General features: G+C 62.9%; 52 protein-coding genes and 1 other RNA gene (2 of these 53 running past the window's edge). 18 read left to right on the top strand and 35 right to left on the bottom strand.

The genetic code is table 11. The annotated features are described in order from the left end of the window. Positions 1-229, bottom strand: the start of a protein-coding gene (locus ACMGT0_RS06190; protein WP_416771866.1) for a fimbrial protein. The gene continues 329 nt to the left of window position 1, outside the view; only the first 229 of its 558 coding nucleotides appear in the window; its start codon is at positions 227-229; its stop codon lies off the left edge, out of view. Between the two features lie 410 nt (positions 230-639). Next, positions 640-963, bottom strand: a complete 324-nt coding sequence (locus tag ACMGT0_RS06185; protein ID WP_160320648.1) for a type 1 fimbrial protein — start codon at positions 961-963, stop codon at positions 640-642. A gap of 350 nt (positions 964-1,313) precedes the next feature. Between ACMGT0_RS06185 and ACMGT0_RS06180 the strand changes: the two genes are divergently transcribed. The 7 genes from ACMGT0_RS06180 to ACMGT0_RS06150 all read left to right on the top strand — a co-directional run bounded on the left by ACMGT0_RS06180 (position 1,314) and on the right by ACMGT0_RS06150 (position 9,932). Beyond that, the gene (locus tag ACMGT0_RS06180; RefSeq protein WP_416771863.1) at positions 1,314-2,477 is read left to right on the top strand and encodes an efflux RND transporter periplasmic adaptor subunit; all 1,164 of its coding nucleotides are present in this window, start codon (positions 1,314-1,316) and stop codon (positions 2,475-2,477) included. Then, positions 2,474-5,569: a multidrug efflux RND transporter permease subunit gene (locus tag ACMGT0_RS06175; RefSeq protein ID WP_054059853.1), complete on the top strand. Its 3,096-nt coding sequence runs from the start codon at positions 2,474-2,476 to the stop codon at positions 5,567-5,569. Before ACMGT0_RS06180 ends, ACMGT0_RS06175 begins: the two co-directional genes overlap by 4 nt. A gap of 9 nt (positions 5,570-5,578) precedes the next feature. Continuing rightward, positions 5,579-6,259 carry a heavy metal response regulator transcription factor gene (locus tag ACMGT0_RS06170; protein ID WP_017904851.1) on the top strand — a complete coding sequence of 227 codons (681 nt, stop codon included), beginning with the start codon at positions 5,579-5,581 and terminating at the stop codon, positions 6,257-6,259. Further along, the gene (locus ACMGT0_RS06165) at positions 6,249-7,613 is read left to right on the top strand and encodes a heavy metal sensor histidine kinase (RefSeq protein WP_416771861.1); all 1,365 of its coding nucleotides are present in this window, start codon (positions 6,249-6,251) and stop codon (positions 7,611-7,613) included. The genes ACMGT0_RS06170 and ACMGT0_RS06165 overlap by 11 nt, the downstream gene beginning before the upstream one ends. Positions 7,614-7,742: 129 nt before the next feature. Further along, a complete protein-coding gene (locus tag ACMGT0_RS06160; RefSeq protein WP_054059855.1) occupies positions 7,743-7,964 on the top strand; it encodes a hypothetical protein in 222 nt (73 codons plus the stop codon). Between the two features lie 159 nt (positions 7,965-8,123). Beyond that, complete coding sequence (locus ACMGT0_RS06155) at positions 8,124-8,255, top strand: hypothetical protein (RefSeq protein WP_275044040.1); 132 nt, start codon at positions 8,124-8,126, stop codon at positions 8,253-8,255. 192 nt (positions 8,256-8,447) lie between these two features. Then, a complete protein-coding gene (locus ACMGT0_RS06150) occupies positions 8,448-9,932 on the top strand; it encodes a diguanylate cyclase (RefSeq protein WP_416771859.1) in 1,485 nt (494 codons plus the stop codon). Between the two features lie 51 nt (positions 9,933-9,983). On the opposite strand, the gene lpxC is transcribed toward ACMGT0_RS06150, so the two are convergent. The 18 genes from lpxC to rsmI form a co-directional block, all read right to left on the bottom strand. Further along, complete coding sequence (gene lpxC, locus ACMGT0_RS06145; RefSeq protein ID WP_010452622.1) at positions 9,984-10,895, bottom strand: UDP-3-O-acyl-N-acetylglucosamine deacetylase; 912 nt, start codon at positions 10,893-10,895, stop codon at positions 9,984-9,986. A gap of 112 nt (positions 10,896-11,007) precedes the next feature. After that, positions 11,008-12,207, bottom strand: coding sequence for a cell division protein FtsZ (gene ftsZ / locus ACMGT0_RS06140; RefSeq protein WP_054059857.1), 1,200 nt, complete (start codon positions 12,205-12,207; stop codon positions 11,008-11,010). A 56-nt stretch (positions 12,208-12,263) separates the two neighbouring features. Next, a complete protein-coding gene (ftsA, locus tag ACMGT0_RS06135; protein ID WP_017904846.1) occupies positions 12,264-13,529 on the bottom strand; it encodes a cell division protein FtsA in 1,266 nt (421 codons plus the stop codon). 14 nt (positions 13,530-13,543) lie between these two features. Further along, positions 13,544-14,413, bottom strand: coding sequence for a cell division protein FtsQ/DivIB (locus ACMGT0_RS06130; protein WP_054059858.1), 870 nt, complete (start codon positions 14,411-14,413; stop codon positions 13,544-13,546). Positions 14,414-14,419: 6 nt separating this feature from the next. Further along, entirely contained in the window at positions 14,420-15,388 is a 969-nt protein-coding gene (locus tag ACMGT0_RS06125; protein WP_054061932.1) for a D-alanine--D-alanine ligase, read from the bottom strand. Continuing rightward, positions 15,385-16,845: a UDP-N-acetylmuramate--L-alanine ligase gene (murC, locus tag ACMGT0_RS06120; RefSeq protein ID WP_054059860.1), complete on the bottom strand. Its 1,461-nt coding sequence runs from the start codon at positions 16,843-16,845 to the stop codon at positions 15,385-15,387. The genes ACMGT0_RS06125 and murC overlap by 4 nt, the downstream gene beginning before the upstream one ends. Then, entirely contained in the window at positions 16,838-17,908 is a 1,071-nt protein-coding gene (gene murG, locus ACMGT0_RS06115; RefSeq protein WP_054061933.1) for an undecaprenyldiphospho-muramoylpentapeptide beta-N-acetylglucosaminyltransferase, read from the bottom strand. Before murG ends, murC begins: the two co-directional genes overlap by 8 nt. Beyond that, the gene (gene ftsW / locus ACMGT0_RS06110; RefSeq protein ID WP_054059862.1) at positions 17,898-19,112 is read right to left on the bottom strand and encodes a putative lipid II flippase FtsW; all 1,215 of its coding nucleotides are present in this window, start codon (positions 19,110-19,112) and stop codon (positions 17,898-17,900) included. The genes murG and ftsW overlap by 11 nt, the downstream gene beginning before the upstream one ends. After that, entirely contained in the window at positions 19,109-20,455 is a 1,347-nt protein-coding gene (gene murD / locus ACMGT0_RS06105) for a UDP-N-acetylmuramoyl-L-alanine--D-glutamate ligase (protein ID WP_054061934.1), read from the bottom strand. Before murD ends, ftsW begins: the two co-directional genes overlap by 4 nt. Before the next feature lie 5 nt (positions 20,456-20,460). After that, entirely contained in the window at positions 20,461-21,543 is a 1,083-nt protein-coding gene (gene mraY / locus ACMGT0_RS06100) for a phospho-N-acetylmuramoyl-pentapeptide-transferase (protein WP_054059864.1), read from the bottom strand. Then, positions 21,543-22,922, bottom strand: coding sequence for a UDP-N-acetylmuramoyl-tripeptide--D-alanyl-D-alanine ligase (locus ACMGT0_RS06095; protein WP_054061935.1), 1,380 nt, complete (start codon positions 22,920-22,922; stop codon positions 21,543-21,545). Before ACMGT0_RS06095 ends, mraY begins: the two co-directional genes overlap by 1 nt. Then, positions 22,915-24,378, bottom strand: a complete 1,464-nt coding sequence (locus tag ACMGT0_RS06090; protein ID WP_416771852.1) for a UDP-N-acetylmuramoyl-L-alanyl-D-glutamate--2,6-diaminopimelate ligase — start codon at positions 24,376-24,378, stop codon at positions 22,915-22,917. Before ACMGT0_RS06090 ends, ACMGT0_RS06095 begins: the two co-directional genes overlap by 8 nt. Further along, positions 24,378-26,114, bottom strand: a complete 1,737-nt coding sequence (locus tag ACMGT0_RS06085; RefSeq protein ID WP_192842759.1) for a peptidoglycan D,D-transpeptidase FtsI family protein — start codon at positions 26,112-26,114, stop codon at positions 24,378-24,380. Before ACMGT0_RS06085 ends, ACMGT0_RS06090 begins: the two co-directional genes overlap by 1 nt. Then, positions 26,114-26,407, bottom strand: coding sequence for a cell division protein FtsL (gene ftsL / locus ACMGT0_RS06080; RefSeq protein WP_017904835.1), 294 nt, complete (start codon positions 26,405-26,407; stop codon positions 26,114-26,116). The genes ACMGT0_RS06085 and ftsL overlap by 1 nt, the downstream gene beginning before the upstream one ends. After that, a complete protein-coding gene (rsmH, locus tag ACMGT0_RS06075; protein WP_054059868.1) occupies positions 26,404-27,351 on the bottom strand; it encodes a 16S rRNA (cytosine(1402)-N(4))-methyltransferase RsmH in 948 nt (315 codons plus the stop codon). Before rsmH ends, ftsL begins: the two co-directional genes overlap by 4 nt. Next, entirely contained in the window at positions 27,348-27,803 is a 456-nt protein-coding gene (gene mraZ, locus ACMGT0_RS06070) for a division/cell wall cluster transcriptional repressor MraZ (protein WP_054059869.1), read from the bottom strand. Before mraZ ends, rsmH begins: the two co-directional genes overlap by 4 nt. A 310-nt stretch (positions 27,804-28,113) precedes the next feature. After that, an RNA gene (gene rnpB / locus ACMGT0_RS06065) (RNase P RNA component class A) lies at positions 28,114-28,467 on the bottom strand. 133 nt (positions 28,468-28,600) lie between these two features. Continuing rightward, positions 28,601-29,443, bottom strand: coding sequence for a 16S rRNA (cytidine(1402)-2'-O)-methyltransferase (rsmI, locus tag ACMGT0_RS06060; protein ID WP_192842758.1), 843 nt, complete (start codon positions 29,441-29,443; stop codon positions 28,601-28,603). A 249-nt stretch (positions 29,444-29,692) separates the two neighbouring features. Here rsmI and ACMGT0_RS06055 point away from each other — a divergent pair, with 249 nt between their 5' ends. The 4 genes from ACMGT0_RS06055 to ACMGT0_RS06040 all read left to right on the top strand — a co-directional run bounded on the left by ACMGT0_RS06055 (position 29,693) and on the right by ACMGT0_RS06040 (position 33,187). Next, positions 29,693-31,504, top strand: coding sequence for a penicillin-binding protein activator (locus ACMGT0_RS06055; RefSeq protein WP_416771849.1), 1,812 nt, complete (start codon positions 29,693-29,695; stop codon positions 31,502-31,504). Then, positions 31,504-31,875, top strand: a complete 372-nt coding sequence (locus ACMGT0_RS06050; protein ID WP_416771847.1) for a YraN family protein — start codon at positions 31,504-31,506, stop codon at positions 31,873-31,875. The genes ACMGT0_RS06055 and ACMGT0_RS06050 overlap by 1 nt, the downstream gene beginning before the upstream one ends. A gap of 143 nt (positions 31,876-32,018) precedes the next feature. After that, entirely contained in the window at positions 32,019-32,612 is a 594-nt protein-coding gene (locus ACMGT0_RS06045; protein WP_054059873.1) for a phosphoheptose isomerase, read from the top strand. After that, positions 32,609-33,187 (top strand): BON domain-containing protein, encoded by a 579-nt coding sequence (locus tag ACMGT0_RS06040; protein ID WP_054059874.1) that lies wholly within the window; start codon positions 32,609-32,611, stop codon positions 33,185-33,187. Before ACMGT0_RS06045 ends, ACMGT0_RS06040 begins: the two co-directional genes overlap by 4 nt. Before the next feature lie 76 nt (positions 33,188-33,263). Here ACMGT0_RS06040 and ACMGT0_RS06035 read toward each other — a convergent pair whose 3' ends face one another. The 7 genes from ACMGT0_RS06035 to rplM form a co-directional block, all read right to left on the bottom strand. Next, positions 33,264-33,668, bottom strand: a complete 405-nt coding sequence (locus ACMGT0_RS06035) for a ClpXP protease specificity-enhancing factor (protein ID WP_054059875.1) — start codon at positions 33,666-33,668, stop codon at positions 33,264-33,266. Then, entirely contained in the window at positions 33,668-34,297 is a 630-nt protein-coding gene (locus ACMGT0_RS06030; protein WP_054059876.1) for a glutathione S-transferase N-terminal domain-containing protein, read from the bottom strand. The genes ACMGT0_RS06035 and ACMGT0_RS06030 overlap by 1 nt, the downstream gene beginning before the upstream one ends. Before the next feature lie 189 nt (positions 34,298-34,486). Continuing rightward, on the bottom strand, positions 34,487-35,269 hold the full coding sequence (locus ACMGT0_RS06025; RefSeq protein ID WP_054064178.1) for a cytochrome c1: 783 nt from the start codon (positions 35,267-35,269) through the stop codon (positions 34,487-34,489). Then, complete coding sequence (locus ACMGT0_RS06020) at positions 35,269-36,480, bottom strand: cytochrome b (protein ID WP_054059878.1); 1,212 nt, start codon at positions 36,478-36,480, stop codon at positions 35,269-35,271. The genes ACMGT0_RS06025 and ACMGT0_RS06020 overlap by 1 nt, the downstream gene beginning before the upstream one ends. After that, positions 36,480-37,073, bottom strand: coding sequence for a ubiquinol-cytochrome c reductase iron-sulfur subunit (petA, locus tag ACMGT0_RS06015; protein WP_026145298.1), 594 nt, complete (start codon positions 37,071-37,073; stop codon positions 36,480-36,482). The genes ACMGT0_RS06020 and petA overlap by 1 nt, the downstream gene beginning before the upstream one ends. 250 nt (positions 37,074-37,323) lie before the next feature. After that, positions 37,324-37,716 (bottom strand): 30S ribosomal protein S9, encoded by a 393-nt coding sequence (rpsI, locus tag ACMGT0_RS06010; RefSeq protein ID WP_054059879.1) that lies wholly within the window; start codon positions 37,714-37,716, stop codon positions 37,324-37,326. Positions 37,717-37,730: 14 nt separating this feature from the next. Next, complete coding sequence (gene rplM, locus ACMGT0_RS06005; protein ID WP_017904821.1) at positions 37,731-38,159, bottom strand: 50S ribosomal protein L13; 429 nt, start codon at positions 38,157-38,159, stop codon at positions 37,731-37,733. 245 nt (positions 38,160-38,404) lie between these two features. Between rplM and ACMGT0_RS06000 the strand changes: the two genes are divergently transcribed. Next, complete coding sequence (locus ACMGT0_RS06000; protein WP_054059880.1) at positions 38,405-39,445, top strand: NADP(H)-dependent aldo-keto reductase; 1,041 nt, start codon at positions 38,405-38,407, stop codon at positions 39,443-39,445. Between the two features lie 225 nt (positions 39,446-39,670). On the opposite strand, the gene ACMGT0_RS05995 is transcribed toward ACMGT0_RS06000, so the two are convergent. Beyond that, positions 39,671-40,807, bottom strand: coding sequence for an acyl-CoA dehydrogenase family protein (locus ACMGT0_RS05995; RefSeq protein ID WP_054059881.1), 1,137 nt, complete (start codon positions 40,805-40,807; stop codon positions 39,671-39,673). A 221-nt stretch (positions 40,808-41,028) separates the two neighbouring features. On the opposite strand from ACMGT0_RS05995, the gene ACMGT0_RS05990 reads away from it, so the two are divergent. From ACMGT0_RS05990 to ACMGT0_RS05970, 5 genes are all read left to right on the top strand, one after another. Beyond that, on the top strand, positions 41,029-41,949 hold the full coding sequence (locus tag ACMGT0_RS05990; RefSeq protein ID WP_193394231.1) for a GlxA family transcriptional regulator: 921 nt from the start codon (positions 41,029-41,031) through the stop codon (positions 41,947-41,949). A 137-nt stretch (positions 41,950-42,086) separates the two neighbouring features. Continuing rightward, positions 42,087-44,093: a flavin monoamine oxidase family protein gene (locus ACMGT0_RS05985; RefSeq protein ID WP_081009911.1), complete on the top strand. Its 2,007-nt coding sequence runs from the start codon at positions 42,087-42,089 to the stop codon at positions 44,091-44,093. A gap of 71 nt (positions 44,094-44,164) precedes the next feature. After that, positions 44,165-45,061: a nitrilase family protein gene (locus ACMGT0_RS05980; RefSeq protein WP_054064174.1), complete on the top strand. Its 897-nt coding sequence runs from the start codon at positions 44,165-44,167 to the stop codon at positions 45,059-45,061. Between the two features lie 13 nt (positions 45,062-45,074). Next, complete coding sequence (locus ACMGT0_RS05975; protein ID WP_054064173.1) at positions 45,075-46,259, top strand: hypothetical protein; 1,185 nt, start codon at positions 45,075-45,077, stop codon at positions 46,257-46,259. A 109-nt stretch (positions 46,260-46,368) separates the two neighbouring features. Beyond that, positions 46,369-47,355, top strand: a complete 987-nt coding sequence (locus ACMGT0_RS05970; protein ID WP_054059885.1) for an asparaginase — start codon at positions 46,369-46,371, stop codon at positions 47,353-47,355. Positions 47,356-47,390: 35 nt separating this feature from the next. On the opposite strand, the gene zapE is transcribed toward ACMGT0_RS05970, so the two are convergent. The 3 genes from zapE to ACMGT0_RS05955 all read right to left on the bottom strand — a co-directional run bounded on the left by zapE (position 47,391) and on the right by ACMGT0_RS05955 (position 50,584). Continuing rightward, positions 47,391-48,485 carry a cell division protein ZapE gene (gene zapE / locus ACMGT0_RS05965; RefSeq protein ID WP_026145296.1) on the bottom strand — a complete coding sequence of 365 codons (1,095 nt, stop codon included), beginning with the start codon at positions 48,483-48,485 and terminating at the stop codon, positions 47,391-47,393. Between the two features lie 91 nt (positions 48,486-48,576). Next, positions 48,577-49,929 carry a tryptophan--tRNA ligase gene (locus ACMGT0_RS05960; protein WP_054059886.1) on the bottom strand — a complete coding sequence of 451 codons (1,353 nt, stop codon included), beginning with the start codon at positions 49,927-49,929 and terminating at the stop codon, positions 48,577-48,579. Between the two features lie 25 nt (positions 49,930-49,954). Then, the gene (locus tag ACMGT0_RS05955; protein WP_416771841.1) at positions 49,955-50,584 is read right to left on the bottom strand and encodes an alpha/beta hydrolase; all 630 of its coding nucleotides are present in this window, start codon (positions 50,582-50,584) and stop codon (positions 49,955-49,957) included. A gap of 148 nt (positions 50,585-50,732) precedes the next feature. Here ACMGT0_RS05955 and ACMGT0_RS05950 point away from each other — a divergent pair, with 148 nt between their 5' ends. Then, positions 50,733-51,170 carry a YhcB family protein gene (locus ACMGT0_RS05950; RefSeq protein ID WP_054059888.1) on the top strand — a complete coding sequence of 146 codons (438 nt, stop codon included), beginning with the start codon at positions 50,733-50,735 and terminating at the stop codon, positions 51,168-51,170. Positions 51,171-51,254: 84 nt separating this feature from the next. Here the strand turns inward: ACMGT0_RS05950 and ACMGT0_RS05945 are convergent, their stop codons facing one another. The 4 genes from ACMGT0_RS05945 to ACMGT0_RS05930 form a co-directional block, all read right to left on the bottom strand. Beyond that, positions 51,255-52,058 carry an OmpA family protein gene (locus ACMGT0_RS05945; RefSeq protein ID WP_054059889.1) on the bottom strand — a complete coding sequence of 268 codons (804 nt, stop codon included), beginning with the start codon at positions 52,056-52,058 and terminating at the stop codon, positions 51,255-51,257. A gap of 97 nt (positions 52,059-52,155) precedes the next feature. Beyond that, a complete protein-coding gene (locus ACMGT0_RS05940) occupies positions 52,156-52,800 on the bottom strand; it encodes an MBL fold metallo-hydrolase (protein WP_054064170.1) in 645 nt (214 codons plus the stop codon). Positions 52,801-52,908: 108 nt separating this feature from the next. Next, positions 52,909-57,234: a PAS domain S-box protein gene (locus ACMGT0_RS05935; RefSeq protein WP_416771838.1), complete on the bottom strand. Its 4,326-nt coding sequence runs from the start codon at positions 57,232-57,234 to the stop codon at positions 52,909-52,911. A gap of 55 nt (positions 57,235-57,289) precedes the next feature. Next, on the bottom strand, positions 57,290-57,477 hold the 3' end of the coding sequence (locus tag ACMGT0_RS05930; RefSeq protein WP_054059892.1) for a putative bifunctional diguanylate cyclase/phosphodiesterase. It continues 1,507 nt past the right edge of the window; 188 of the gene's 1,695 nt are visible here — the last part of the coding sequence; its start codon lies off the right edge, out of view; its stop codon occupies positions 57,290-57,292.

Below are 57,477 nucleotides of genomic sequence, written 5' to 3'. Positions count from 1 at the left end.
CCTTGGCCGTGCCCAGGCGGGACTCGGTACGGTTGCCGATATCGGCAAAGGAAACCCGCCCGAGATCGACCGGGATATTGTCGGCCGAACCGCCCCCGGAAGACACCTCGCAACTGGTGTTGGTCAGTGCACCGGTAAAGTTCAGCGTGCCACCGTTGGCCGCGTGGGCGGAGCCCGCCACGCCAAGGGCTGAACCCAATAGAACCAACATCACGGAAATCTTTTTCATGCGAACACAATCCTTCGAGTTAATCGTTTGCACCCATCACTTGGGTGGCGGCCAATATAGTCGGGGATCGTCATTCGAACTATCAGATCCGGCCTTATTCAAGGGGCCGATTCAACCCGCCGCCAGGACATCTGCCTCCGTCAGAAGAAAATGTCATTCGACGGACACAGAAAAGTGACCACGACAGTGTTTAAGATTAAAAAGACTATCGATGAAAGCCGCCATCAGCAAACTCACGAAAAGCACAAAAGCAAAATCATCGATATCTTTTTAATTATATCGATCAACAGGTTAGGCAGGCCGATCGCGAAGAGAGTGAGGCAATGTCAACTTGATGCCGGATATTTCGCAATACTGCACCCGCCTTTATACGGCCAGGATAATACTGATGTCATGCCACACGTTCAGTTCTATAGATACGTGATTGTCACGACTCCCTGCGGGGACAGCTTTTTCACGCTGGGAGCCTTGCCTGGCAAGGGTTGGAAGCGAGTGCTAAAGGGCAATATGCCATTACCACAGGCATTATCCGCAGTATCAACCCACAGTGTTACACCGGGTGCGACCTTGAGACGTTCAGAAACGCCATGGTTATGTACCGAGGCCGATGTCACCTCACACGCCGCCTCGACAATCTGGCCACTGAAACGAATTTGCCCGGCATTGGCCGCCGCCACACTGGAGCAAACTCCCATCAACAACAGGACACCAAATACCGATAGTGTGTATTTCATATCAACCACTCCCAAACAGGGTGACCCCCATATCAATTAAAGCCCACGCGAGCGCACTCCACCGAAAAAACGAGGAATATCCGTAGGACTTCTTATATTCAATTAAACATACGACCCCGGAACACAACGCCTGCACAGACATGTCCATTAAAAAGCAGGCAGCCGATAATCCGGTCTATATCCCGCTTTATCGTCTGCAACAATTATTTCTTTAATGACTGTCCAGGCGGGCCGTAGCTGACAGCCGTGTCAGTTAGCCGTCACCGTGCTGACCGGATAGCGGGGTTATAAAGAGGCTACTGTTCTGCCAGCATTGGCCTTCCTTCCATTCGTACCGGCGTTTTGACACCATGCACATCCCGAAGAAAACCCTGTTGGGCCTTGCCGCGATCCTGGTGGCGGCCGCCGGTGGCACCTGGACATTGACCCGCACCGCTCCCGTCCGGCACGCCGGCAGCGCGCCGATCCCGGTCAAGGTCATCCACGTGGTGCAACAGGACGTCCCGCGTTATGCCAGCGGCATCGGTACGGCCCTGTCACTGCACAGCGTGGTGATCCGCCCACAGATCGATGGCATCCTCACCCGCCTGCTGGTCAAGGAAGGGCAACTGGTCAAGGAAGGCGACCTGCTGGCGACCCTTGACGACCGCTCGATCCAGGCCAGCCTGTCCCAGGCCAAGGCACAACTGGCGCAAAGCCAGGCGCAATTGCAGGTGGCCGAGGTCGACCTCAAGCGCTACAGGCAGTTGACCGTCGACAACGGGATCTCGAAGCAGACCTACGACCAGCAGCAGGCCCTGGTCAACCAGCTCAAGGCCACCACCCTCGGCAACCAGGCGGCGATTGACGCGGCGCAGGTGCAACTGTCCTACACCCGGATCCGTTCGCCGGTGACCGGCCGGGTCGGTATCCGCTCCGTCGATGAGGGCAACTTCCTGCGCATGAGTGATGCCCAGGGCCTGTTTTCCGTGACCCAGATCGATCCGATCGCCGTGGAGTTCTCCCTCCCGCAACAGATGCTGCCAACCCTGCAGGGGCTGCTTGGCGCCGACAGGCCGGCAGCGGTGAAAGCCTACCTGGGCGACGAAGGCCACGGTGACAGCCTGCTCGGCTCCGGTCATCTGACGCTGATCGACAATCAGGTCTCGGCCACCACCGGCACCATCAAGGCCAAGGCCGAGTTCAGCAACCCGGGTCAGAAGCTGTGGCCGGGCCAACTGGTCAATATCAAGATCCAGACCGCCCTCGACCGCGGCGCCCTGGTGGTGCCACCGACGGTAGTGCAACGCGGCCTGGACGGCTACTTCGTCTACCGGGTCAAGGACAAGGGCGTGGAAGTGGTGCCGGTCCAGGTGCCTTACCAGGACAGCGAACAGAACATCATCCAGGGCGTGCAGGCCGGCGATCAGTTGGTCAGCGACGGCCAGTCGCGACTCAAGCCCGGCGCCCTGGTCGAGATACTCGGTGCGCCCAGGCTGGCCGGGCAGGCCGTGGCCGGAGAACCCAAGCCATGATCAAGGACAGCCGCGGCGTCTCGGCCTGGTGCATCAATCACCCGGTGGCGACCATCCTGCTCACCTTCGCCCTGGTCCTGCTCGGGCTGATCGCCTTCCCGCGGCTGCCGCTGGCACCGTTGCCGGAGGCCGAATTCCCGACCATCCAGGTGTCCGCGCAACTGCCCGGTGCCAGTCCGCAGACCATGGCGTCTTCGGTGGCGACACCGCTGGAAGTGCAGTTCAGCGCCATCCCCGGCGTGACCCAGATGACCTCCAGCAGTGCCCTGGGTACCACCACCCTGACCCTGCAATTCACCCTGAGCAAAAGCATCGATACCGCCGCACAGGAGGTCCAGGCGGCGATCAACACCGCCTCGGGCAAGCTGCCCAAGGACATGCCGACCCTGCCCACCTGGCGCAAGGTCAACCCGGCCGACAGTCCGGTGCTGATCCTCAGTGTCAGTTCCAGCCAGATGCCCGGCACCGAACTGAGCGACTATGCCGAGACCCTGCTGGCCCGCCAGCTCAGCCAGATCGATGGCGTCGGCCAGATCAACATCACCGGCCAGCAGCGTCCGGCCATCCGCGTGCAGGCTTCGGCGGACCGCCTGGCGGCCATCGGCCTGACCCTGGCCGACCTCCGCCTGGCGATCCAGCAGACCAGCCTCAACCTGGCCAAGGGCGCGCTGTACGGCAAATCGAGCATCTCCACCCTGTCGACCAACGACCAGTTGTTCCAGCCGCAGGAGTACGGTGAGCTGATCGTCTCCTACAAGAACGGCGCGCCGGTGCAGCTCAAGGATATCGCCCGGGTGGTCCGTGGCTCCGAAGACGCCTATGTGCAGGCCTGGTCCGGCGATGTGCCGGGGGTGAACCTGGTGATCTCGCGCCAGCCGGGGGCGAACATCGTCGAAACCGTGGAGCGGATCAAGGCCGCCCTGCCGGGCCTGGAGGCCATGCTGCCGGCCTCGGTGCAGGTCAGGGAACTGATCGACCGCACCCAGACCATCCGCGCCTCGCTGCATGAAGTGGAAATGACGCTGCTGATCGCCATCCTGCTGGTGGTGGCGGTAATGGCGCTGTTCCTGCGCCAGCTGTCGGCGACCCTGATCGTCTCGGCGGTGCTCGGCGTGTCGCTGGTAGCCAGCTTCGCACTGATGTACGTGATGGGCTTCAGCCTGAACAACCTGACCCTGGTGGCGATCGTCATTGCCGTCGGCTTCGTGGTCGACGACGCGATCGTCGTGGTGGAAAACATCCACCGCCACCTGGAGGCCGGCGACGGCATGCGCGAAGCCGCCATCAAGGGTGCCGGGGAGATCGGCTTCACCGTGGTCTCCATCAGCTTCTCGCTGATCGCCGCCTTCATCCCGCTGCTGTTCATGGGAGGGGTGGTGGGCCGGCTGTTCAAGGAGTTCGCCCTGACTGCGACCTCGACCATCCTGATTTCAGTGGTGGTCTCGCTGACCCTGGCGCCAACCCTGGCCGCGCTGTTCATGCGCGCGCCGGTGCATCACGAACACGCCAAGGCAACCTTCGGCGAGCGCCTGCTGGCGCTCTACGAGCGCGGGCTGCGCCGTGCGCTGGACCACCAGAAACTGATGTTCGGGATTTTCTGCCTGACCCTCGGCCTGGCCGTGGCCGGCTACGTATTCATTCCCAAGGGTTTCTTCCCGGTGCAGGACACCGGCTTCGTGCTGGGCACCACCGAGGCCGCCGCCGATGTCTCGTTCGACGACATGGTGGCCAAGCACAAGGCCCTTGCCGAGATCGTCGCCGCCGACCCGGCGGTGCAGGCGTTCTCCCATTCGGTGGGCGTCTCGGGCAGCAACCAGACCATCGCCAACGGCCGCTTCTGGATCGCGCTCAAGCCACAGGACCAGCGCGACGTTTCCGCCAGTGCCTTCATCGACCGGATCCGGCCGCAGCTGATGCGGATCCCCGGCATCGTGCTCTACCTGCGCGCCGGCCAGGACATCAACCTCAGCTCCGGGCCGAGCCGGGCCCAGTACCAGTACGTGCTCAAGAGCAACGACGGCGACCTGCTGAACACCTGGACACAGCGCCTGACGGAAAAGCTGCGGGCCAACCCGGCGTTCCGCGACCTGTCCAACGACCTGCAACTGGGTGGCAGCATCACCCACATCACCATCGACCGGCGGGCCGCCGCGCGCTTCGGCCTGACTGCCAGCGATGTCGACGAAGCGCTCTACGATGCGTTCGGCCAGCGCCAGGTCAACGAGTACCAGACCGAGACCAACCAGTACAACGTGATCCTCGAGCTGGACACCGCCCAGCGAGGCAAGGCCGAGAGCCTGAACTACTTCTACCTGCGTTCGCCGCTGACCGGCGAGATGGTGCCGCTGTCGGCCCTGGCGCGCTTCGATGCGCCCACCAGCGGGCCGCTGTCGATCGCCCACGATGGCATGTTCCCGGCCGCCAACCTGTCGTTCAACCTCAGCCCCGGCGTGGCCCTGGGCGACGCGGTGCTGCTGCTTGACCAGGCGAAGAACGAGATCGGCATGCCGGCCTCCATCAGCGGCAACTTCCAGGGAGCGGCCCAGGCCTTCCAGAGCTCCCTGGCCAGCCAGCCGTGGCTGATCCTCGCGGCACTGGTGGCGGTGTACATCATTCTCGGCGTGCTCTACGAGAGTTTCGTGCACCCGCTGACGATCATCTCCACCCTGCCCTCCGCCGGCCTCGGCGCACTGATCATGCTCTGGCTGCTGGGCCAGGATTTCTCGATCATGGCGCTGATCGGCCTGGTGCTGCTGATCGGTATCGTGAAGAAGAACGGCATCCTGATGATCGACTTCGCCCTCGAGGCCCAACGGGGCGGGCTGACGCCCGAGCAAGCCATCTACAAGGCCTGTGTCACCCGCTTCCGACCGATCATCATGACCACCCTGGCAGCCCTGCTCGGCGCCCTGCCGCTGATGCTCGGCCACGGTACCGGCGCCGAACTGCGCCAGCCACTGGGGATCGCCGTGGTCGGCGGCCTGCTGGTGAGCCAGGCGCTGACGCTGTTCACCACGCCCGTCATATACTTGTGGCTCGAGCGGCTTTTCCATCGGCCCCAACCGGCAGCCGTGCCGGCGATCACACATTGAGGCTGAGCCATGCGAGTCCTGATTATCGAAGATGAAGAAAAAACCGCCGACTACCTGCATCGCGGCCTGACCGAGCAGGGCTACACCGTCGACCTCGCGCGCGATGGCGTCGGCGGCCTGCACCTGGCGCTGGAAAGCGATTACGCGGTGATCGTCCTCGACGTGATGCTGCCGGAACTCGACGGCTTCGGCGTGCTCAAGGCCCTGCGGGCACGCAAGCAGACCCCGGTGATCATGCTCACCGCCCGCGAGCGGGTCGAGGACCGCATCCGTGGCCTGCGCGATGGCGCCGACGACTACCTGGGCAAACCGTTTTCCTTTCTCGAACTGGTGGCCCGCCTGCAGGCCCTGACCCGGCGCAGCGGCGGCGGCCATGAGCCCGTGCAGATCAGCGTCGCCGACCTCTGGGTCGACCTGATCAGCCGCAAGGCCAGCCGTGCCGGCCAGCGCCTGGACCTGACCGCCAAGGAGTTCTCGCTGCTCAGTGTGCTGGCCCGGCGCCAGGGCGAAATCCTCTCGAAGACGGCGATTGCCGAGATGGTCTGGGATATCAATTTCGACAGCGATGCCAACGTCGTCGAGGTGGCGATCAAGCGCCTGCGCGCCAAGCTCGACGGCCCGTTCGAACAGAAACTGCTGCATACTATCCGCGGCATGGGTTATGTGCTGGAGAGCCGCGGTGTCGACTAACTCCATCGCCCTGCGCCTGAGCACCCTGTTCAGCCTGGTGGCGCTGCTGGTGTTCCTGCTGATCGGCGGTGCGTTGTACCAGCAGGTGGAAAAGGGCCTGGGTCTGCTGCCCGAAGCTGAACTGGATGCGCGCTACAGCGTGCTCGAATCCTCGATCAACCGTTTCGGCACGCCGGATCACTGGGCCAAGTTCAGCGCCAAGCTCAAGCAACTGGGCGAGGAGGACAAGCGCATCCGCTTCTGGGTGGTCAGCAGCGACCCGAACTATGAATACGGCGCGCCCGATGCGCAGATCCGCGCCTTCGCCGCCGGCCCCAGGGGCATGCGTGACCTGCAGTTGCCGGGGCACGCCTACCCGTTCAAGGTGCTGCTCAATACCATGCCGGCCAAGGACCAGCGGCCGCCCCTGCAGTTCCTGATCGCCATCGACACCGAGACCTTCCGTCAGACCCAGCACCAGTTGCTGATCGCCCTGGTCAGCCTGGCGATCGTCGGTGTGCTGCTGGCCTCGGCCCTGGGCTACTGGGTCGCCCGGATCGGCCTCAAGCCGTTGATCAAGCTGTCGCAGGAGGCCGGCAAGCTGGCACCGCCACGCCTGACCGGACGCCTGCAGCTGTCGCCGCTGCCGCCGGAGCTCAGCCAGTTCGTCAATGCCTTCAACTCGACCCTGGAGCGGGTGGAACAGGCCTATTCGCGACTGGAATCGTTCAACGCCGATGTCGCCCACGAACTGCGCTCGCCGCTGACCAACCTGATCGGCCAGACCCAGGTGGCACTGACCCGCGGACGCTCCGCCGAACATTACTTCGAGGTGCTGCAATCGAACCTCGAGGAACTGGAGCGCCTGCGCTCGATCATCAACGACATGCTGTTCCTGGCCAGCGCCGACCAGGGCAGCAAGGCCACCAAGCTGATCAGTACCTCGCTGGCGGCAGAGGTGGCGACGACCCTCGACTACCTGGATTTCATTCTCGAGGACGCCCGGGTCCGGGTCGAGGTCAGTGGCGATGCCCTGGTGCGGATCGAGGTCGCCCACCTGCGTCGGGCGCTGATCAACCTGCTGAGCAACGCGGTGCAACACACCGCGCCCGAGCAGGTGATTCTGGTACGCATCGAGCAGGAGGGCGGGCAGGTGACGATCGCGGTGTCCAACCCCGGGGAAACCATCGCCAGCGAGCATCTGTCGCGCCTGTTCGAACGCTTCTATCGAGTCGATGCCTCGCGCAGCAACAGTGGCGCCAACCATGGACTGGGCCTGGCGATCGTCAAGGCGATCGCGCTGATGCACGGCGGCGATGTGTTCGTACACAGCGGCGACGGCGTCAATACCTTCGGCATCCATCTCCCCGCCTGACGCTCTCCCGACAGGGACTGTTGCCCAGAACGTAACAGTCCTTCAAGCGGGCCGGTCTTTTTCCAGGCCCCCAGGGCATTTAACCTTGCCTCAACCAACAGCACTTGCTCAGCAAGAAGGTTCTTTAAAATGTCCAGTTCCATGGGTATGGCCAGTCTCTTTGTCCTGTCCGCTGTCATGTTGTCGCCTCTGGCGCACGCCGAGGAGTCCCAGTCTTTCGTCGCGCAGAACGCCGCCCGGGCCGCTGCCCGCCAGGATCACGTCGAAATGACCGCCAAGGCCCAAAGCCGCACGCCAGAGCGGCACAGCTCGGTAAATCCGGCTCAGCCGGACAGCGCCAGGGATAGCTGAAAGCTGCCCGCAGAACGCTTCCCTCTCCATCGATCCAGTTTCCTGCCCGGGGTCGATGGCTTCAAAAGCCGCTGATACAGCGGCTTTCTTTATTGTCGCCTGCCTCCTGCGTCACGCAACAGGAACGACCGTCTCATCGATTCAAGTAGCTCGACAGTCATGAAGATCGCCCTCTCACTCAGGCCAATCTTCATTGCTCCGGCTGCAACGATGTCGAACGCCACCCAGGCTGGCGACGGCTCCAGCATCCTGCCAGCGAACGTCCGCTACGTGGTGCAGGAGGCCGAGTAACTGCGGCAGTGCGGGCTACTCGGCGGTCGACGAGTATCGGGTCATCGTCGACTACCCGGTGAATATCTTCTAGCATTCGGTAAAGGGCCAGCTGGCGGAGGCTGGCCTTTTTTACGCTGGGGCTTTATACGGGCCCCGACACCCCCGAGCTGCATGAGGTTTGCCATCAATCACTCTTCGAACCGTTCGGCAATGCCTCGCCTGCTGCTGGTACTGGGCAGCGGCCTGAGCGTCAGCGCGATCCTCGGCATCGTCATCTATCTGCTGATCCGCGAACGGGGCAGCGCGGAACTGGTCGCCACGCGTGCCGCCACGAACATCGTGCAACTGATCGACGCCGATGTCCTGCGCAATGCCGAACTCTACGACAAGTCACTGCAGGACCTGATTGCCGCGGCGCGGCGCGAGGACCTCAAGCACGTCTCGCCGCAGGTTCGTCACCTGGCGCTGTTCGACAGCGCCACGGCGTCCCCGCAGAAGGGCGATATCCTGCTGCTCGACAAGCATGGCGAGGTGATTGCCGACTCGTCCTCGGTCGAGCCCCGGCCAGGCAATTTCGCCGACCGCGAATACTTCAAGGCCCATGTCGACAACCCCAGCCCGACAATGATGGTCAGCCATCCGTTCCTCGCCCGCGGGCGCATGATCGACTGGCGCATCGGCTTCAGCCGCCGGGTTTCGTCGCCCGAAGGCGAATTTCTCGGCGTGGCCCGGGCCGCGATACGCCTGAGCTACTTCAACGAACTGTTCAAGACCCTGAATATCGGTGCCAGCAGTACGGTCAACCTGCTCAGCAGCGATGGCATCCTGCTCGCCCAGGAGCCGCTGATGAGTGCCGACATGGTCGGCAAGGACTTCAGCCAGCGTCCCAACTTCCTGCGCATCGTGCATGAGGGCAATGGCAGTTTCAGCGCGATCTCCGGTGTCGACGGCAAGCAGCGGCTTTATACCTTTTCCCGGGTCGGCGAATTGCCGCTGATCGTGGTGGTGGCACTGTCGGAGGAAGAAGTCTATGCCGCCTGGTGGCGTACCACCTGGCTGGTGGGCAGCGCCACCGGCGGGTTGTGCGCCGGCCTGTTGTGGCTGAGCTGGCTGCTGGCGCGGGAACTGCGCCGACGCCAGCGGGCCGAGCAGGAACTGGCCGAGCTGGCCACCACCGACAGCCTTACGGGCGTCGCCAACCGCCGGGCCCTGGACCAGTCGTTGCTGCACGAATGGAACCGGGCACAACGCTCAGGCCAGCCGCTGTCGCTGCTGATGATCGATGCCGACCATTTCAAGGTGTTCAACGACCGCCATGGGCATCCGATGGGCGACGAAGCCCTGCGTCGAATCGCCCGGGTGATCGGCGAGAACATTCGCCGCCCGGCTGACCTGCTCGCGCGTTATGGCGGCGAGGAGTTCGCGGTGATCCTGCCCCAAACCGACGAGAACGGCGCCCGTTGCCTGGCCGGGAAGATTCTGAATGCCATCCGGCAGATGCCGGCGCCGGTCGCCGGGGCCTGCCCTCTAACCGTCAGTATCGGCGCCAGCACCCGATTGGTTTCCCGCGAAGCCGTCAGCGCCGGGGCCAACATCGAGCAACTGCTACAGGCTGCCGACCAGGCGCTGTACCAGGCCAAGCACAACGGCCGCGACCAGGTGGTTCACGCCGCGGACATCGAACTCGCGGCATAAAAAAAGGCTGCCCGGGGGCAGCCTTTGAAGAACAACAAAAGGAGAAAGTCGTTACACGGCCGCAACGGGACGCATGTACGAGATCGGCGCCGTGCTGGCGTCTTCGAAAGTCACCACTTCCCAGGCATCCTTCTGCTCGATGAGCTTGCGCAGGAGCTGGTTGTTCAGCGCGTGACCGGACTTGAAGCCCTTGAACTCACCAATCAGGCTGTTGCCCAGCAGGTAGAGGTCACCGATGGCGTCGAGGATCTTGTGCTTGACGAATTCGTCTTCGTAACGAAGGCCGTCTTCGTTCAGTACACCGTCCGAGTCGACCACGATGGCGTTTTCCACGCTGCCGCCGAGTGCGAGGTTGTGCTTGCGCAGGTACTCGATATCACTCATGAAGCCAAAGGTACGGGCGCGGCTGACTTCCTTCACGAACGACGTGCTGGAGAAATCCACGCTGGCACTCTGGGTGCGGTCACGGAACACCGGGTGATCGAAATCGATCTCGAAGCTCACCTTGAACCCGTCGAAAGGCACGAAAGTGGCGCGCTTGTCGCCGTCTTCCACTGTGACTTCGCGCAGGATGCGGATGAACTTCTTGGCTGCGTCCTGTTCTTCCAGGCCGGCGGATTGAATCAGGAATACGAAGGGTCCAGCGCTGCCGTCCATGATCGGAACTTCGGACGCGGAGAGCTCGACGTAGGCGTTATCGATGCCCAGGCCAGCCATGGCCGAGAGCAAGTGCTCCACCGTGTCCACTTTGGTGTCACCGTTGACCAGGGTGGTCGACATGGTGGTTTCACCAACGTTTTCCGCGCGCGCAGGAATCTGCACCACAGGGTCGAGGTCGGCACGACAAAACACGATGCCGGTATCCACGGGCGCTGGTTTGAGGGTCAGATAGACCTTCTCGCCCGAGTGCAGGCCGACACCTGTAGCACGGATAATATTTTTCAGGGTGCGTTGTTTAATCATGGCTTTGGCCGCTTCAGCGCAAATTGCGAACAGGTATCAACAAAGGCTGGCGATAATATCAGACCAGACCTTTGCTGAACACCAATCACCCTAATACTCCTGATACATTCCATCAATCGGCCTGACGACGCAGGAAGGCCGGGATATCCAGATAGTCCAGATCGTCCTGCGGGTTCATCTTCGCGGCAGTCGCAGCACCGGCCTGGGCCTGGTTGCGCATGACGGTCGGACGATCCAGGTCGCGGTAGTTCACCGACGGCAGTTCCTGACGCGCGGCAGCAGGTGCCTGGGTGGCGGCCGGCTGGCTGGCGGCGGTCTGCAGGGTGTTGTCGATGACCTTCACAGGCTTCTCGATGCGGGCACCCAGACCGGTGGCGACCACGGTCACGTGCAGTTCGTCGCGCATGTCCGGATCGATAACGGTACCGACCTTGACCATCGCCGCTTCCGAAGCGAAGGCCTCGATGATGCTACCCACGTCGGAGTACTCGCCCAGGGACAGGTCGGGACCGGCGGTGATGTTCACCAGGATACCGCGCGCGCCCTGCAGGTTGACGTCTTCGAGCAGCGGGTTGCGGATCGCCGCCTCGGTGGCTTCACGTGCACGGTTGGGACCGCTGGCGCAGCCAGTGCCCATCATCGCCATGCCCATCTCGCTCATCACGGTACGCACGTCGGCGAAGTCGACGTTGATCATGCCCGGACGCTTGATGATGTCGGAGATACCGCGAACGGCACCGGCCAGCACGTCGTCGGCCTTGGCGAAAGCCGACAGCAGGCTGGCGTCCTTGCCCAGGATGGTCAGCAGCTTCTCGTTGGGAATGGTGATCAGCGAGTCGACGCTGTCGCTCAGGGCACGGATGCCCTCGTCAGCGATCTGCATGCGCTTGCGCCCTTCGAACGGGAACGGACGGGTTACCACCGCAACGGTGAGGATGCCCATTTCCTTCGCCACTTCGGCGATGATCGGCGCTGCACCGGTACCGGTACCACCGCCCATGCCGGTGGTGATGAACACCATGTTGGTGCCCTGCAGCACTTCGGCGATGCGCTCGCGGTCTTCCAGAGCGGCCTGGCGGCCAACTTCCGGATTGGCACCGGCACCCAGGCCCTTGGTCACGCCGGTGCCCAGTTGCAGGATGGTCCGCGCGCCGATGTTCTTCAGCGCCTGGGCATCGGTGTTGGCGCAGATGAATTCGACGCCTTCGATGTTGGTCTTGACCATGTGGTTGACGGCGTTGCCGCCGCCACCGCCGACACCGATAACCTTGATTACCGGGCTTTGTGGGACGTTGTCTACGAGTTCGAACATGTTCCCTCTCCTTTCATTTCTCTAGTTTTTTCGCCTACTTCTACTGCTTTGAAACTTTAAAAGTTGCCCTGGACCCAGCGCTTCAGGCGCTCGAATACAGGAGCTTTCTGCTCTTCATCGCGATAGTCGTTTCTGTTGCCGCCGTTGTAACCGGACAGGGAAATGCCGTCCGACTGCTTTTGCAGCCCGTACAGCAACAGCCCCACCCCAGTTGAATAGATTGGATTGCGGACCACGTCGGACAGCCCCTTGACGGTGTGCGGAACACCCAGGCGGACCGGCATGTGGAAAATTTCTTCGGCCAGCTCGACCGCGCCTTCCATCTTCGAGGTACCACCGGTCAGCACGATGCCGGCCGGAATCAGGTCTTCGTAGCCGCTGCGGCGCAGCTCGGCCTGGATCAGCGTGAACAGTTCGTCGTAACGCGGCTCGACCACTTCGGCCAGGGCCTGGCGCGACAGCTCGCGCGGCGGACGATCACCCACGCTCGGGACCTTGATGGTTTCGCCGGCACCGGCCAGCTTGGCCAGGGCGCAGGCATAGCGGATCTTGATCTCTTCGGCGTACTGGGTCGGAGTGCGCAACGCCATGGCGATATCGTTGGTCACCTGGTCGCCGGCGATCGGGATCACCGCGGTATGGCGGATCGCACCTTCGGTGAAGATGGCGATGTCGGTGGTACCGCCGCCGATGTCCACCAGGCACACGCCCAGTTCCTTCTCGTCGTCGGTCAGTACCGAATAGGCCGAGGCCAGCTGTTCGAGGATGATGTCGTCGATTTCCAGACCGCAACGACGTACGCATTTCTCGATGTTCTGTGCCGCGTTCACCGCACAGGTGACCACGTGGACCTTGGCTTCCAGACGCACGCCGGACATGCCCAGGGGCTCGCGCACGCCTTCCTGGTTGTCGATCACGTAGTCCTGCGGCAGGGTGTGCAGTACCCGTTGGTCGGCCGGGATCGCCACGGCCTGGGCCGCATCGAGCACGCGCTCCAGGTCAGCCGAACTGACTTCGCGATCACGGATGGCGACGATGCCATGGGAGTTCAGGCTGCGGATGTGATTGCCCGCCACGCCGACGAACGCCGAGTGGATCCGGCAGCCGGCCATCAACTGCGCCTCTTCCACCGCCCGCTGGATCGACTGAACGGTCGACTCGATATTCACCACCACGCCCTTCTTCAGGCCGCGGGAGGGATGAGTACCGATACCGACGATTTCCACTGTGCCATCGGCCGCAACCTCGCCCACCAGCGCCACCACCTTGGAGGTGCCGATATCCAGTCCGACGATCATTTTGCCGCTTTGCACGTTTGCCATGGTCCTGCCTCTTCTTAATTCTTCGCAACGGCGGGTTTGTCCGCTACGGGTGCCACAGGTTCCCGCCATCCGACGGCCAGGCCGTTGGCGTAGCGCAGATCGATGCTGGCAATGTTCGTAATCTGTTCTTTCAGCGTTTTTTCATAAATGGCAATGAAACGGCGCATCTTCTCGACCAGATGGTCGCGGCCCAACAACAACTGGATGCCCGGCCCCGCGCTGCCCGCGCCGGTGGTCAGGAACCAGCTGCCCCGTTCCCGCAGTTCCAGCCGGGCGATGGAGAACCCCAGCGGGCGCAACATCTGGCTCAGGACCTGGTACTGCTGCATCACCTGCTGTTGGGCCCGCTGCGGGCCGAACAACTGCGGCAGATGTTCGTAGTTCGCCAGTTCCCGCGGCGCGAACGCCTGGCCCTGGTTGTTCAGCAGCGCCTCGTCGCCCCAGCGGGCCACCGGCAACTGCTCTTCCAGGCGGATCACCACCTGGTCCGGCCAGACCCGGCGGACTTCGGCGTGGGCGATCCACGGCATGGTTTCCAGCTCGGCGCGCATACCCGCCAGGTCGATGGTGAAGAAGCTCGCCGCCACGTACGGCGCGATCCGCTGCTGCACCGCCTGCTGGCTGATGTAGCTCAGGTCGCCCTGAACGTTGATCTTGCTGATCGGCCGATCCGCATAGGGCAGCAGGCGCTGGGCTCCCTCGTAAGTGCCAAAGCCCAGTGCCACCAGCAGGACCGGCCACATCAGGCGCTTCAGGAAGCCGAAATTGGCTTTCGGCAGACGCGCCGACACCGGCTCCTTGGCCACCATTCGACTGGCGCCCCGCGGCACCGGCTTGTTACGGCCGGAACCGGGTGGCTGATGACGAATCTGCGCGCCGTGCATGGCTCGTTAACCTCTCGGTCCTGGATTGCTGGCGACACTTTCCGCCAGGATCGCCAGCACCAGTTGCTGGAAATCGAGGCCGGCCGCACGTGCCGCCATGGGCACCAGACTGTGGTCGGTCATGCCCGGGGCGGTGTTGACTTCCAGGAACCAGAACTGGCCATCGGCGTCCTGCATCACGTCGGCACGCGCCCAACCGGCGATACCGAGCGCCTCGCAGGCTTTCGCCGTGAGGTCCATCAGTTCCTTTTCCTTGGCAGTGTCGAGGCCACAAGGGATCCGGTACTGGGTATCGGATGCCAGGTACTTGGCGTCGTAGTCGTAGAACGAATGCGGGGTGCCGAGGGCGATCGGCGGCAGAACCTGGCCACGCAGCGTCGCAATGGTGAACTCCGGACCGTGAATCCACTGTTCGACCAACACTTGCGAGTCGTAGGTGGCGGCGGCTTTCCAGGCGGCGATCAATTCGTCGACGCTGGTCACCTTGGCCATCCCGATACTGGAGCCTTCATGGGCAGGTTTGACGATCAAAGGGAAACCCAGTTCCGCACCGGCTGAAATACAGTCGGCTTCGCAGCCCAGCACGGCGTGGCGCGGGGTTGGAATACCCAGGCTGTGCCACACCTGCTTGGTGCGCAACTTGTCCATGGCCAGGGCCGAGGCCAGGATGCCGCTACCGGTGTAGGGAATCTCCAGGCACTCCAGCAGGCCCTGCATGCTGCCGTCTTCACCACCGCGACCATGCAGAATGATGAAGGCCCGGTCGATCTTCTCGTTCAGCAGGCGCTGCAACAGATCGTCGCCGACGTCGATACCGAAGGCGTCGACGCCAGCGCCCTGCAGTGCCTCAAGCACGGCGGCGCCGGATTTCAGCGAAACCGGACGCTCGGCGCTCTTGCCGCCGTACAGCACGGCGACGCGACCGAAGTCCTTCGGCTCGAGGGTCGAAAACAGGTTGGCGTAGGCGGCGGTCATTTCGATTTCTCCGCGCCGGCAGCGGCAACCGCACCTGCGAACAGCGAACTCTTGAGCAATTGCGGCGCGAGGCCACCGATATCACCGGCGCCCTGGCACAACAGGATGTCGCCCGGTTGCAGCAGTGGCTTGACCAGCGGCGCCAGGTCCACGCCACGCTCGATGTAGATCGGGTCGAGCTGGCCACGCTGGCGGATGCTGCGGCACAACTGGCGGCTGTCCGCACCGGGAATGGCCTCTTCGCCCGCCGGATAGACTTCCATCAGCAGCAGCACGTTGGCGTCGGCCAGGACCTGGACGAAATCGTCGTACAGGTCGCGGGTACGGGTATAGCGGTGCGGCTGGTAGACCATCACCAGGCGGCGCTCCGGCCAGCCACCACGCACGGCCTTGATCACTGCCGCGACTTCGGTCGGGTGGTGGCCGTAGTCGTCGACCAGCATCACGCTGCCGCCGTCCACCGGCAGTTCGCCGTAGACCTGGAAGCGCCGACCGACACCCTGGAAGCCCGACAGGCCCTGGACGATGGCTTCATCGCTGATGCCCTCGTCGGTGGCAATGGCGATGGTGGCCAGGGCGTTCAGCACGTTGTGGTTGCCCGGCATGTTCACCGACACGTTCAGCGGCTCGCGATCGCGGCGCAGCACGGTGAAGTGGGTCTGCATGCCGGCCTGGCGGATATTGATCGCGCGCACGTCGGCGTCTTCGTGAACCCCGTAGGTCACGGTCGGACGCGCGATCTGCGGGAGAATCTCGCGCACCACCGGATCGTCCAGGCAGACCACGGCCAGGCCGTAGAACGGCAGGTTGTGGAGGAACTCGACGAAGGTCTTCTTCAGCTTGCTGAAGTCACCCTCGTAGGTGTCCATGTGGTCGGCGTCGATGTTGGTGACCACGGCGACCAGCGGCTGCAGGTGCAGGAAGCTGGCATCGCTTTCGTCGGCTTCGGCGATCAGGTAGCGGCTGGTACCGAGCTGGGCATTGGTACCCGCGGCATTCAGCCGGCCGCCGATGACGAAGGTCGGATCGAGGCCGCCAGCGGCGAACACCGAAGCGATCAGGCTGGTGGTGGTGGTCTTGCCATGGGTACCGGCCACGGCGATGCCGTGGCGATAACGCATCAGCTCGGCGAGCATCTCGGCCCGCGGCACCACCGGAATACGACGTTCCAGGGCGGTCGCAACTTCCGGGTTGGACTTGTTCACGGCGCTCGACACCACCAGCACGTCGGCGCTGGCGGCGTTCTCGGAACGATGGCCGATGAAGATCTTCGCGCCAAACGACTCGAGCCGGTCGGTGACCGGCGAGGTCTTCAGGTCGGAACCGGACACTTCATAGCCCAGGTTCAGCAGTACTTCGGCGATCCCGCACATGCCCACGCCGCCGATCCCGACGAAGTGGATGCGACGGATGCGGCGCATTTCCGGTTGCGGGATGGCTTTCTGACTCTCAACCATGGGCCACCTCCAGGCAGATCTCGACGACGGTGCGGGTAGCATCGGGCTTGGCCAGGCGGCGTGCGGTGCTCGCCATGGTGTTCAGTCGTTCCGGTTGCATCAAAACCTCTGTCAGGCGTGCCGCCAGATCGGCGGCGCCAGTCGTTCTTTGCGGCAGCAGGAAGGCAGCGCCCTCCCCGGCCAAATATTCGGCATTGCGGGTCTGGTGGTCGTCGATCGCATGGGGCAGAGGCACCAGCAACGAGGGCAGACCGGCAGCAGCCAGTTCACTGACGGTCAAGGCGCCTGCGCGACAGACCACCAGGTCGGCCCAGCCATAGGCTTGGGCCATGTCCTTGATAAAGGGCGCCACCTGCGCCTCGACACCCGCCGCCTGGTAGCGTTCGGCGGTCACTTGGTCGTGGTTGCGACCGGCCTGGTGGAAAACCTCCGGGCGGTACTCGGCCGGCACCTGGGCCAGGGCCTCGGGCAGCAGCTTGTTCAACGGTTCGGCGCCAAGGCTGCCACCGAGGATCAGCAGGCGTGCCGGACGGCCGCCCAGGGCCTGGCGCGGAGTCTCCAGGAACAGCTCCGGGCGCACCGGGTTGCCAGTGGTACGACGCTTGTCCGAGGCGCCGAAGGTATTCGGGAAAGCTTCGCAGACCCGTGCCGCCAGCGGCACCAGCAGCCGATTGGCGGTACCCGCCACGGCATTCTGCTCGTGCACGATCACCGGAACGCCAGCCAGGCGCGCGGCGACCCCACCAGGACCGGTGACATAACCACCAAAGCCCAGCACGCAGACCGGCTTCAGTTGGCGGATCACCTTGCGCGCCTGCCAGATCGCCCGCAGCAGCACGAACGGCGCCTTGAGCAGCGACAGCTTGCTCTTGCCACGCAGGCCGGCGACGTTGATCAGGTGCAGCGGCAACCCGGCATTGGGCACCAGTTCGTTTTCGATACCGCGCGGCGTGCCCAGCCAGTGCACGGTGAAGCCCCGCGCCTGGAACTCGCGGGCACACGCCAGCGCCGGGAACACGTGGCCGCCGGTGCCGCCGGCCATGATCAGCACGTTAGCGGCCATAGGGAGTGTCCTCCGCAAAGTCGCTTTCATCGAATTCCATCTCTTCGCTGCCCAGGTGGGTTCGACTCTCCCACTCGATGCGCAGCAACAGGCCGAGACAGGCGCAGCAGATCACCAGGGAGCTGCCACCGTAGCTGAGGAACGGCAGGGTCAGGCCCTTGGTCGGCAGCAGGCCGACGTTCACGCCGATGTTGATCAGGAACTGGCCGATCCACAGGAACGCCAGGCCGTAGGCCATGTAGGCGGCAAAGAACTGCTTGGCCTTCTCCGCCCACAGGCCGATGTACATGGCCCGCACGCTGACGAACACGAACAGTGCGACAGTGCACAGCGAGCCCACCGCACCCAGCTCTTCGGCGAGTACGGAGAACACGAAGTCGGTATGGGCTTCGGGCAGGTAGAACTGCTTCTGCACGCTGTTGCCCAGGCCGACCCCCAGCCACTCGCCACGACCGAAGGCGATCAGCGCCTGGGTCAGCTGGTAGCCGGAACCGAACTGGTCGGCCCAGGGGTCGGTGAAGGTGGTCAGACGGGCCATCCGGTAGGGTTGCGCCTTGATCAGCACCACCACCGCGACTACGGCCAGCAACACCATCAAGCCGAAGCGCAACAGCCCGACGCCGCCGAGGAACAGCATTGCCGCCGCTGCCCCCATCATCACCACGGTGGCCCCGAAGTCCGGTTCCATCAGCAACAGGCCGGCCATCGGCAGCAGCACGACGAACGGCTTGAAGAAGCCCATCCAGCTCTCGCGCACTTCCTTCTGCCGGCGCACCAGGTAGCCGGCGAGGTAGATCACCACGAACACCTTGGCGATTTCCGAAGGCTGCACGTTGAAGAAACTGAACCCGATCCAGCGCATCGAACCGTTCACTTCACGGCCGATACCCGGCAGCAGCACCATCACCAGCAGGCCGAAGGCGCCCACCAGCATCATGAAGCCCATGCGCTGCCAGGTGGCGATCGGTACCATCATCGTGGCGATGCAGGCGCCCACGCCGATGACCAGATAGATCAGGTGGCGGATCATGTGGTACAGCGCGTTGCCCGATTGCACGGCAGCCACTTCGGAGGATGCCGAGGTGATCATCACCAGGCCGAGGCCGAGTAGCGCCAGGCAGCCGGCGAGCATCGGGAAATCGACGTCGACACCACGCCCGGTGATGATCGGCGACGGATACGGCTTGAGGATATTGAAATTCATGCCAAGCCCTCCACGGCACTGGCGAACAGGCGCCCGCGCTCTTCGAAGTTCCTGAACATGTCGAGGCTGGCGCAGGCTGGCGACAACAGCACGGCATCGCCGTCCCGGGCCAGCTCGGCGCTACGCCGCACCGCTTCGTCCAGGGTCTGCACACGAATCAATGGCACTTCGTCACCCAGCGCCCGGGCCAGCAGTTCGGCATCGCGGCCCAGCAGGACCACCGCCCGGCAGTGGGCCGCAACCGGCGCACGCAGGGCGGAAAAATCCGCGCCCTTGCCGTCGCCGCCGGCGACCAGCACCAGCTTGCCGTCGATATCGGCTCCCAGGCCCTCGATGGCCGCCAGCGCGGCACCGACGTTGGTGGCCTTGGAGTCGTTGTAGTAGTTCACGCCGTTGTGCTCGCGCACCCACTGGCAGCGGTGTTCGAGGCCACCGAAGGTGCGCAGGCTCGACAGCATCGCGTCGAACGGCAACCCCACGGCATGCCCCAGCGCCAACGCGGCCAAGGCGTTGGACTGGTTATGGGCACCACGGATCTTCAACTCGCGCACCGGCATCAGGTTCTGGAACTCGAAGGCCAGGTATTTCTCGCCGCCTTCCTCGCGCAGGCCGAAAGCCTTGAAGTCCGGCTTGCCCAGACCGAAGGTCCAGCAGGGCAGGCCTTCGCTCATCAGCGGCCGGGACAGGGCGTCCTGGCGGTTGACCACCACCTGCTTCGCTCCGCGGAAGATCCGGTGCTTGGCCAGGTGATAGGCCGGCAGGCCGCTGTAGCGGTCCATGTGGTCTTCGCTGATGTTGAGCACGGTCGCCACCGCAGCGTTCAACTGGTCGGTGGTTTCCAGCTGGAAGCTCGACAGCTCCAGCACATACAGTTCGATATCGTCGCCGAGCAGGTCCAGCGCCGGGGTGCCGAGGTTGCCACCGACCGCCACGCGCTTGCCGGCAGCAGCCGCCATTTCGCCCACCAGGGTGGTCACGGTGCTCTTGGCGTTGGAGCCGGTGATGGCGACGATCGGCGCCTTCGCGTTACGCGCGAACAGCTCGATATCGCCGGACAGTTTCACGCCACGGGCCGCAGCCGCCTGCAACGCCGGGGTCGCCAGGGCCAGGCCCGGGCTCACGTAGAGTTCGTCGGCACGGCAGAGAAACTCGACATCCAGCTCGCCACAACGCACTTCCACCTGAGGGTAGTCACGGCGCAGCGTGGCCAGCTCCGGTGGATTCTCCCGCGTATCGGCCACCGCAAAGGCAACGCCCCGGTTCGCCAGGAAGCGAACCAGGGACATGCCGCTCTTGCCGAGGCCGACAACGATGCGGAAGTGGTCAGAAGCGATCAGCGACACGGGTTCTACCTCAGCTTCAGGGTGGCAAGGCCGATCAGCACCAGAATCACGGTGATGATCCAGAACCGGACGATCACGCGTGGCTCGGGCCAGCCCTTGAGTTCAAAGTGGTGGTGAATCGGTGCCATGCGGAACACCCGGCGACCGGTCATCTTGAAGGAAGCGACCTGGATGACCACCGACAGGGTCTCCATGACGAACACCCCGCCCATGATGAACAGGACGATTTCCTGGCGAACGATCACCGCGATGGTGCCCAGGGCCGCGCCCAGCGCCAGGGCGCCGACATCGCCCATGAAAACCTGGGCCGGATAGGTGTTGAACCAGAGGAAGCCCAGGCCGGCACCGATCAGCGCGCCACAGAACACAATCAGCTCACCGGCGCCCGGTACGTAGGGGATCAGCAGGTATTCGGCGAACTTCACGTTACCCGACAGGTAGCAGAAGATACCCAGTGCACCACCGACCATCACCGTCGGCATGATCGCCAGGCCGTCGAGACCGTCGGTCAGGTTGACCGCGTTGCTCGAACCGACGATCACGAAATAGGTCAGGACCACGAAGCCCACGCCCAGAGGAATGCTGACATCCTTGAGCATCGGCACGATCAGGGTGGTTTCCACCGGGGTCTGCGCGGTCATGAACAGGAAGATCGCCGCCCCCAGGCCGAACACCGACTGCCAGAAATACTTCCAGCGGCTTGGCAGCCCACGGGAGTTCTTCTCGATCACCTTGCGATAGTCGTCGACCCAGCCGATGGCGCCGAACAGCAGGGTGACCAGCAGCACCACCCAGACATAACGGTTATGCAGATCTGCCCACAGCAGGGTGCTGACGCCAATGGACGACAGGATCAGCGCGCCCCCCATGGTCGGCGTGCCGGACTTGGAGAGGTGCGATTGCGGGCCGTCATTGCGAACTGCCTGGCCGATCTGCAGGTTCTGCAAGGTACGAATCATCCACGGGCCCAGGAACAGCGACAGAGACAACGCGGTCAGCACCCCGAGAATCCCGCGCAGGGTCAGGTACTGGAAGACCGCGAAGCCTTTGTAGAACTGTTGCAGGTACTCCGCTAGCAGCAGCAGCATTAATGCGTCTCTCCCTTGATATGAGGCGCAGGCCCGCACAGGGCCGCCACGATGTTTTCCATCGCCGCGCTGCGCGAACCCTTGATCAAAATGGTGGTATTGGTGTCTTGCTCGGCGCCAAGCGCCTCGATCAGATCGGCCTGAGTGGCGAAATGACGAGCGTTTTGGCCAAATGCGTCGACGGCGTGGGCCATCATCGGTCCCACCGCGTACAGCGCGGAAACCTTGCCTGAGGCGTAAGCTCCTACTTCACGATGCCCCTGCTCCGCCCACTCGCCCAACTCGCCGATATCTCCGAGCACCAGAACGGTGCGGCCGGAAAAGCCGGCGAGTATATCAACGGCAGCGCACATTGAGGTGGGGTTCGCGTTGTAGGTATCGTCAATCACGCGAATGCCATTGATTGCCAATTGCGCCACCGTCCGGCCCTTGACCGGCTGGACCGCTTCCAGCCCGGCGACGATGCCCGGCAGGGACACGCCCAGCGCATGGGCGGCGGCGGCGGCGGCCAGGGCATTGGCCACGTTGTGCGTGCCCAGCAGGTTCAGTTGAACCGGTGCCGAGCCGTCGGGAGCGTGCAGCTCGAATTGCGGGCAGCCGCGTGGATCGCGGGAAACCGCGCGGGCGTGGAAATCGGCGCTGTCATTGTCCAGGGCAAAGCTCAGCACCTTGCGGGCGCCAGCCCGGACCTTCCAGATCGGGAAGGCCTTGTCGTCCAGGTTGAGTACGGCAGTACCGTCGGCCTGCAGCCCTTCGATGATTTCGCCCTTGGCCTCGACGATTTTCTCGGGGCCACCGAACTCGCCGACATGGGCGGTTCCGGCGTTATTCAGGATCGCGACATGTGGCCTGGTCATGGCGACGGTGTAGGCGATCTCGCCAATACGCGAAGCACCCAGTTCGATCACCGCGGCACTGTGCTCCGGCGCCAGTTCGAGCAAGGTCAGCGGCACGCCCAGATCGTTGTTCAGGTTGCCCCGGGTCGCCAGGACCAGGCCACGGGTACGCAGAATGCTCGCCAGCATTTCCTTGACCGTGGTCTTGCCGCTGGAACCGGTAACCGCCGCCACCGGCTGCTTGAACAGTGCCCGATTCAGCGCCCCAAGCTGCCCCAGGGCCAGGCGGGTATCACGAACCACCAGTTGCGGCAGTTGGCTGCCAGCCACCTCGCGCTCCACCAGCGCTGCGACGGCGCCCTTGGTCGCCACGTCGTCCAGGTAATCATGCCCATCGAAACGCGGCCCGGTCAGGGCAACGAACAGTTGCCCAGGCTGAATCGACCGGCTGTCGATACTCACCCCGGAGAAACTGGCATCGGCCGCACTCAGGCGACCGGACAAGGCATTGGCGACCTCACTCAATTTCATGGCTTCAAGCATTGGCGGCCTCCCAGGCATCCAGAGCCTTGGCGGCTTCGACCAGATCGGAGAAGGCGTGGCGCACGCCGTTGATCTCCTGGTAATCCTCATGCCCCTTGCCGGCCAGGACGAGCACGTCGTCGGCACTGGCAGCGGCAATCAGCTCGGCAATCGCCAGGCCACGACCGGACACGAAACGCACGGCATCAGGGGTACTGAAGCCCGGACGGATATCGTCGAAGATCTGCTGGGGATCCTCGGTGCGCGGGTTGTCGTCGGTCACCAGCACGCTGTCGGCCAGACGCTCGGCCAGTTCGGCCATCAGCGGGCGCTTGCCGCGATCGCGGTCGCCGCCACAGCCAAACAGGCAACGCAACTGCCCCTTGGCATGCGGGCGCAAGGCCAACAGGACCTTTTCCAGGGCATCCGGGGTGTGTGCATAGTCAACCACCACCAGCGGGCGCGTGCCGCCACCCAGACGCTGCATGCGACCGGCCGGGCCTTCCAGTTGCGGCAACACCCGCAGGATTTCATCCAGGGCGTAATCCAGCCCCAGCAAGGCGCCCACGGCTGCCAGGACGTTGCTCAGGTTGAAGCGGCCGAGCAGCGTGCTGTGCAAATGATGTTCGCCCTGCGGGGTCACCAGCGTCGCGCGCACACCTGCGTCACCGAACTGGGCGTCCCGGCAATACAGGTGGGCACTGCTGTCCTGCAGGCTGTAGGTGATCAACCGCGATTCGTGCTCGCCAACTGCCAACTGCCGGCCGAAGTCGTCGTCGAGGTTGATCACCCGGCAACGCAGGTTGGCCCAATCAAACAGCTTGGCCTTGGCCGCACCATAGGCTTCCATGGTGCCGTGATAATCGAGATGGTCGCGCGAGAGATTGGTCAGCACCGCCACGTCGAAGGCCAGGGCACTGACCCGGCCCTGATCCAGGCCGTGGGAGGAAACCTCCATGGCCACGGCCCTGGCACCGGCGTTCCTCAGGTCGGCCAGGGTCGCCTGCACGGCGATCGGATCCGGCGTGGTCAGCATGCCGCTGTTCAGCGCGCCATGAAAACCGCTGCCCAGGGTGCCGAGAATCCCGCAGCGCTGACCGAGCAGGTCGAGGGCCTGGGCCACCAGTTGGCTGACGCTGGTCTTGCCATTGGTACCGGTGACACCCACCAGGTTCAGTTGCCGGCTCGGCTCGCCATAGAAGCGTCCGGCGATCTCCGACAACTGCGCCGCCAGGCCCTTGACCGGAATCAGCGGGACATCGGTGATCGGCAGCACGGTAGCGCCCTGTGCTTCATAGGCAACCGCCGCCGCCCCACGCTGCAGCGCATCGGCGATATGGTTGCGGCCGTCGACCTTGCCACCCGGCACCGCCAGGAACAGGTCACCGGCGCGCACCTTGCGGCTGTCGAGCGCCAGCTCGCGAATCAGCAGATCGCGACCGGCATGAGGGAAAATCTTGTTCAGGCTCAGGGACATTAACCACGCCCTCCTTTTACAGGTTCCGGCGCGGCGATGGCTTGCTGCTGCGGAATACTCGACAGGTCATCCGGGCTGACGTTCATCAGCCGCAGAGTGCCGGACATCACCTTGCTGAAGACCGGCGCCGAAACCAGGCCACCGAAGTAGCCGGCCTTGCTCGGTTCGTCGATCACCACCACGATGGCGTAACGCGGATCGCTCATCGGGCCGAAACCGGCGAACAGCGAGCGATAGGAGTTCTCGGCATAACCCTTGGTGCCGACCGATGTCTTGCGCGCGGTACCGGACTTGCCGGCGACATGATAGGCCGGGACCTTGGCACGCCAGACACCCCGCGGGGCCTCGATCACCTGCTGCAACATGCCCTGCATGGTCTTGGCGACCTTTTCCGGGATGACCTGGGTACCTTCGGGCGTCTTGTCGGTCTTGATCAGGGTCAGCGGCACGATCTTGCCGTTGTTGGCCAGGGCCGAGAACGCGTGCACCAGCTGGATGGCGGTCACCGACAGGCCATAGCCGTAGGACAGGGTCGCGGTTTCGGCCTTGCGCCACTCACGGTAGTTCGGCAGGTTGCCGACGCGCTCGCCGGGGAAGCCGAGACCGGTGTCCTGGCCCAGGCCGACTTTCTGCATGACACGGAAAATCGCCTCGCCACCGATGTCGAAGGCGACCTTGCTCATCCCCACGTTACTGGAGTTGATCAGGATACCGGTCAGGTCGAGCACCGGACCTTCGGTCTTGGAAACGTCGCGGATGGTGTATTTGCCCAACTGCAGGGTGCCGGGATAGACCTCGACCGTGTCGCTGGGCTTCCAGCGTCCGGTTTCCAGGGCGGCACTCATGGAGATCGGCTTCATGGTCGAACCCGGCTCGAACACGTCGATCATCGCGCGGTTGCGCATCATCGCCGGCTGCAGGTTGCGACGGTTGTTCGGGTTGTAGGTCGGCTGGTTGACCATGGCGAGGATCTCGCCGGTCTTCACATCCATGATCACCAGGCTGCCGGCCTTGGCGCCGTTTTCCACCAGGGCGTTGCGCAGTTCGCGGTTGGCCAGGTATTGCAGGCGCAGGTCAATGGACAACGCCAAGGGCTTACCGGCCTTGGCGTTCTTGGTTACCTGGACATCCTTGATCAGCCGGCCGCGCCGGTCCTTGATCACCTGTCGCTTGCCGGGCACCCCGGCCAGCCACTCGTCGTAGGCCAGTTCCACCCCTTCGCGCCCGTGGTCGTCGATGTCGGTAAAACCGACCATGTGCGCCGCCACTTCACCGGCCGGATAGAAACGCCGGAACTCCTCGATGCCGTAGACACCGGGAACCTTGAGATCGAGCACGGCCTGGCCCTGCTCCGGGGTCAGGCCGCGGACCAGATAGATGAACTCCTTGTTGGCCTGCTGCTCCAGGCGCTCGGCCAGCAGCTTGGGATCCTGCCCAAGCGCCTGGGCCAGGGCCGGCCAGCGATCCTTGGCCAGTTGCATTTCCTTGGCATTGGCCCACAGCGTGGTCACCGGCGTACTCACGGCCAGGGGCTCGCCGTTACGGTCGGTGATCAGGCCGCGGTGGGCGGGAATCGGAATGTGCCGCATGCTGCGCGCGTCGCCCTGGCCGATCAGGAACGCACGATCGATGACCTGCAGGTCGACGATCTTCCAGCTGATATAGCCGACCATGAGCGCCAGCGCGCCGAGCACGACGCGGAAACGCCACGGATAGAGCGCGCCCTCGAGCTTCATCATGGCGCCACCATCCTGACCTCGGACGGACTGGGAATGCGCATCTTCAGTTGCTCGGTGGCCAGGGTCTCGATACGGCTATGGGCGGTCCAGGTGCTCTGCTCGAGGATCAGTCGCCCCCACTCGGCCTGGGCCTTGTCCCGCACGCTCAGCTCGTTGTAGAGCGAGTTGAGCAGTTGGCGGTTCCAGTGCGCGCTATAGGACACGCCGATGGCGGACACCAGTACGGCGACAAATAGCAGGAACATGAAAAAGCTTCCGCCCGGAAGTGGCTTGGCGTAGAGCTTGCTCACCGCAATTTCTCCGCGACACGCATGACGGCACTACGGGCACGCGGGTTGGCCTTGAGCTCGGCATCGGAGGCGAACCGGGCCTTGCCGTGCACCTTGATGCGCGGTTCGAATGCCTGGTGGCGGACCGGCAGGTTACGCGGCAGGTTGTCTTCCTCGCCCTTGACCAGGCGGCGCATGAACAGCTTGACGATGCGGTCTTCCAGCGAGTGGAAGCTGATCACCACCAGGCGACCGCCGACTTCGAGGGCGTCCAGCGCTGCTTCGAGGCCGGCTTCGAGATCGCCCAGCTCATTGTTGACGTGAATACGCAGGCCCTGGAACGCCCGGGTCGCCGGGTTCTTGCCCTTCTCCCAGGCCGGGTTGGCGACCTTGAGCACCTCGGCCAGATCGGCCGTGCGCTCGAAAGGCCTGATTTCACGACGCTCGACCACGGCACGGGCCATGCGACCGGCGAAACGCTCCTCGCCGTACTCCTTGAAGACCCGGGCAATTTCCTCCACCGGCGCGGTGGCGATGAACTCGGCGGCACTGATCCCCCGCGAAGGGTCCATGCGCATGTCCAGCGGACCGTCATTCATGAAGCTGAAGCCGCGCTGCGGGTCATCCAGCTGTGGCGAGGAAACGCCCAGGTCGAGCAGGATGCCATTGACCTTGCCCGCCATCTGCCGCTCGGCGACCTCCGCCCCCAGCTCGGCAAAGCTGCGCTGCACAACGACAAAGCGGCCGTCTTCGGCCGCTAGCGCTTGCCCGGTGGCAATCGCCTGTGGATCCTTGTCGAAACCCAGAAGTCGGCCATCAGGTCCGAGTCGGCTGAGAATCAGGCGGCTATGCCCGCCCCGACCGAAGGTGCCATCCAGATAGCAGCCATCAGGGCGTACGGCGAGAGCCTCGACGGCTTCGTCAAGCAGTACGGTGATGTGGTTAAAGCCGCTATCAATAGTCACAGGATCAGATCACGCAGTTCATCAGGCATCGCGCCCGGTTGTTGAATGGCCGCCAGGTCCGCTGCAGCAACAGCATTCCAGGCGTCCTCGTCCCACAGTTGAAACTTGTTCAGTTGGCCCACCAGCATCGCGCGCTTGTCCAGCTTCGCGTACTCACGCAGGCGCGGCGGCACCAGAAAACGACCACTGCCATCGAGTTCGAGATCGACGGCATTACCAATCAGCAAACGCTGCAGACGGCGGTTCTCTTCCCGCAACGACGGCAGCGCACGCAACTTGGTCTCAATCAGTTCCCACTCGTCGAGTGGATATACACATAAGCAGGGATCGACCGCATCGATGGTGACGATCAGTTGTCCGGAACTACGCGAATCGAGCTCGTCACGGTACCGACTCGGCATGGCGAGACGGCCCTTGGCATCGAGACTGATAGCGTTGGCTCCGCGAAACACAGCTGCGTTTCTCCAAATATTAGCGTTTTACGTCCAAAAAACCCACTTCATGCCACTTTCCTCCACTTGCGCACACTATAGGAATGCGCCCACCACACCGTCAAGGCACGGTCTTAAGGAAAACCCTTACAGAACGGAGATTTAGGAGCGTAAAAGGAGACTTTGCGAGAATTTGGAGAGGTTTCTTCCGGGCAAACTCGACTCGCCTCAGAAACTTGAGGCCAGAAGTTAAAGTAGTTTGTTAAGACTAAGATTTTTTCGATATTACAAATGCGCTTCTGCCAGCGATTGCGGGCAGGGAGGGGAAAAAGTGGAGAGTCGATCTGTAAGCCGGGTTCTGTCGAGGACAGTCATTCCTCTACGATGGCCATCACTGGACATCTTTAGCAACCTACCCGGTTCCAGCGCGGGCCACGCCTTGGAACCCTATTTGGTCTTGCTCCGAGTGGGGTTTACCTAGCCACGAACTGTTACCAGCCGTGCGGTGCGCTCTTACCGCACCTTTTCACCCTTACCGGCACCGAAGTGCTTAGGCGGTTGTTTTCTGTGGCACTTTCCGTAGGCTCACGCCCCCCAGGCATTACCTGGCACTCCGCCCTATGGAGCCCGGACTTTCCTCCCCCCTCCAATTTTCATGAAGGGCAGCGACTGTCCAATCGACTCTCCGCCGCGCAGGTTACCGGCACATGGCCAGAAGGACAAGCATTAAAGCCGTCATCGCCCCGGCATGCCGGGACAAGATGCGCCGCCCAGGACCATTCCGACATCAATAGCCGAATGGCCCCACGAAAAAATCGTCAGTCATTTTTCTGCTTATCCAGCGCCACCTGATACAGCAGGTTCTTGCGTACACCGGTGATTTCCGCCGCCAGGGCGGCGGCGCGCTTGAGCGGCATTTCCTTGAGCAGCAGGTCGAGAATGCGCATGGCCTCGGCGCCGACTGCCTCATCGCCTTCCGGGGCACTCCAGCCGGCGACCAGCACCACGCACTCGCCACGCTGCTGATTGCTGTCGGCTTCGACGAAGCTGCGCAATTCAGCCAGCGGCAGCCCCTTGAGCGTCTCGAAGGTCTTGGTCAGCTCACGTGCCAGCAGCGCCGGGCGCTCGGCACCGAACACCGCTTCCATGTCCTGCAGACATTCGAGGATGCGGTGAGGTGCCTCATAGAAGATCAGCGTCCGAGGTTCTTCGCGCAGTTGTTCCAGACGCGAACGACGCCCCGCCGCCTTGGCCGGCAGGAAGCCCTCGAAGATGAACCGGTCGGACGGCAGACCCGCCGCCGACAGCGCCGCGATCAGCGCACAGGCGCCCGGGACCGGCACCACCTTGATCCCCGCGGCACGCGCCTGGCGCACCAGGTGATAGCCGGGATCGGAAATCAGCGGCGTGCCAGCATCGGAGATCAGGGCAACATCCTCGCCCGCCTGCAGCTTGGCGATGAAACGGCTGCCCTCGTCACGCTCGTTATGCTCATGGCAGGCCGCCAGTGGCGTGTTGATGCCGAAGTGCTGCAAGAGCCGCAGCGAATGCCGGGTGTCCTCCGCCGCGATCAGCGCCACCTCGCGCAGCACCTTCATTGCTCGCGCACTGATGTCATCCAGGTTGCCGATGGGCGTCGCCACCACATAAAGCGAGCCCATCGCGGAATTCAAAGCACCTGGAGCAGTCAAAGCGCACACCTCAAGAAGAACGAAAAACCCATTGTAGCGCGTAGAAGCCCTGCCGATATGCTCCACGACGGCGCGATGACCCCGCCCAGGCGCAAAGAGCCGGGTCTCTGACACGCCTTGTACGACCAAAATTGACGGTTTCACGCCAGCGACATCGCGCCCCGGCCAGTGCTTGGGTACAATTCCACGCTAATTTGATCGAGTATCAGGAACACTTACATGATCGCTTGCCTGCGGCTGTTCTCTGCCCTCTGCCTCGCTGCCTTGCTGGCGGCCTGCGCCAGCTCGCCCTCTTCCAGCCTTGGCGAACTCCCACGGACCCCGGATGCCAGCATCGAGCAACTGCTCGAACAGGCCTCCGCCAGCAAGACACCGGACAAGGCCGCCCTGCTGCGCCTGACCGCCGCCGACCTGGCCTACCGCCAGAAGGACACCGGTCGCGCCGCGCAGATCCTTGCCCAGGTGCAGCTGGACCAGCTCAAGCCGGGCCAACAGGTTTTCGCCAGCACACTGGCCGCCGAACTGGCGATGACCCGCAATCAGCCGAAGGCGGCCCTCACCGCCCTGAGCCACCCGAGCCTGGAGCACCTGGGTGAATTGCCGGTGGACCAGCAGATCCGCACCCAGACCGTTCGCGCCCGCGCCCTCGAAGCCGACGGCCAGACCCTGGCAGCCGCTCGCGAGCGCATCTTCATCGCCCCGCTGCTCAGTGGCGACGCCGCTCGCGCCAACCACGAAGCGATCTGGGCACTGATCGCCGCACTGCCGACCGATCAGTTGCAACCCAGCGGTAACGACGACCTCAGCGGCTGGCTCGGCCTGGCCCTGGCGGTGAAGACTTCCGGCACGCTGGAACAGCAACAGGCGGCGATCGACACCTGGCGGGCACAGAACCCCAAGCACCCGGCAGCCCAGCAACTGCCGCAGGCGCTGGTGAAACTCAAGGAACTGGCCAGCCAGCCGCTGAACAAGATCGCCCTGCTGCTGCCTAACGAAGGCCAGCTGGCCTCGGTCGGCAAGGCTCTGCGCGAGGGTTTCATGGCGGCCCAGTACCAGGCCCAGCAAGCCGGACAGAAGCCACCGGCCATCGAGTTCTACGACAGCTCGCGCCTGACCTCCCTCGACGATTTCTATCGCAAGGCCCAGGCCGCCGGCGTGCAACTGGTCGTCGGCCCGCTGGAAAAACCCCTGGTGAAGCAGCTCAGCGCTCGTACGCAACTGCCGATCACTACCCTGGCGCTGAACTACAGCGAAAGCGCGCAGAATCCGCCGCAACTGTTCCAGTTCGGCCTCGCCGCCGAGGACGAAGCCCGCGAAGTTTCGCGTCGCGCCCGCGCCGACGGCCTGCACCGCGCTGCCGCCATGGTGCCGAAAGGTGAATGGGGCGACCGCGTACTCAAGGCCTTCCGCCAGGACTGGGAAGCCAATGGCGGCACCGTGATCGGTGTCGAACGTGTCGACCAGCCGGTAGCCCTGGCCCAACAGATCGCCGACCTGTTCCAGTTGCGTCAGAGCGAAGGTCGCGCCAAGAGCCTGCAAAGCACCGTGGGTGGCCAGGTTGTCGCCCAACCTTCGCGTCGCCAGGACATCGAGTTCATCTTCCTTGCCGCCACACCGCAGCAGGCCCAGCAGATCAAACCGACCCTGAACTTCCAGTACGCCGGTGACGTACCGGTGTACGGCACCTCCCACCTGTTCAGTGCAACCGGCGACATCAACCAGTACAACGACATGAACGGCATTCGCTTCTGCGAAACCCCGTGGCTGCTGGACGCCAACGATCCGCTGCGCAAGCAGGTGACCGCGCAATGGCCACAAGCCGCCGGCAGCCTGGGCCGCCTGTACGCCATGGGTGTCGACGCCTTTCGCCTGGCGCCACGCCTGGGCCAGCTCAAGGCACTGCCAGACAGCCGCATCGAGGGCCTCTCCGGCAGCCTGAGCATGGACCAGGGTCAACGGGTCGAGCGCCAACTTCCCTGGGCACAGTTCGTCAGCGGTCAGGTCCAGCGCCTGCCGGATACCCCACGCTGATGCCGCAAGGCTCACGCCTGGAAAGCGGCAAGGATGCCGAGAGCCTCGCGCTCCGGCATCTCGAACGACAGGGACTGCGCCTGCTGGCGCAGAACTGGTCATGTAAACGCGGCGAGCTTGATCTGGTCATGCTCGACGGCGATACAGTAGTATTCGTCGAAGTTCGTTATAGAAAAAACACCCAATGGGGTGGCGCCGTGGGCAGTATCGATGCCCGCAAGCGCAAGAAGTTAATATTCGCGGCGCAGTATTTCCTGCAATGCGAATCGCGCTGGTCCAGCAGCCCCTGCCGTTTCGACGTGGTTGCCATAGAAGGCGCCCTCGACATGGCACCCCGATTGAACTGGCTACGGAATGCCTTCGACAGCTGAACCAGACTGTCGACCCGGTTACTTTCATTCACCGATTTTGCTCTTTGCTTTACGGGCCGCACACGACTTGCGCCGAACGGCCCCGGAACCATCCGGGCAGCACTCGAGCCAGGCAACCGCCCCACTTAAGGTCACCTACATTGATGGACATGCAATCCCGAATTCGCCAGCTTTTCCAGGCCAGTATCGACACCAAGCAACAGGCGATGGACGTTCTTGCACCTCACATCGAGCAAGCCAGCCAGATCATGGTCAATGCCCTGCTCAACGAAGGCAAAATGCTCTCCTGCGGCAATGGTGGCTCGGCGGGCGACGCCCAGCATTTTTCCTCGGAACTGCTCAACCGCTTCGAACGCGAACGACCGAGCCTGCCGGCCATCGCCCTGACCACCGACAGCTCGACCATCACCTCGATCGCCAACGACTACAGCTACAACGAAGTCTTCTCCAAACAGATCCGCGCCCTCGGCCAGCCTGGCGATGTTTTGCTGGCCATTTCCACCAGCGGCAACTCGGCCAACATTATTCAGGCAATCCAGGCCGCACATGATCGCGAAATGGTTGTCGTAGCCTTGACGGGACGTGATGGTGGCGGCATGGCCTCGCTGCTGTTGCCCGAGGACGTGGAGATCCGCGTTCCCAGCCATGTCACCGCACGTATCCAGGAAGTCCACTTGCTGGCGATCCACTGCCTGTGCGATCTGATCGACAGCCAACTGTTCGGGAGTGAAGAATGACCGTTAATCGCCTTAGCCTGCTGGCTTTGACTCTGTGCCTGGGCCTCAGTGGCTGCAGCTCGGTGCTGACCGCAACCCGCGATGGTCCGATCAATGACGACCAGGGCACCCGCACCCTGGGCAGCAAGATCGACGACTCGGTGATCGAAACCAAGGTCGCGGTCAACGTCGCCAAGGCCGACCCGGATCTGGACGCCGCCTCGCACATCGTCGTGAGCAGCTACAACGGCATCGTCCTGCTCGCCGGCCAGACGCCACGCGAAGACCTCAAGGCCAAGGCCGAACAGGCTGCGTCGAGCGTCCAGCGCGTGAAGAAGGTCAACAACGAACTGCAGATCCTGCAGCCTTCCTCGTTCGCCGCACGCAGCAACGACACCTGGCTGACCAGTAAGATCAAGACCCAGATGCTGACTGACAACACCATCCCCGGCTCGCGCATCAAGGTGATCACCGAGAACGGTATCGTCTACCTGATGGGCCTGGTCACCCAGCAGGAAGCCGCACGCGCAACCAACCTGGTACAAGGCGTCGGTGGCGTGCAGAAGATCGTCAAACTGTTCGAGTACATCGACTGAGGGCCTTGCCCCCGCAAACGAAAAAGCCCCTGTCACCGAAAGATGACAGGGGCTTTTTCATGCCCATCCGCTGCTGTTACTTCACCACCTTCAGGCTAGGACGCCCACTCGGACGCGGCGGCTCCGGCCCATCGTCATCCGGCTCGACTTCATTGTCGTCGTCTTCCAGTGGCGACTCGAGATCGAAGACCATGCCCTGGCCGTTTTCCCGGGCATAGATCCCGAGAATCGCGCCAATGGGCACATACAGCGTATGGGCCACACCACCGAAACGCCCCTCGAAACTGACCGCTTCGTTATCCATGTGCAGGTGACGCACGGCACTTGGAGAAATATTCAGGACGATCTGCCCGTCGCTGGCAAAGCCTTGCGGCACCTGGACCGAGGGGGCCTCGGAATTGACCAGGATGTGCGGCGTACAATCGTTATCCACTATCCATTCGTACAGGGCACGAACCAAATAAGGACGGCTGGAGTTCATTAAGCAGCTCCTTGGCGCATATCGCGTTCGACACCAGACAGGCTTGCCTGGAAAGCCTCACGCGCAAACTGGCGCTCCATATAATCGAGCAGCGGCTTGGCTTGCCGCGGCAGTTCAATACCCAGAATTGGCAAACGCCAGAGTATCGGTAATAGACAGCAATCGACCAGACTTTGCTCCTCACTCAGGAAGAAAGGCTTGTCGGCGAACAACGGAGATACCCCGGTGAGGCTCTCGCGCAGTTCCTTGCGCGCCTGCACACGCGCCGGCTCCTTGGTCCGCGAGTCCAGGATCAGGTCGACCAGCCCGCACCAGTCACGCTGGATGCGATGCATCAGCAGCCGGCTGTTGGCCCGCGCCACGGGATAAACCGGCAGCAGCGGTGGATGCGGGTAACGCTCATCCAGGTATTCCATCACCACAGTCGACTCCCACAACGCCAGGTCACGATCGACCAGGGTGGGCAGGCTGCCGTAAGGGTTCACTTCAGTCAGCTTCGCTGGCTGACGTCCCGCCTCGACACTGATGATCTCGGCACTGACACCCTTTTCCGCCAACACAATACGCACTCGGTGGGAATAGTGGTCGGCGGGGTCGGAGTAACAGGCCAACCGATTGGTCACGCCCATGGCGGTCCTCCTCGCTTGTTTGAAATGGTCGAAACGCAAAAACGAGCGCGCCCAAGGGAAGCCTCCCGTAACGAGTGGAGAAGACGGCCGGCGAAGCCTTTTCGGCTCCGCCCCCTCCACACCAGTTCGTTACGTCTCAGAGGCACCCTTGGGCGCGCACGATTGACTGACAGCTATATTACAACGTTATCAGTGCACATCCTTCCAGTATTCGCGCTTGAGCAGATAAGCGAATACGAAGAGGAAGGCCAGGTACAGCAGAACGTAAGTACCGATGCGCTGATGCTGCAGCTTCACCGGGTTGGCCGAGTAGGCCAGGAAGGTCACCAGGTTCTTGACCTTCTCGTCGAACTGCTCTTCCGTCAAGGCACCGGTTTTCGGCACGATGGTCAGTTGGTCGCACGCTTCATGAGTCAATGGCGTGCCGGTCAGCGGATCATACTGCTTCTTGCCATTCTCGACGATTTGCACCTGCTTGCAACCGACGACCTGACGACCCTGCAGGCCCACCAGCACGTTCGGCATGCCGACGTTCGGGAAGACCTTGTTGTTCACGCCCCATGGACGTGCCGGATCCTCGTAGAAAGAACGCAGGTAACCGTACAGCCAGTCGGTACCACGCACCCGCGCCACCAGGGTCAGGTCGGGCGGAGCCGCACCGAACCAGGCCTTGGCATCCGCCGGCTGCATGCCGATGCTCATGTGGTCGCCGATCTTGGCGCCGGTGAACACCAGGTTCTTGAGCATCAGGTCATGGGGAATACCCAGGTCATCTGCGACCCGCTCGTAACGCTGGAACTTGGCACTGTGGCAACCCATGCAGTAGTTGGCGAAGGTCCGCGCACCATCCTGCATGGCCGCCTTGTCGGAAACGTCGATGTCGACCTTTTCAAGCTCGGGACCACCATGCTCGGCAGCGAAGGACAGAACCGGCAGGGCCGCGAGCAGCAAAACAGCAAATAGTTTTTTCATCAGCCAGTCACCCTTTCCGGAACCGGTTTGGTCTTCTCGAGCCGGGTATAGAACGGCATCAGAATGAAGTAGGCGAAATACAGCACGGTGCACACCTGCGACAGCAGCGTACGCTCCGGCGTCGGCGCCATGACGCCCAGCCAGCCAAGGATCAGGAAGGACACACAGAAGATCACCAGCCAGATCCGGCTCAGCCAGCCCTTGTAGCGCATCGACTTGACCGGACTGCGATCCAGCCACGGCAGCACGAACAGCAGGGCAATCGAGGCGCCCATGGCGAGAACCCCCATGAGCTTGTCCGGCACCGCCCGCAGGATCGCGTAGAACGGTGTGAAGTACCAGACAGGGGCGATGTGCTCCGGCGTCTTGAAGGCGTTGGCCACCTCAAAGTTCGGTTTTTCCAGGAAATAACCGCCCATTTCCGGGAAGAAGAACACTACGGAACAGAAGACGAACAGGAACACCACCACGCCGACAATGTCTTTCACGGTGTAGTACGGGTGGAACGGAATGCCGTCCAGCGGTACGCCGTTTTCGTCCTTTTTCTTCTTGATGTCGACACCATCGGGGTTGTTCGAGCCCACTTCGTGCAGCGCCAGGATGTGCAGCACCACCAGGCCGAGAATCACGATCGGCAGGGCCACCACATGCAGGGCGAAGAAGCGGTTCAGGGTGATCCCGGAAATCAGGTAGTCACCGCGGATCCACTGGGTCAGGTCGTTACCGATGACCGGGATCGCGCCGAACAGCGAGATGATCACCTGCGCGCCCCAGTAGGACATCTGCCCCCACGGCAGCAGGTAGCCCATGAAGGCCTCGGCCATCAGCGCCAGGTAGATCAGCATGCCGAACAGCCAGACCAGCTCGCGCGGCTTCTGGTACGAACCGTAGAGCAGGCCACGGAACATGTGCAGATAGACCACGATGAAGAACGCCGAAGCGCCGGTGGAGTGCAGCAGACGCAGGATCGCGCCGTACTCGACATCACGCATGATGTATTCGACGGAGGCGAAGGCCTCTTCCGCCGAAGGGGTGTAGCTCATCGTCAGCCAGACACCGGTGACGATCTGGTTGACCAGCACCAGCAGCGCCAGGGAGCCGAAGAAGTAGAGGAAGTTGAAGTTTTTCGGTGCGTAGTACTTGCTGAGATGGTCTTCCCACATCTTGGTGGCGGGGAAGCGCGCATCAACCCAATCCATGAACTTGCTCATCACGCTTTCTCCTGATCGACGCCAACGACAATGATCGTGTCGGACTCATAGGAATGCGGCGGAACCGGCAGGTTCAAAGGCGCGGGCTGGGCCTTGTAGACACGACCGGCGAGATCGTAGTGGGAACCGTGGCAAGGGCAGAAATAGCCGCCTACCCAGTCCTTGCCGAGGTCGGCGGGTGCCACTTCCGGACGGAAGGTGGGAGAGCAACCCAGGTGGGTGCAGATACCGATCAGCAGCAGGACTTCCGGCTTGATCGAACGCGTCTTCGGATCGACGTAGGGGGGTTGTACCGAGTTCTTGGAGGTTGGATCGGAGAGCTGCCCCTCGATCTTCGTCAGATTCCCCAGGATCTCTTCGGTGCGGCGAACGATGAAGACCGGCTGGCCACGCCACTCGGCAATCATCTGCTGCCCCGGGTCGATCTTGGCGATATTCACTTTCACCGGTGCACCGGCGGCTTTCGCCTTGGCACTGGGAAACCATGACCCCACGAACGGGACCGCAGCCCCTACCGCTCCTGCAGCTCCTACCACGGATGTGGCTGCTACGAGAAAGCGACGCCGGCCTGCATTCACGCCGTCATTGCTCATTCAGTCCTCTCCCATCAGCTTTGTGGCCTGTTAAATCAGGCGTCTAAGTAAAAATCTATCGTTATAAAAATTTTGCCGAATGGTAATGAAAAGCCCCACCTCTGACAAGGTAATTACCCGGCACACAGTGCCCCAGGCCTTGTAGTATAGGGGGTCTACGGATGTGGCAAGTTGTCACAGCAAATATTTCGCCCATAAAAAAAGCCCGGTTCCACATGGGAACCGGGCTTCTTTTGAAGCGGGTAGCGAATTAACGCTTCGAGTACTGCGGACGCTTACGCGCTTTACGCAGACCCACTTTCTTACGCTCAACTTCACGAGCGTCGCGGGTAACGTAACCAGCTTTACGCAGGGTGCTGCGCAGGGTTTCGTCGTAATCCATCAGGGCACGAGTGATGCCGTGGCGGATTGCGCCAGCCTGGCCACTCACGCCACCACCGATGACAGTGACGTAGACGTCGAACTTCTCGACGGTCTCGGTCAGTTCCAGCGGTTGACGAACTACCATGCGGGCAGTTTCGCGACCGAAGAACGTGTCCAGGGAGCGGTTGTTGATGGAGATGTTACCGGTACCTGGACGCAGGAAAACGCGTGCGGTTGCGGTCTTGCGACGGCCAGTGCCGTAGTTTTGAGTCGCCGACATAATGAACTATTCCGTTAAATCTTCAGTTCTTGGGGCTGCTGAGCAGTATGAGGGTGTACAGCGCCCGCATAGACTTTCAGCTTACGGTACATGTCGCGACCCAGCGGGTTCTTAGGCAGCATGCCTTTTACCGCGGTCTCGATCACGCGCTCAGGGGCCTTTGCGATCAGCTTTTCGAAGTTGATCGACTTGATGCCGCCCGGGAAACCGGAGTGGGAGTAGTACATCTTGTCGGAGGTTTTAGCACCGGTCACACGAACCTGCTCGGCGTTGATGACGACGATGTAGTCACCGGTATCGACGTGCGGGGTGTATTCGGCTTTGTGCTTGCCACGCAGACGGCTCGCGATTTCGGTGGCCAGACGACCCAGGGTCTGACCAGCAGCGTCGACGACAAACCAGTCGCGCTTAACTGTTTCCGGTTTAGCAGTAAAAGTTTTCATTCTTTATAGCCTCAGGGGCCGCCTGTAAATAAGACGGCGGATCTTACTGAATAGTGCGTACTTTGACAAGGTCAAAGGCAGCCGGATACAGACGCTATCGGGGGCTCGGGTCGGCGCGTCCGTTCAACGGCAAGATTCTTTGGCGGCGGCGCATCACTTCCACTGCATAAAGAGGTGCGCAATTATCCAGATTGCCAAAAAAAATTCAACCTGCTTTTATGGGTGTTTTCCCACGGGAGCAGCCAATGGAATACCGTCAGCTAGGCCGAACCGACCTGAACGTGAGCGCAATTTGCCTGGGGACCATGACCTGGGGCGAGCAGAACACCGAGTCCGAAGCCTTTGCCCAGATCGAGCGCGCCAAGGCCGCCGGCATCAACTTCATGGACACCGCCGAGATGTACCCGGTGCCGCCCAGGGCCGAAACCTATGCCAGCACCGAACGCATCATCGGCAACTGGTTCAAGCAGCGTGGCGACCGCGACCAGTGGGTCCTGGCGAGCAAGATCGCCGGCCCCGGCAACGGCATCGGCTATATTCGCGACGGCAACCTCAAGCACAACCGCCGGCATATCGTCGAAGCCCTGGATGCCAGCCTCAAGCGCCTGCAGACCGACTGGATCGACCTCTACCAACTGCACTGGCCGGAGCGCAGCACCAATTTCTTCGGGCAGTTGGGCTACAAGCACAAGGCCGACGAGACCTTCACGCCGATCGAGGAGATCCTCGAAGCGCTGGACGAGCAGGTCAAGGCCGGCAAGATCCGCCACATCGGCCTGTCCAACGAAACGCCATGGGGCACCATGAAATTCCTGCTCGAAGCCGAGCGCCGCGGCTGGCCGCGGGCGGTGTCGATCCAGAACCCCTACAACCTGCTCAACCGCAGTTTCGAGGTCGGTCTGGCGGAAGTCGCCCTGCGCGAGCAATGCGGCCTGCTGGCCTATTCGCCGATGGCATTCGGCTTCCTCTCGGGCAAGTACGAAGGGGGTGCGCGCCCGGAAAAGGCCCGCCTGAGCCTCTACAGCCGCTTCAGCCGCTACTTCAACCCGCAATCGGAAGCCGCCTGCAGCCGCTACGTCGCCCTGGCCCGCGAACACGGCCTGGACCCGGCACAGATGGCCCTGGCGTTCGTCACCGGGCAGCCGTTCGTGACCAGCAACATCATTGGCGCCACGACCCTGGAACAGCTGGACAGCAACATTGCCAGTGCCGAACTGAAGCTGTCGGAGGAAGTGCTGGCGGGGATCGAGGCGATCCACAAGGATCAGCCGAACCCGGCGCCGTAAACCGGGAACGGGGTCTGCCATGAGATCCTGTTCGCGGATGAATCCGGCTCCCAGGAAGCGCGACGCATGTCAGCCAGGTTCTGCAGCTTATCGGCAGTAAGCTGAAGACCGTTGGCCCCACAAGTCGTCGCGTAGATCACAGGTTCCGTGAGCGCCGAAAAACTGTGGGAGCCGGATTCATCCGCGAACGGGCCATCCCGGGCTGCGCGGCCTCAGCTCCCGCCCTCACAGCGACCGCGCAATGATCTCCTTCATGATCTCGTTGGTCCCCGCATAGATCCGCTGCACCCGCGCATCCGCCCAGGCCCGGGCCACCGGGTATTCCCACATGAAACCGTAGCCACCATGCAGTTGAACGCATTCGTCGAGCACCTTGCACTGCAGGTCCGTGCCCGAGTACTTGGCCATCGCCGCGGTCGGCACATCGAGCCGGCCCTCCAGATGCAACTCCAGGCAGCGGTCGACGAACACCCGGCCGATCTGGATCTCGGTGGCCATCTCCGCCAGTTTGAAGCGGGTGTTCTGGAAGTCGGCGATCGCCTTGCCGAAGGCCTTGCGTTCGCGGGTGTAGTCCAGCGTCCACTGCAACGCCGCCTCGGCCGACGCCAGCGCGCCCACCGCCACGGTCAGGCGCTCCTGGGGCAGTTCCTGCATCAGGTAGGCGAAGCCCATGCCGGCCTGCCCCAGCAGGTTCTCCTTCGGCACGCGGACATCCTGGAAGAACAGCTCCGAGGTGTCCTGGGCCTTCATCCCGACCTTCTCCAGCCGCTTGCCCTTGGCAAAGCCCGGCGTATCGGCCTCGACCAGAAACAGGCTGGTGCCCTTGGCCCCGGCCTTCGGATCGGTCTTGGCGACCACGATCACCAGGTCGGCGAGAAAGCCATTGGTGATGAAGGTCTTCGAACCATTGAGGACATACTCGTCGCCATCGAGCACCGCCGTGGTCTTGACCCCCTGCAGATCGGAACCGGCCCCCGGCTCGGTCATCGCGATGGCCGTGACCATTTCGCCACTGACCAGGCGCGGCAGGTACTTGAGCTTCAGCGCTTCACTGCCGTAATGCAGGATGTACGGCGCGACGATGTCCGAATGCAGCGAGAAGCCGATGCCGCTCAGGCCCAGCCGGCTGATCTCCTCGATCACCACCGCGCTGTAGAGAAAGTCCGCCGCCATGCCGCCGTAGGCCTCCGGCAGGTGGGAGCAGAGCATCCCCGCCTGCCCCGCCTTGCTCCATAGCTCGCGATCGACATGACCACGCTTTTCCCACTGGGCATGAAAGGGCAACGCCTCCTGCTCGAGGAACTTGCGTACGCTGCCGCGGAATAGCTCGTGCTCGGAACTGAACAGGGTTCTGGGGATCATGCGGGCACCTTGCAGACACACTGAAGCCGGGAGTGGCCCAGTGAGCCTATGCCAGCGTTTTACCTCGAACCACTGGACACATGCGACAAAAAATAAGACGATCCAGCCGTTTGTTGACCACTATCCCTTATAAGAATAATCGAATCATGGCTAACACTTCCTCGACGTCCTTGCGGCGCGTCAGCATCCTGGCTACCGACCGGGTCTTCGCCTCGACCCTCATGCAAGCCAAGGACTTCTTCCATCTCGCCAGCCTGCGCCATGGCAAGCAGCTCGGCCAGGGGCTCACACCCGCCTTCGAGACACGCCTGGTCAGCCCGGACGGCAACCCCGTGGGCAGCTTCAGCGACGTGATCATGCCGGTGGACGGCGGCCTGGCCGATACCGATGTGATCATCCTGCCGGCGTTCTGGGACGACTTCGACAACCTCTGCCAACGCTACCCGCAGGTCCTGCCCTGGCTGCGCGAACAGCACGCCCGTGGCGCCGTGCTCTGCGGCGAGGCGACCGGGGTCTTCTGGCTGGCCGAAGCCGGCCTGCTCGACGGCAAGGAGGCCACCACCTACTGGCGCTTCTTCAACACCTTCAGTGAACGCTTCCCCAACGTCCACCTGAACCAGGACAAGCACCTGACCGACGCCGACAACCTGTACTGCGCCGGCGGCACCACCTCGGCCTGCGACCTCTACATCTACCTGATCGAGCGATTCTGCGGGGCCAACATCGCCCAGGCCGTGGCCCGCGACATCCTCTACGAAGTGCAGCGCAGCTACGCGCCGGGACGCATCGGCTTCGGCGGCCAGAAGCTGCACCAGGACGTGATCATCCTGCAGATCCAGCAGTGGCTCGAAGAACACTTCGCCGACAAGTTCCGCTTCGAGGATGTGGCCCGCGACCACGGCATGAGCATCCGCAACTTCATGCGCCGCTTCCAGACCGCCACCGGCGACAAGCCGCTGCATTACCTGCAGCGCCTGCGCATCGAGACCGCCAAGGGCCTGTTGTCCGGCACCCGCAAGAGCATCAAGACCATCAGCTACGAGGTCGGCTACGACGATGCCAGTTTCTTTGCGCGACTGTTCCGCCAGCACACCGAACTGTCACCGAACCAGTATCGACAACAGTTCCAGCAGGCCGCCTGAACCGCGGCGCTGCTGTCCGACTGCATAGGCAGGAGCGCCCTGAACCTCCATACCAGAATACCGCGCAGTCCCCACCTCGAAACTCCAGACTCGTTCGGCAACCCTCTCCCAACGGCCAATGACAAGGAGTTTCAAGGATGCCGTCCGAATCGCCCGCAACACCCATACACGGTACGCCTCAACCGGACAACAATCGTTGGCGCCCCCCTTTCCCCAACCCACCCGACTTGTGTTTCGACTACCGAAAACTGGTTGAACAACCCGGCGGCATTGCCGATGCCAGCGGTATCAATCACAAGGTCGCCATCGTTGGCGCCGGAATAACCGGGCTGACCACGGCCAGGGAGTTGCTGCGCTGCGGCTTGCGCGACATAACCCTGTTCGAACAATCGAGCCGGGTCGGTGGGCGCCATCTGACAGTGGTGGACCGAAGCCTGCCCGCCGGCGCCGGCTCCACCCCCTTCGAAATGGGCGCCATGCGCCTGCCCTTCTTCAATCGACGCGGTGAGCCGCCACTCGAAGGGCGATCCCTGCAGGCCTACTACACGAAGCTGTTCCAGTTGAAGATTTCCGACTTTGCCAACCCCGGCAGCGCCCATGTGAACGGCACCGGGATTTTCCTGCGCGACGGCCTGCTGGACACGCAAACCACTCCACAGATGCTCATCTGGAACAACCATGACGGGCAAACGCCGCCACCCGGTGAATCGCTGCAGCGGGTATATGGCAAATGGAGGGCCTTCGTTGCACGCCTGGACAAGCAGATACAGACACACTATGCCGGCCCGGGTTGGGAAAGCCTTTGGGCAGCCATCGCCCAGCGTTATGAAAGCCTGTCGTTTCGCAGTCTGCTGGCTCTGGCACCGCTGGAGAACTGGAATCCATCCAACCCCGGTGACTTCGGCGGGGTGGGTATGAACGCAGAGGAATCGGCGATCTTCTACGCGATCGGTATCGGCGACGGCAGTTGGGGAGCATTTTACGACGCGTGCTGCCTGTATCCGATACGAACCGCACTCTTCGGGTTCAGCGACCAGTTGCAACTGATCCACGGTCGCGTCGACGATCGAGGCAAGCCTCTACCGGCACCTCATCTGCACCAGTACGAACTGCTCGACTCCCACGGGCTGGCTTTCGATGGCCCACGATACCTGGGAGTTGCAGCGCTGGACGAGTGCATGCTGTTCCTGGATATCGACAAGCCAGGCAGTTCCTTTTTCGACCATTGCAAACAACGCGGAGCGGGATTCTCCAGCCAATCCAGGGTCACGGGCCTGAGCAAACTGACCAACCAGAAGATCCGCGTGCACTACGAACGGCAATGGAGCGACCCACAGCGACGCCTGTCCTGCCACGAAGACTTCGACTCGGTTGTACTCACCCTGCCATCCTGGCTGATCGAAACCACGATCCAGCTCGTTGGCTTCACCGAGCAGATGCTGCCATTTCAAATCCGCAACGCCTACCAGACAGCGCACTGGGAAACCAGTTGCAAGGTATTCGCGCCCTTGCAGAAGCGCTTCTTCAGCGACGCCCATGGCATTCCCCAGGCGATGGTCACGGACAGCCTGATTCACGACGTCTACACCTACCGCTACAACGAGAGCTACCCCAACGACTGCATTCTGCTGAGCTACACCTGGGAGGACGATGCGACCAAGCTGGCGATATTCAGCGACCGGGAACTGGTCGCCAAGTGCATCGCCGAGCTGGACCGGATCCTGCTGCGCGCCAGCAATATCAACCGACGTATTTCTCCCTACATCGATGCCGACAAGGCCCGGGTCCATCGCTGGATCACTGATCGCAACGCTCTCGGCGCGGCACGGCTGTATCGCCCCGGGACCTACTACGATGTCATCGACCTGATGAGCTACAACCGCAACTACTCGGCCGGCAGTGGCCTTTACCTCTGCGGGGAGTCGTTCTGCGTCGACGCCGGGTGGACCGAACCCTGCCTGCGCGGAGCGGTGGACACCGTCATCCACCTCTGCGACAGGATTGGAGCCCGTTTCAACGGCGGGTTCAGATTGAATGATTACCCCATCTACGCCAGCCGCCCGAAAACGCCTGGGAACGTTCAAAATACCTCGCCGACATCAGGAAATACCCCGCAGAACTCAGAGGAAAAAGCCGACAGATAAATTTCGTTTGATGGCATCTCATAAACCCACCAATTCAATCGGATTGGGTAATAAGAATGAGAGCACATCAAATGAATGACTCCAGACACGCCATCAGCCCCGCCCGCATTGCCGTCGTACAGTTCGACCCCCAAGTCGGTATCACCCGACGCAAGCACAACCTGCAGCGCACTCTCGAGCTTGCAACCCAGGCGGCGAGCGCCGGAGCCAATCTCATCGTGCTGCCGGAACTGGCCAACACCGGCTACATGTTCCGCGACCGCGAGGAAGCTTTCGCCCACGCCGAGGAGATTCCGGCCGGAGACAGCGTACAGGCCTGGATCGACCTGGCCTGCAAGCACCAGGTCTATCTGGTCGCGGGTCTTGCCGAGCGTGATGGCATACAACTGTTCGACTCGGCGGTACTGATCGGCCCGCAAGGATTCATCGGCAAATACCGCAAGGCGCACCTATGGAACGCCGAGAAGCTCTGGTTCACTCCCGGTGATCTTGGCTTCCCGGTGTTCGATACCCCTATCGGGCGCATCGGCCTGCTGATCTGCTGGGACATCTGGTTCCCCGAAGTCCCGCGGCTACTTGGCCAACAGGGCGCAGACATCATCTGCAGCCTGAACAACTGGGTCTGGACCCCACCCCCACTGTTCGACCAAAGCGGCCGTTGCATGGCGTCCTACCTGACCATCACCGCCGCACATGTCAACAACGTCTTCATCGCCGCTGCGAACCGCATCGGCAGTGACCGTGGCGAGCGCTTTCTAGGTTGCTCGTTGATTGCCGGCACCAACGGTTGGCCGATTGGAGAAGTGGCAAGCGCCGAGGAGGAGGTCATCCTGTATGCCGACATCGATCTCTCCCAGGCTCGCAGCGCACCGATCTGGAACAGCCTGAACGACCTGCCACGTGACCGTCGCGCCGATCTCTATGACAGCATGCTCGGCTATACCCGTCATCCTGCCCTACCACGATGACAAGGAGGCGGTCATGAACAAGCGGTCCTTTGAGAACCAACGTGACTACCTGCCTGCCTACCTGCTCACGCTCTACCTGGTGATTCCCTGCCTGCTGATTGCCTGGATGATGCTGTCGGGCAGCCTGCCGCCATGGCCGGACTACCAGCACATGATGGACAGCCTGCCAGCGCCGGGCGCCTGGCTGCGCTGGTGGGTCGGCGATATCAGCGAAGTGGCTTTCTACAAACACGAATTGGCTTCACTGGGGCTGCTGGCCGGCGCCGCCCTCGGCCACTGGGCCTACCGCCAGGGCAAGTCCTGGCAGGGCTTCGCCATCGCGTATGGCAGCGGACTGTGGCCCTGGCTGATCAGCAGTTCGCTGCTCGGCCTGCTGCTGAGCAACCTGCTGTGGGGCTGGACCGTTCCACGCTTCGGCTGGCAACCAACGTTCGCCGCTTTCGTCTCAGTGCCAGCGGCGACGGTGCTGCTGTTCGGTGCAGGCTGGAGAATCGCCGTTACCGGTGCGGTGATGGGCGCGCTGCTGGTCACACCACTGTGCCTGTTACTGGTCAATTTCCTGTGCACGCCACTGGAACTGCCCGCGGTCATTGGCAACGTGTCAGGCATGGCACTGGGTAGCGTGCTGGCCTTTCTCATCTGCCGGAGTTGGCCGATGCTGGTACGGCCTCTGCCGCCAGCCCGCGAAACATCGGCATCCCCCCAGCCAGCCCAAACGCACAAGTATGGCTTGGGCTGGGGCATGCGCCGGGTGCTGGCGGACTTCTCCGAAGCACCGTTCTTCGGCAACGAATGGGCAAGTCTCGGCCTGCTGCTCGGCGTGCTGCTGGCCTATGTGCTGAACCCGCTCGCGCCGGCCTATGGCTCGGGCCTGCTGCTGTCGATACTTGCAGCTCAGGCACTGTCCTCGGTCATTGGCGTCACGCTCTGGCGCCAACAATGGATCGAACTCGGCTGGTATCCCACCTACATACCGATCGTATCGGTGGCTCCCGCTGCGGTCCTCAGCCACGGCGGCAGTCCCCTGGTGGTACTCGCCAGTGCGATGTTTGGTGCCCTGCTTGCACCGCCCCTGGCCGTGGCACTGTCAAGGCGTCTGCCCACTTACCTGCACCCGTACATCGGCAACGTGTTGTCGATGGCCATCAGCACCCTGCTGATCGTCCCGCTGGTGGGGGTAATGCTGCGCCTGACTTGATCCTCGCAGGCTCGCCAACGGAATTGCCCCATTGCGACCACTCCCCTGAACCGGCACTCCCCTTGGGTTGCCGGCCAGGTTCTTTCAGTCCTCAACCAGCGAGTACACCATGTCCCTTCCCTTGCTTTCCATCGCTGCCCTCGGCGGCACTGTCAGCATGCAGGCAGCCCGCCCGAACGGCGGAGTCATGCCCAGCCTGGACGGCCAGACTCTGCTGTCTCAGGTCCCGCAACTCAACGCAAGCGCCCGGGTCATCGTCGAAACCTTGTGCCTGCAAGCCAGCGCCTCGCTGGATTTCGAACGGCTGCTCGATGTCCTGGCCTGGGCTCGGGAACAGGTTGCCCAAGGGGCCAGCGGGGTACTGATCACCCAGGGGACTGATACCCTGGAGGAATCCGCATTCTTCCTCGACCTGCTCTGGCCGTTCGATACGCCACTGGTGTTGACCGGAGCCATGCGCCCGTCCTCGCAACTCGGCGCCGACGGCCCGGCCAACCTGCTGCAGGCCGGTCTGGTGGCGCTGGCTGCCGAGAGTCGAAAGCGGGGCGTCCAGGTGGTACTCAACGGCCAGGTTCACGCCGCTGCCCGGGTACGCAAGATCGACGCACTGGCACTGGAGGCGTTCAGCTCGCCGCTGTTCGGTCCGGCCGGGCTGATAATCGAGAACAACGTCCGCTACCTGCACCCACCGGCAGAGCGCAGGACCCTGCCACTGCCGCAGCGTCTCGACCAGCGAGTCGCCATGCTCGAGGCGACCCTGTCAGCCGACACCCTGCTGCTGGAGCAGCTCCCGGGGTTGGGTTACGAGGGGCTGGTCATCGCCGGCTTCGGCGCCGGTCATGTCAGCGAGCACTGGGCCAACATTGCCGCTGGCCTGGCGCGACATATCCCGGTGGTGGTGGCAACACGCACAGGTGCGGGCCCGACGGCGACCAAATCGTATGGCTTCATCGGCAGCGAGATGGATCTGCTCAAGCGCGGAGTGCAGATGGCTGGCGCCCTCTGCCCGCGCAAGACGCGAATACTGCTGTGGCTACTGCTCGGCTGCCAATGCATGGAGGAGTTGCCCGACTGGCTCGGGCATTTCGACCTGTAGTCGAGGGGGCGTCGAGCGACGCCCCGGACGCTGTCCTAGGGCTTGTGCGCCCGCGACAGGAATTCGTGGGACTGCATTTCCAGCAGACGGCTGAGGGTCCGCTGGAATTCGAAGGTCAGGCGACCACCGGTGTAGAGATCCTTGAGCTCGACTTCCGCCGAGATGATCAGCTTGACGTTGCGGTCGTAGAACTCGTCGACCATGTTGATGAAGCGACGGGCGATGTCGTCGGTGGTGACGCTCATCTGCTCGACGCCGCTGAGCAGCACGGCGTGGAAGATCTTGCCCAGCTCGATGTAGTCGTTCTGGCTGCGCGGGCCGTCGCACAGTTCGCGGAAGTCGAACCAGGCCACGTCATCACAGGTGCGCAAGGCGCGGATCTCGCGGTTCTCGATGATCAGCACATCGTTTTCCACCGCCTGGGTGCATTCCGGCGTCAGCGCGCGGAAGCTCTGGCGCAGGCTTTCGTGGGCGGCTTCATCGAGCGGGAAGTGATACAGCTCGGCCTGTTCGAGGTGACGCAGGCGATAGTCGACGCCGCTGTCGACGTTGACGATCTCGGTGTTCTGCTTGATCAGGGCGATCGCCGGGAGGAAACGCGCGCGCTGCAGACCGTCCTTGTACAGGCCGTCCGGGACGATGTTCGAGGTGGCGACCAGGGTCACGCCGTTCTTGAACAGTTCTTCCATCAGGGTACCGAGGATCATCGCGTCGGTGATGTCGGAGACGAAGAATTCATCGAAGCAGATCACCCGGGTCTCGGCGGCGAAGCGCTTGGCGATGATCGTCAACGGGTTCTTCTCGCCGCCCAGGGTCTTCATTTCCTCGTGCACGCGCTTCATGAAGCGGTGGAAGTGCGTACGGGTCTTTTCCTTGAAGGGCAGCGCTTCGAAGAAGGTATCCACCAGGTAGGTCTTGCCGCGACCCACGCCACCCCAGAAATACAGGCCCTTGACCGGCGCCTGGTCTTTCTTGCCGAACAGCTTGCCGAGCAGGCCCGGTTTGTTCTGCGAGGCCGCGACCAGGTCGTCGTACAGGCGCTGCAAATGGCGCACAGCCGTTTCCTGGGCCGCGTCATGAAAGAACTCGGGACGTTTCAGATCAGCTTGATATCGTTCTAGGGGCGTCATAATTTCGTTAGCGAGGTAACAAAAACGGGCCGTCACTTTAGCGATGGCCCGTAGGAATGGCAATCGGCCCTTGGTCGGGTCGAACGTTGGGTCAGTCCTGAACCGGCGTCAGAGCCACGCGCAGAGCCTCGATGGCCGCGTCACGGGCCGCTTCGTCGGCGAATTCGGGGCTGTCGGCGACACAGGCGCCTTCCAACCACACGCCGAAGCTGCGAGCCTCGCTGCGGATATCCAGGGGCTGGCCCGACTGCAGTTGCCTGGTCACCGCACCCGCCGTCTTGCCGTCGGCAAAATTGCGCGACAACAGCAATTGCTCGCCATCGGCCGCCAGCAGGCGGAAACGGAAGCTGTCGTCCTCGCGGAAGCTGACGAAACGCGCGGCCTTGGCGGCCTTCTTCTTGCTCGTCTCGGCCACCTGCACCGGGTTGACGAACGAACGCAGGCCGACCGCTTCGCGCAGTTGCGCGAGGAAGGGCGTGGCCACCTTGCGGGCTTTCTGCGCACCGGCCTGGAGAATGTCTTCCAGGTCCGCCGGACGGGAAATCAGCTCGTGATAACGCTCGCGCTTCTCGCCCAGTTCGGCATCGAGCAACTGGAACAGCCGACTCTTCGCTTCGCCCCAGCCCAGGCCATCCAGCAGCTCGGCGCGGAAAGCGGCAGCCTGGTCGAGCGTGGCGAACGCCTGGTACAGGGTGAACAGGTGCGAGTTGTCCGGATCCTTGGCTTCGCCCGGCGCGCGGGAGTCGGTGACGATCCGCGAAATGGCGTCCTTCATGTCCTTGGCGCTGGTGAACAACGGAATGGTGTTGTCGTAACTCTTGGACATTTTCCGGCCATCCAGGCCCGGCAGGGTCGCCACGCTTTCCTCGATCAGTGCCTCGGGCATGACGAAGAACTCCTTGCCCTGGCCGAACAGGTGGTTGAAGCGCTGACCGATGTCGCGGGCCATTTCCACGTGCTGGATCTGGTCGCGACCGACCGGCACCTTGTGCGCGTTGAACATCAGGATGTCCGCCGCCATCAGCACCGGGTAGCTGTACAGGCCCATGCTGATCCCGGCATCCGGGTCCTCGCCCGTCTCGACGTTCTTGTCCACCGAGGCCTTGTAGGCGTGGGCACGGTTGAGCAGGCCCTTGGCCGCGACGCAGGTCAGCAGCCAGGTCAGCTCGGGGATTTCCGGGATGTCCGACTGGCGATAGAAGGTCACGCGGTCCACATCCAGCCCACCGGCCAGCCAGGTCGCGGCGATTTCCAGGCGCGAACGCTGGATGCGCAGCGGGTCGTCGCACTTGATCAGCGCATGGTAGTCGGCCAGGAAATAGAAGGAGTCGGCATTGCTGTCGCGGCTGGCCAGGATCGCCGGGCGGATGGCGCCGGCGTAGTTGCCCAGATGCGGCGTGCCGGTGGTGGTGATGCCGGTGAGGATACGCGTACGAGTCGTCATGGGTAATCGCTTAGTCAGACTGCTATCAATTCGAGAGGCGCGGCAGGAGCAGATCCTTCAGATCGGTCAACTTGCCATGAAAAAAGTGTCCGCATTCTGCCACTTTCAGCAGCTCATGGGGACGATCCAGCGCAGCGGACCAGTCATAGACCACCTGTGGATCGATCACTTCGTCGGCTTCCGGCTGGATCAGGGTCAGCGGGCAGCCCACTGGCAGGCGGTCCCCGGCACGCAGACGCATCACCGCCGCGGCCACCATGAACAGGTGCCTGAGCGACTGGCCACGGGCTTCCAGACGACCGCCGAGGGTGGCCGCGACGAAACCGCCGAAGGAGAAACCGAACAGCGTCAGCGGCAGGTCCGGATGTTTCGCCAGCAACCACTGCGCGGCGGCCTCGGCATCATCGACTTCACCACTGCCCATATCGTGGCTGCCAGCACTGGCCCCGACACCGCGGTAGTTGAAACGCAGGGTGATCAGCCCGGCATCGCGGGCGGTGCGTTGCAGGGTCGAGACGACCTTGTTGAGCATGGTCCCCCCCTGCACCGGGTTGGGGTGGCAGATCAACGCCAGACCGCGGGGCTCGGGGTTGTCCAGGTACAAGGCTTCCAGTTGACCGACCGGGCCGTCGATGAAAAAAGCGGTTTCACGCATAAGCAAGGAATGAACTCCGTGACCTCTCTAGGGGTCGACTCGTCTAGCTAAAAGTCTGTGCCTGACAGCTTGCGACCAGAAGATCGCGGTATACAGCGCAGGTCCGAGCCGTTAACGTAAAGCAAAGCCGTTTATAGAGGAAGGACTCGTGGAACACTCGCTCTTAGTTTGGTTGTTGCCGACTCTTGCCCTGGTTGCCGGTGTCGCCATCGGTTTCCTGGTCGCCCGTCTGGTCCCGAGTGCCGCTCCCAGCAGCACGCAGCGTCAGCTGGACGATATCCAGGAACGTTTCGATACCTATCAGAACGAGGTGGTCACCCACTTCAACAGCACCGCTGCCCTGGTCAAGAAACTCACCCAGAGCTACCAGGAAGTGCAGGACCATCTCGCCGAGGGCGCCAACCGCCTGGCCCTTGACGAACTGACCCGCCAACGCCTGCTGGCCGCCCTGCATTCCGAAGCGCCCCAGGCGCCACGGGAACGCCTGACCCCGCCCCGGGAAAACCAGGAGCCGCCGCGTGACTACGCGCCCAAGGCGCCGAATGCGCCCGGCATGCTCGACGAGCATTACGGCCTGAAGAAATAAACCAACTTCAGCCCCACGAAAAAGCCCGCCCGATCAGTGATCAGGCGGGCTTTTTCATTTCACATCCGGCCTTCAGTCAGGCACTCAAGGATACTGCTGCACCGGCTGACCGTATTGCTGGCCCTGCGGATACTGCTGGTACTGACCCTGTTGCTGGTATTGGCCCTGCTGCTGGTACTGCCCTTGCGGCTGACCATACTGCTGGCCAGGAATGGCACGCAGGTTGACTTCCACCCGGCGGTTCTGCGCCCGGCCATTGACGTCGGCGTTGCTGGCAATCGGGTTGTCCGGGCCGGCACCACGGGCCGACAGGTTGGCACCGTTGACGCCCTGCGAGGTCAGGTAGTTGGCCACGCTCTGCGCGCGACGCTGGGACAGGTCCATGTTCAGCTGGCGGCTGCCGGTGCTGTCGGTGTAGCCGACGATCTCGATCTGGTTCTGGTTGAACTCCTTGAGCGAGTTGGCCAGGTTGTTCAGCGGCTGGTAGAAGCTGCTGGCGATGGCATCGGAGTTGGTGGCGAAGGTGATGTTGCCCGGCATGATCAGCTTGATCTGGTCACCCTGACGCTGCACCTGGACGCCGGTGTTGGCCATGCTTTCACGCAGTTTCTTTTCCTGCTGGTCGGCGTAGTAACCGTAGCCGGCGGCACCCGCGCCAGCGACCAGGGCACCGATCAGTGCGCCCTTGCCACGGTTGTTGTGGTCGATGGCGGCACCGGCGACGGCACCGGCCAGGGCGCCCAGGCCACCATACTTGACGGTTCTGCTCATGCCCGAGGAGCCACCCTGCTCCACCTGTCCCTGGTTGTCATACGGGTTTTGCGTTGCACAGCCGGACAGCATGGCAACGGTGGTTGCGACGAGAATCAAACGACGCGAGGTGAACATGGATCTAGCTCCTACTCATTGAAAGTGCAGAGGCCGTTGGCGATGGACCTGTGCTGGCGTTTGAACACGACCGACGGCAAAAATTCCATGAAACCTTTCAACCGCGCACAAAAGGGTTTTCACGCATCTCATCGCCCAGCCGGGTGTCGGGCCCGTGACCGGTGACCACCGTCGCCTCCTCGTCCAGCGTATACAGGCGCTGCCTGATCGAACGGACGATGGTGGCCTGATCGCCACCCCACAGGTCGGTCCGGCCGATGCCACGGCGAAACAGCGTGTCCCCGGCAATCAACAGTCTAGCCTCGGAAAACCAGAAGCTCATGGAGCCCGGCGTATGTCCCGGCGTATGCAGGGCCACGCCACAGCCACAGGCCAGTTCCTCGTCATCGGCCAGCCACCGGTCCGGCGACGGTACCGGCGTGTAGGGCACGCCGAACAGGTTGCACTGCATCTCCAGGTTGTCCCAGAGGAACTGGTCGTCCTTGTGCAGATGCAGGGAGGCCCCGGTTTTTTCCTTCAATTGGCCGGAAGCCAGGAAATGATCCAGGTGCGCATGGGTGTGGATAATGCTGACCACCTTCAGGCCCAGGGCATCGAGCCGGGCCAGGATCAACTCATGGTTGCCCCCCGGATCGACGACGATGGCTTTTTTCGTCAGCGGATCACCGATGATGGTGCAGTTGCACTGCAACGGGCCAACGGGGAAGGTTTCGCGGATCAGCGCGGGTTTTGCGGCGTCCATGGGCTGCTCCTGCAACAGGCTCGAAAGACCATAAAAAGGCCCCTGGCGATTGAGGTGCCGAACCAGGGACTCTGTTGCGAAAAGTATAAGGAGTCGCCTCCACCGGCTTCAAGAACGCGACCCGGCGGCCATGTCCCGGGCTGAGTCGCCCCGGTAGCCGTTGCCGAACGTCGCCTGCAACTCATCGACGCTGCGCGCCAGCAGTTGCCTGAGTTCCGGCAGCCATTGCGGGTCGTCGAGCACCCGGGCAATCGCGGCGGCATCACCATACATCAGTTCACGCTCCAGCGCCCCGGCACGCTGTGACAGGGCCTGGGCCCCCATGGTCCCGGAACTGCCCTTGATCGCATGCAGCACCGCGGCCAGCGCCGGCCCGTCACGGTCCTGCAGATGGTTGGGCAGCAGCGACAGTTGCTTCTCCAGTTCCGCCCCGAAACCGTAGAGGACCGTAGAGATCAGTTCGAGATTGCCGCCAAAGCGGGCCATGATCGACTGGCGCGCTTCCAGCACCGTGTCCGCCGCGCCACCGGCGGCTTCGGGCACTTTCGGTTGCGACGTTTCACGACCGGTCTGCAGACGCAGGGTCAGTACCAGTTCCTCCAGGTCGATGGGCTTGCTCACATGGTCGTTCATCCCTGCCGCCAGGCAGGCCTCACGATCGCTGCTGGAGGCATTGGCGGTCATCGCCAGGATTGGCAGCGAGGCGAAATCGGCCTGCCGGCGAATCCTCCGGGTCGCCTCCATGCCGTCGATATCCGGCATCTGGATGTCCATCAATACCGCATCGAAAGGAGTCGAAGCGCAAAACACCTGGCTGACACCTTCCAGGCCACCTTCGGCCAGGACCACTTGTGCACCCTCGCCCCTGAGCAGTTCGTCGGCGACCTGGCGATTGAGCGCATTGTCCTCCACCACCAGCAGGCGCATGCCGGCCAGACGCCGCTGGCGCACAGGCCCCGGCCGTACCTCGGGAACCGCTTCGCTGCTGCTGAAAGCCCGCTGCACAGCATCGGCCAACTGCAGGGGCGTCACGGGTTTGGTGAGGAAGCCGACGAAGGGGGCATCGCCTTCATGATGCACATCCGCCAACACCTCCCGGCCGTAGGCAGTGATCATGATCACCATCGGCGGTGGGGCGCTCTGTTCCTGCAGGCTGATCAATCGTGCAGCACTGAGCCCGTCCATGTCCGGCATGCGCCAATCCATCAGCACCACATCGTAGGGTTCGCCACGCATCTGGGCATTGCGCACGCTCTCCACCGCCCGCGTGCCGCCATCCACCGTGTCCGCCGTCCAGCCCAGGGAGCGCACGGTACGTAGCAGCAGCTCGCAGGCCATGGAGTTATCGTCGGCCACCAGCAGGCGCATCTGCGAATCCACACCGGGGCAGGACAACCGCAGCGGCTCGGTGCGGGCCACGTCCAGGGTGATGTCGAACCAGAACCGGCTGCCGCTGCCCTCCTCGCTTTCGACCAGCAACTCGCCGCCCATCAGGCCGACCAGGCGCTTGCAGATCACCAGGCCCAGCCCGGTACCGCCAAAGCGGCGGGTGGTCGAGGCCTCCGCCTGGGTGAAGCCCTCGAAAATCCGCTGCTGTTGTTCGGCGCTGATGCCAATGCCGGTATCGCAGACCTCGACCCGCAGTTCTACCTGGCCCTCCAGGCGCTGCAACTGGCGGAGGCTGACCACCACCTGGCCCTGCTGGGTGAACTTCAGGGCATTGCCCGCCAGGTTGATCAGCACCTGCTGCAGACGCATGCTGTCGCCGACCAGGCTGCCCGGCAGCTCGGAATCGAGGTCGAACATCACCTCGACATCCTTGCTGCCCTGGTTGCCCGCCAGCACCACGGCGAGGTCGCGCATCAACGCCTCGAGTTCGAAGGTGTGCAGGTCCAGGCGCAGCTTGCCGGCTTCGATCTTGGAGTAGTCGAGAATGTCGTTGAGCAACCCGAGCAAGGACTTGGCCGCAGTCTGGGCCTTGACCACATAGTCGCGCTGACGGGCATTGAGCTCGGTGTGCTGCACCAGTTGCAGCATCCCCAGCACCGCATTCATCGGCGTGCGGATTTCATGGCTCATGTTCGCCAGGAAGAACGACTTGGCCGCACTGGCGCTGTCGGCGCGGTCCCGGGCCTGGAGCAGGTGCGCCTCCAGCTCGCGCTGGGTGGTGATATCCCGATTGATACCGGTCACCCGGAGCGGCTGCCCCTGGGCATCGCGCTCGATCTGCGCACCGGCCTGGATGATACGGATCCGGCCATCCGGCGCGAGCACCCGGAACACCGGGTCGTAGACTCCCTCGCCGGCCACCGCCGCCGCCAGTTGCGCAGCGACCGCCTCGGCATCATCCGGATGCACGCGCTCGTACCAGTGCGCGTAGGTCAGGCCATTGTCCTTCAGGCTCAATGGCTGGCTGTAGAACTCGAACATCCGCTCGTTCCACTGCAGCGTGCCGTCGGCCAGGGTCCAGGTCCAGATACCCAGTTCCGCCACGTCGGCGGCCATCAGCAACTGGTCGCGAATCAGCCGCACCGATTGCAGGCTCAGGTCCAGCTGGTGTTCGGCCACCTTGCGTTCGGTGATATCGATCGCGATGCTCAGGTACCCGGTCAACGTGCCTTGCTCATCACGCAGCGAAGTCACCACCAGGTTCACCGGCACGTGCCTGCCATCCTTGTGCACATAAGTCCATTCGCGGATTTCCGAGTGCTCGAACTCCGGCTTGTGGGCAAACACCCGGAAGCCCTCGATGGCTTGCCCATATTCCCGGCTCAGCTCGGCACTGCGCTCGGCGATTTCCTGCTCCAGATGCAGGATCGTCGGCGTGACCTTGCCCACCAGTTGCGCGGCACGGTAACCGAGCATCTGTTCGGCGCCTTCGTTGAAGAGACTGATGACGCCCTCCAGGTCGGTGGCGATGATCGCTACCCTGGAAGCCGAACGCAGCACGCTGCTGAACAACAGGTTGATACGCCGCAATTCCGAGGTCCGCTCAGCCACCTGCTCTTCCAGATTGGCATTGAGTTCGCGAATTCGCGCCTCGGCGGCCTTGTGCGCGGTGATGTCCCGCAGAATCTTCGAGGAACCGATCACCGCACCGCTTTCATCGCAGATCGGCGAGACATTCGCCGAGACATTGATACTGCGCCCGTCCTTGCTGTGACGCACGGTGTCGAGGTTGACGATCGTCTCGCCGAGCGCGATGCGCCTGAGGATCTCGGCCTCTTCCGCCGCCAGCCCGGGTGGCACGATCAGCTTCAGCAACGGCTGGCCGACCGCTTCCTGGGCGGTGTAGCCGAGCAGTTTTCGCGCTCCCCGGTTCCAGTTGGTCACGACACCGTCCAGGGTCGTGCCGATGATCGCATCCGCCGAGCTTTCGACGATCAGGGCCAGCCGCCGCTGCTCGGACAGCACCTGCAGGCGCCGCCGGGAACTGACTCCGGCGATGGCCACCAGTGCCGCCACCAGCACGCTGGCCAGGGTTCCAAGCACAAACACCACCAGCGGCGAAACCTGGTGCAGGCGCTCGATGAACAACGGCAGTGCCTGCAGCTCGATCTGCCAGCGGCGCCCGTAGATGTCGCGTTCCAGGGTCCGGCTCGGCAATCCTGTCGTCGCCGCCTCCGCGCCCTGAGCCGTCTGGTAGAACGCCACCGCCGGCCCCGGCCCGGTGATATCGCGCAGACGCAGGTTGATCGCCTCGCTTTCCGGCACCAGGCCAGCCAGGACACTCTCGATCATCAGCGGGGCATAGCTCCAGCCGACGACTTCCGCCTCCCGCTCCGACTCGGTCTTGGGCACGATGCCGCTCCTGTAGATCGGCAGCAGGATCAGGAAGGACTGCTTCGGCTTGCCCACCGCCTGCACCAGCGTGATCGGCGAAGTGAGCCGCACCTCCCCGGTACGCGCGGCCATCCGCGCCGCTTCGGCACGATCAGGCTGCGAAGCGATATCCAGGCCGATGGCCACCGCCTGATCGCGGTTGGGCTCCAGGTACTGGATCACATACAGATCGCCCTCATGGGGAGCAAACTGGCGAATGCTGAAACTGGGCGAGCTGTCGTCACGCGCCCGTTGCAGAAACTGCTCCAGGTCCTGGGCCGGTACCCGCCGGATGAAGCCGAAGCCGCGGGCCCCGGGGAACTCGACCGGCACGTCACGGGTGAGGCTGTAACGGTGAAACGTCTCGCGCGTCAGGTTCTCTTCGCCACTGGCGACGATGGCGCCCCGCGCCCCGCGCAACCCGTACTGATACTTCTGCAGCCGGCCAACTACCGCCTCCACCGCGCTGTCGGCCGCGTTGGCCAGTGCTTCGCGGGCGCGCTGCTCGTTGGTGTTCTGCAGGATCTGACAACCCACGAAAGTCGCAACCAGGCCGATGACCAGAAGCGTGATGGCGCGCCCGTTCAGGGCGTACAGATGAAATCGGTTCAACTCGGGCTCCCTCGGGCAGTGGGCTTGTGCCGGTGACGGCGTGCCGCTCAACGGCTCATGTCGCCTGTGACCAGGAGGCCAGCAGGGTACGTATCTGGGCAAACGGAACCGGCCGGCAGTACAGGTACCCCTGCATCACCCGACATCCCAGTTCCAGCAGCAACTCGGCCTGCTGCCAGGTCTCCACGCCCTCGGCCACCAGCTCGAGCCCCAGTGCCTGGCCCAGCTTGATGATCGCCTCGA

The sequence above is a fragment of the Pseudomonas sp. RHF3.3-3 genome (assembly GCF_048069595.1).
GTDB classification, from domain to species: domain Bacteria; phylum Pseudomonadota; class Gammaproteobacteria; order Pseudomonadales; family Pseudomonadaceae; genus Aquipseudomonas; species Aquipseudomonas fuscovaginae_B.
The sequence above is the reverse complement of the archived record's forward strand: the minus strand, read 5'-3'. Positions and strand labels throughout refer to the sequence as shown.

Bases quoted from the DNA above. Each gene is read 5' to 3' on its own strand.
- murC (WP_054059860.1), bottom strand. From the start codon at position 16,845: ATGGTTGAGAGTCAGAAAGCCATCCCGCAACCGGAAATGCGCCGCATC.
- ACMGT0_RS06025 (WP_054064178.1), bottom strand. From the start codon at position 35,269: ATGAAAAAACTATTTGCTGTTTTGCTGCTCGCGGCCCTGCCGGTTCTG.
- murG (WP_054061933.1), bottom strand. From the start codon at position 17,908: ATGGCCGCTAACGTGCTGATCATGGCCGGCGGCACCGGCGGCCACGTG.
- ACMGT0_RS05985 (WP_081009911.1), top strand. From the start codon at position 42,087: ATGCCGTCCGAATCGCCCGCAACACCCATACACGGTACGCCTCAACCG.
- ACMGT0_RS06050 (WP_416771847.1), top strand. From the start codon at position 31,504: ATGCCGCAAGGCTCACGCCTGGAAAGCGGCAAGGATGCCGAGAGCCTC.
- ACMGT0_RS06185 (WP_160320648.1), bottom strand. From the start codon at position 963: ATGAAATACACACTATCGGTATTTGGTGTCCTGTTGTTGATGGGAGTT.
- ACMGT0_RS06000 (WP_054059880.1), top strand. From the start codon at position 38,405: ATGGAATACCGTCAGCTAGGCCGAACCGACCTGAACGTGAGCGCAATT.
- ACMGT0_RS06155 (WP_275044040.1), top strand. From the start codon at position 8,124: ATGAAGATCGCCCTCTCACTCAGGCCAATCTTCATTGCTCCGGCTGCA.
- ACMGT0_RS06130 (WP_054059858.1), bottom strand. From the start codon at position 14,413: ATGCACGGCGCGCAGATTCGTCATCAGCCACCCGGTTCCGGCCGTAAC.
- ftsZ (WP_054059857.1), bottom strand. From the start codon at position 12,207: ATGTTCGAACTCGTAGACAACGTCCCACAAAGCCCGGTAATCAAGGTT.
- ACMGT0_RS06040 (WP_054059874.1), top strand. From the start codon at position 32,609: ATGACCGTTAATCGCCTTAGCCTGCTGGCTTTGACTCTGTGCCTGGGC.
- zapE (WP_026145296.1), bottom strand. From the start codon at position 48,485: ATGACGCCCCTAGAACGATATCAAGCTGATCTGAAACGTCCCGAGTTC.
- ACMGT0_RS05960 (WP_054059886.1), bottom strand. From the start codon at position 49,929: ATGACGACTCGTACGCGTATCCTCACCGGCATCACCACCACCGGCACG.
- mraY (WP_054059864.1), bottom strand. From the start codon at position 21,543: ATGCTGCTGCTGCTAGCGGAGTACCTGCAACAGTTCTACAAAGGCTTC.
- ACMGT0_RS05970 (WP_054059885.1), top strand. From the start codon at position 46,369: ATGTCCCTTCCCTTGCTTTCCATCGCTGCCCTCGGCGGCACTGTCAGC.
- rsmI (WP_192842758.1), bottom strand. From the start codon at position 29,443: ATGGGCTCGCTTTATGTGGTGGCGACGCCCATCGGCAACCTGGATGAC.
- ACMGT0_RS06020 (WP_054059878.1), bottom strand. From the start codon at position 36,480: ATGAGCAAGTTCATGGATTGGGTTGATGCGCGCTTCCCCGCCACCAAG.
- ACMGT0_RS06090 (WP_416771852.1), bottom strand. From the start codon at position 24,378: ATGTCCCTGAGCCTGAACAAGATTTTCCCTCATGCCGGTCGCGATCTG.
- ACMGT0_RS05990 (WP_193394231.1), top strand. From the start codon at position 41,029: ATGCAAGCCAAGGACTTCTTCCATCTCGCCAGCCTGCGCCATGGCAAG.
- ACMGT0_RS06035 (WP_054059875.1), bottom strand. From the start codon at position 33,668: ATGAACTCCAGCCGTCCTTATTTGGTTCGTGCCCTGTACGAATGGATA.
- ACMGT0_RS05945 (WP_054059889.1), bottom strand. From the start codon at position 52,058: ATGTTCACCTCGCGTCGTTTGATTCTCGTCGCAACCACCGTTGCCATG.
- ACMGT0_RS06045 (WP_054059873.1), top strand. From the start codon at position 32,019: ATGGACATGCAATCCCGAATTCGCCAGCTTTTCCAGGCCAGTATCGAC.
- ACMGT0_RS06170 (WP_017904851.1), top strand. From the start codon at position 5,579: ATGCGAGTCCTGATTATCGAAGATGAAGAAAAAACCGCCGACTACCTG.
- ftsW (WP_054059862.1), bottom strand. From the start codon at position 19,112: ATGAATTTCAATATCCTCAAGCCGTATCCGTCGCCGATCATCACCGGG.
- lpxC (WP_010452622.1), bottom strand. From the start codon at position 10,895: ATGATTAAACAACGCACCCTGAAAAATATTATCCGTGCTACAGGTGTC.
- ACMGT0_RS06160 (WP_054059855.1), top strand. From the start codon at position 7,743: ATGTCCAGTTCCATGGGTATGGCCAGTCTCTTTGTCCTGTCCGCTGTC.
- petA (WP_026145298.1), bottom strand. From the start codon at position 37,073: ATGAGCAATGACGGCGTGAATGCAGGCCGGCGTCGCTTTCTCGTAGCA.
- rpsI (WP_054059879.1), bottom strand. From the start codon at position 37,716: ATGTCGGCGACTCAAAACTACGGCACTGGCCGTCGCAAGACCGCAACC.
- ftsA (WP_017904846.1), bottom strand. From the start codon at position 13,529: ATGGCAAACGTGCAAAGCGGCAAAATGATCGTCGGACTGGATATCGGC.
- ACMGT0_RS05995 (WP_054059881.1), bottom strand. From the start codon at position 40,807: ATGATCCCCAGAACCCTGTTCAGTTCCGAGCACGAGCTATTCCGCGGC.
- ACMGT0_RS06095 (WP_054061935.1), bottom strand. From the start codon at position 22,922: ATGCTTGAAGCCATGAAATTGAGTGAGGTCGCCAATGCCTTGTCCGGT.
- ACMGT0_RS05975 (WP_054064173.1), top strand. From the start codon at position 45,075: ATGAACAAGCGGTCCTTTGAGAACCAACGTGACTACCTGCCTGCCTAC.
- ACMGT0_RS06175 (WP_054059853.1), top strand. From the start codon at position 2,474: ATGATCAAGGACAGCCGCGGCGTCTCGGCCTGGTGCATCAATCACCCG.
- rplM (WP_017904821.1), bottom strand. From the start codon at position 38,159: ATGAAAACTTTTACTGCTAAACCGGAAACAGTTAAGCGCGACTGGTTT.
- ACMGT0_RS06150 (WP_416771859.1), top strand. From the start codon at position 8,448: ATGCCTCGCCTGCTGCTGGTACTGGGCAGCGGCCTGAGCGTCAGCGCG.
- ACMGT0_RS05955 (WP_416771841.1), bottom strand. From the start codon at position 50,584: ATGCGTGAAACCGCTTTTTTCATCGACGGCCCGGTCGGTCAACTGGAA.
- ACMGT0_RS06030 (WP_054059876.1), bottom strand. From the start codon at position 34,297: ATGGGCGTGACCAATCGGTTGGCCTGTTACTCCGACCCCGCCGACCAC.
- ACMGT0_RS06180 (WP_416771863.1), top strand. From the start codon at position 1,314: ATGCACATCCCGAAGAAAACCCTGTTGGGCCTTGCCGCGATCCTGGTG.
- ACMGT0_RS05940 (WP_054064170.1), bottom strand. From the start codon at position 52,800: ATGGACGCCGCAAAACCCGCGCTGATCCGCGAAACCTTCCCCGTTGGC.
- ACMGT0_RS06085 (WP_192842759.1), bottom strand. From the start codon at position 26,114: ATGAAGCTCGAGGGCGCGCTCTATCCGTGGCGTTTCCGCGTCGTGCTC.
- ACMGT0_RS06125 (WP_054061932.1), bottom strand. From the start codon at position 15,388: ATGACCGCCGCCTACGCCAACCTGTTTTCGACCCTCGAGCCGAAGGAC.
- ACMGT0_RS06055 (WP_416771849.1), top strand. From the start codon at position 29,693: ATGATCGCTTGCCTGCGGCTGTTCTCTGCCCTCTGCCTCGCTGCCTTG.
- ACMGT0_RS05980 (WP_054064174.1), top strand. From the start codon at position 44,165: ATGAATGACTCCAGACACGCCATCAGCCCCGCCCGCATTGCCGTCGTA.